This is a genomic window from Paenarthrobacter sp. NPDC089322 (assembly GCF_040684895.1).
Classification (GTDB): Bacteria; Actinomycetota; Actinomycetes; order Actinomycetales; family Micrococcaceae; genus Arthrobacter.
Genome location: NZ_JBFBGW010000005.1, coordinates 113741 through 169756, shown reverse-complemented (window position 1 = coordinate 169756; position 56016 = coordinate 113741). Strand labels below are relative to the sequence as shown.

Sequence of the window (56016 nt, the reverse complement as noted above, 5' to 3'; positions counted from 1 at the left end):
TGGCGGGCTGGAAGTTGGGTCACGGGGCAGAGTTTTCCCCGGCAGCGGTGCTCGGCGTGACCATTCCGTTCGTGGCTTTGCTGGGTGCGTGGCCGGTTTCGTTGCTCCTGTTGTCGGCGGCTGTGTATTGGTTCCTGCGAGCCATGGTTAGGCAGGCACCCTTCCACGGCTACTTGGTGCTCGCAGGACGCATTTCGTTGACAGGAGCCGTTCCGTTCGTTGTTGCCGGCCTCTTTGACGGAGCGGGCGACCGGGTGGCGTTTTCGCTCCTGGGATTGGTGGTGGCGGCGGGCATCCAGCAAGTGCTCGGCGCTGTTCTGGTGCGCATCGGCGTGACGACGCCGCGGCCCGATGTTTCGGCCGCGGGCTTCGGAGGGGTCGCGGTGGTGGGCCTCCTCATCTTGCCGGTCATCGAGGCCGGAAGCGGAGATGCGGTTGTGACGGCTGCTGTGATTGCGGTGGTTGCTGCAGCGTTGGCGTCGGGCGCATTGATGTTCCCTTACTCACGAGATCGCGGACCGGTCAGGCTGTGGCGTGCCACAGTTGCTGAGCTGCTGGCGCCGGCCATGTCAGTTGTGGCAGGGACCGTGGCGCTTGTTGCCGTGTCTCTGACGCTGGCCAACACTGTGGTCCTGGCAACGATCGCCTATCTTGCCGGAATGGCATTCCGGATCAACCCTTCCCTTCACCGCAAGTGCTATTGGTGGTTGGCGCGGGCCGCGGGCACTTTGCTTGCAGCATCGGTGTATATAGATGCGACCCGGCATGGACTGAGTCCGCGAATCGCGGGCGAGATTCCGTCAACCACCCTTGTGGTTGTCCTGGTTGCGGCCCTGCAACTGTGGCTGCCGCTGCTTTCAAACAGCCGGCGGCGTCACCCTCGTGCATCCGTTGTCGATGCCGGGGTTTTGGTGACGGTGATGGCAGCAGGCGCCATCGTCCTGACCATCACCTCCATAGTGGGTGAAAGAGGTCTGCGTGGCGATTGGCAGCCTGGAGTTGCCGCTGTTGTGACAGCCCTGGCAGCCGCAACGGCCGGGATCTTCCTGCGCGATACCAAGCAAGGGTGGGTTTTCGCTCCTGCGGCCCTGGTGCTGCTCCTGGCACTGCGGGCAGGGAACATCCGGGACGTGGAATTCCTCTTGGGCATCTTCGCCGCGTACGGCTGCTACATGGCGGCTTCGGTACGGCATCGTGTGGCCCGTGGCGCCTACTTCGCCGGTGTAAGGGTTCTGTCATCCGCCCTATTGGCTGTCATCGTTGGCGACCTCACGCATTCCCCGGCTGCTGTCTCGGTGACCATTGCAGTGGTGCTCATCCTGCAGCCTGCCGTGCCGTGGCTTCTACGGCGAAGGCTGCCCGATGTGCCTTTCCAGCGCGTGTCCGCGTGGGTTACCCTCGGGGCGCAGCTTGCCCTGCCTTTCGTCTATCTGCTTGGGCGAAATTACGACGACGGCGGTCGCTGGGTTCTTCTTTTCGAGCTTGCGCTCGTCCCGGCTGCCGCGGAAGTGGCGAGGCGTGTTCCAGGTGTCCGGGGAACCCGGTACTTGGGCGTGGTGGCTGTCACCACGGCCGTGGTCGCGGCGGGCCCGGCACTCATCTTCCCGTCGGTTACCTGGCTATCCCGGCCGTTACTGAGCGAGTCGCTGGTGCCGGTGGTGTTGCTCCTTCTTGCTGTGGCCACTGTTGTTGCGCGCTGTATCGGCCCGTCCCGGCATTCGGCCATCGTTACCGGTGCAGGCGCCGACGAACGGTGGCTCTGGCTGATCGCTGCGCTCACGTTCACTGGCGTGGGCGGTTTCCTGGCCCTGGATGTTTCCTCCGCCTTGACCGGTCTCGCCGCGTTGGTGTTGGCACTGGTGCTGTACGCGGCTTCCCATCTGGAAGGAGCGCCGTCCCTGTATGCTGCCGCCGCGCCCTTCACGCTGGTAGGAGCGGTTCCCGCCGTCGAAGGTTTGACGCAAAGTCTTCCAGGCAGCGTGTGGACAGCCTTCTTGCCGTGGCTAGTTGGAGGAGCTGGCAGCGCGGCGGGCATGTACGCGGTCAGGCGGTATGGGGCACCGGTCATTCTCCGTGACCCGTGGAGGAGGAATTCCCTTGCTGCCACGGCCGCCATCGGGCTCGCAGTTACCGCGATAGTAGGCCTGGTCCATGACGAAACCGCCATCCTCGGCACCGTGTTGGTTCTGGCCGCCGGGGCGCTCGTGGTGGTCGAGGCACCATACGGCAAGTGGGTTGTGGCCGAGGTCGCCGGCCTGGCTTTTGTCGCGGCCCTTCAAAGGTCGCTGTTGTTCGTGGATCGTTCCGTAGTGGAGTGGTTCTGGATAGCGCAGTGGTACGTCATAGCGGTCGCTGTTATGGCAGGGCTGCGCTACAACAGGGCCCAACGGAAAGAGGGGCGTCTACGGATGTGTCTCGCTGCCGGCCTGCTGTCCCTGACGTCACTGGGAACGGTCCTGGGTGGCACTGCGTCGCAGCAACTCTATGTGCTGGTGGCACATGTGGTCTTGCTGGCTGCCGGCTTGCTGCTGGGGGAGCGCGTACTGGTGTGGTGGGGTGCGGCGGGCACTGCCCTCAGCATCATGTGGGCTTTGCGTTCGTACGCCTATGCCATGTTGGCGCTTGTAGCCCTCGCACTGATCGTTCTTGCTGTGTGGCGTTTGAACCGTAACCCATCATCGCAGTTGGGGAAGGCAAACCCGGAGGCCCCTACCAGCGACGGACCACCTGCGCGGAGCCGCGAGGGAATCGGATAGTGTTGCACTCGACAGAGAGGAGCCCAGCATGGAATTCCTGATTTTCCTGGCAGTCATCGCGGCCATCGGTGGCGGCGTGCTGTGGGGACGAAAGTACTTCCGCAACGAGATCGACCGCGCCAAGCGCATCAACCGGGCCAACAAGAACAAGTAATCACGATTTAACCCGCCCGGGCTAAGGAACGTCGTGGTGTTGCTGGACGTGGTGGCGTGCGTGGTTGAGTGCACGGAACCAATAGAACGACTCCTTCGGCGTTCGTTCCAACGTTTCGAAGTCCACGTGGACCAAGCCGAAGCGCTGCGAGAAGCCCGCGGCCCACTCGAAGTTGTCCAGCAGGGTCCACACGTAATAGCCCCTTAGATCGATTCCTTCGGCGGGCCCTCCGGGGCCCGTCGCTGTCAGGGCGTGGCCCAGGTGGTCTGCGAGGTAGGCGATCCGGTTCGTGTCCTCCACCGGGCCCTCCACGTGCGACGGCTCGGGGAAGCTTGCGCCCCCTTCGGTGATGTACAGGGGAGGAAGCGACTCCCCATACCGTTCCTTCATCTCCTGGAGCAGCACCTCCAGCTGCTCCGGAGCCTCGGGCCAGCCAAAGCCGGTGGTTTCGTACTCCTGATACACCGCAAGGTGGAAGGGAACATTGACCATCTCCTCGGCCGTTCCTGTGGGAATCTCTGCCGGACCACGTCCTGAGGCCACCTTCAGGGGGTAGTAGTAATTGAGCCCATAGAAATCCAACGGCTGGCTGATGATGTCCAGATCCCCTTCCTGGACAGGGCCCAGGGAGCGGAACCAGGGCCGCATCGGCCACGGTGGCCTGGGGTATTGCCCCAAGAGCACTGCATCTGCGTAGATGCGGTTGAGAATGAGGTCCAGGGCTTCGGCCATGAGCCTGTCGGAAAGCTTGTTGGTGGCTGGACGAACGGGGGAGTGCATGTTGGAGATCCCTATCTCGCCTGCGACGCCGGCCGCGCGAAGTGCCTGCACCGCCATCCCATGGGCAAGCAGCTGATGGTGCGCGGCGGGCAAGCAGTCGAACAGCAACTCCCGGCCGGGGGCGTGGGCTCCCAAGGCGTACCCTTGCAAAGTCACCGAGACAGGCTCATTCACGGTGACCCAACGTTCAACCCTGTCGCCGAAGCGCTCTGCGGCCACCGAGCAGTATGCGGCGAACCGCTCTGCAGTTGCCCTGTTCAGCCAGCCTCCGGAATGTTCGAGGGGAAGCGGCGTGTCCCAGTGATACAGCGTGACCATGGGGGAGATGCCGGCGGCGAGGAGCTTGTCCAGCAAGCGATCGTAGAAGTCCAGGCCGCGTTGGTTGATGGCACCTTGACCGTCAGGTTGGATCCGTGGCCACGACAAGGAGAAACGGTATGAATCAATACCGAGCTCCTGCATCAGGGCGATGTCCTCGTCGGCGCGGTTATAGTGGTCGCAGGCTATGGCAGGGGAACTGCCGTCGATGATTGCGCCGGGCTTTTCGGCGAAGGCATCCCACCCTGACGGGCCCCGCCCGTCGGCCGTTAACGCGCCTTCGATCTGGAAGGCAGCCGACGCGACCCCCAGCGTGAACCCCGGGCGCAGGCGCGCTGCCAAATCTTCCACGGAACCCGTATCCCGGACGTTCATGATCCATCATCCACAGCCACAGGCCACCGTGGCAATGCTTCCCGTGGGGCCGATTGGCCTTTGCCCGTTAATTCCGGCATACTGGATGAGTTGTTCAAGCGCTTCTTCGTGTCCCGATCCGGATAATGCCGGGTGTCAGGGTCCAGGCTGAAGCCCAAACATAACCCTGAACCCCATGGAATGCGGTCGAGTTTGCGTGAAAATCGCGACACGCCCGACCGCGGGGGTCGGTGCGCCGGCAGGTTGAGGAACCCGGAAACATCCGGATTCAGCTTGTGCGGCGTGTGGTGGTACATCCTCAAACGCTTCGGCGGCCACATCAACAGGTAAGTAAACAGAGCAGCCCTAACTAGAGCAGCACTAGCTGAAAGAGAGTCAGGCGACATGGCGGGACAAAAAATCCGCATCCGGCTGAAGTCATATGACCACGAGGTCATTGATGTTTCAGCGCGGAAGATCGTTGAGACGGTCACGCGCGCAGGCGCAACGGTAGTCGGCCCGGTGCCGCTGCCGACGGAGAAGAACGTGTACTGCGTTATCCGCTCTCCGCACAAGTACAAGGACAGCCGTGAGCACTTCGAAATGCGTACTCACAAGCGTCTGATCGACATCATCGACCCCACGCCGAAGGCTGTTGACTCGCTCATGCGTCTCGACCTGCCGGCTGACGTGAACATCGAAATCAAGCTCTAGGGAGGTGCTGAGAGACTATGACCGCAACCCGTAACGTAAAGGGCCTGCTGGGCACGAAGCTCGGCATGACCCAGGTCTGGGACGAGAACAACAAGCTCATCCCGGTAACTGTCGTCCAGGCTGACTCCAACGTCATCACGCAGCTCCGCAACGCGGAGACCGATGGCTACGTCGCCGTCCAGATCGGCTACGGCCAGATCGACCCCCGCAAGGTCACCAAGCCGCTGGCTGGTCACTTTGAAAAGGCAGGCGTCACCCCTCGCCGCCACGTCGTCGAACTGCGTACCGCAGACGCCGCATCCTACGAGCTGGGCCAGGAGCTCTCCGTTGAGATCTTCGAAGCCGGCCAGAAGATCGACGTCGTCGGCACCTCCAAGGGTAAGGGCTTCGCCGGTGTTATGAAGCGTCACGGCTTCTCCGGTGTTGGCGCTTCCCACGGTGCCCACAAGAACCACCGTAAGCCTGGCTCCATCGGTGGCGCATCCACCCCGAGCCGCGTCTTCAAGGGTCTGAAAATGGCCGGCCGCATGGGCGCCGTGCGTCACACCACGCTGAACCTCACGGTTCACGCCGTTGACGTTGAGAAGTCGCTGCTCCTTATCAAGGGTGCCGTCCCCGGCGCCCGCGGCCAGGTCGTACTCGTACGTTCCGCCGTGAAGGGAGCCTAGTTAAATGACTAGCACTGTCAAGGTTGACCTGCCTGCAGAGATCTTCGACGTCCAGACCAACGTGCCGCTGCTGCACCAGGTCGTCGTCGCCCAGCTCGCTGCTGCCCGCCAGGGAACCCACAAGACCAAGACCCGCGCCGAGGTTTCCGGTGCCGGTCGCAAGCCGTTCAAGCAGAAGGGCACCGGCCGCGCCCGTCAGGGTTCCATCCGTGCTCCTCACATGACCGGCGGTGGCGTTGTCCACGGACCGACTCCGCGTGACTACAGCCAGCGCACCCCCAAGAAGATGAAGGCTGCTGCTCTCCGCGGCGCCCTCTCTGACCGCGCCCGCAACGGCCGCATCCACGTCATCGCTGAACTGGTGGCCGGCACCAAGCCGTCCGCCAAGGAAGCACTGGCCTCGCTGCGTGCAGTCTCCGAGCGCAAGAACCTGCTCGTTGTGATCGAGCGCGCCAACGACGTTGCTGCACTCTCCGTGCGCAACCTCGCAGATGTTCACGTTCTGTACGCAGACCAGCTGAACACCTACGACGTGCTGATCTCCGACGACGTGGTCTTCACCAAGGCTGCTTTCGAGGCGTTCGTCGCTGACAAGGCCAAGAACGAGGAGGCCTCCAAGTGAGCGTAACCACCATCAAGGATCCGCGCGACGTCGTGCTTGCACCCGTCGTTTCGGAAAAGAGCTACGGTCTGATCGACGAAGGCAAGTACACCTTCCTGGTGGATCCTCGCTCGAACAAGACCGAGATCAAGCTGGCCGTGGAGAAGATCTTCTCCGTCAAGGTTGACTCGATCAACACCATCAACCGTGCCGGTAAGCGCAAGCGCACCAAATTCGGCTGGGGACAGCGCAAGAGCACCAAGCGTGCCATTGTCACCCTCAAAGAAGGCACAATCGACATCTTCGGCGGTCCGCTCGCGTAGCGGAGACCACTTTAACGAGGAAATAAATTATGGGAATCCGTAAATACAAGCCGACTACCCCGGGCCGTCGTGGCTCGAGCGTAGCCGACTTCGCTGAAATCACGCGGTCGACTCCGGAGAAGTCGTTGCTGCGTCCGCTGCACAAGACCGGCGGCCGTAACAACACCGGTAAGATCACCACCCGCCACAAGGGTGGTGGGCACAAGCGCCAGTACCGTCTGATCGACTTCCGTCGTCACGACAAGGACGGCATCAACGCCCGCGTTGCCGAAATCGAGTACGATCCGAACCGTACGGCTCGCATCGCCCTCCTGCACTACGTTGATGGCACCAAGCGTTACATCATCGCTCCGAACAAGCTGTCCCAGGGTGACTTCGTCGAGGCTGGCCCCGACGCTGACATCAAGCCGGGCAACAACCTGCCGCTGCGCAACATCCCCGTGGGTACCGTTATCCACGCTGTTGAACTGCGTCCGGGTGGCGGCGCCAAGATGGCCCGCTCCGCAGGTGCCTCGGTTCAGCTCGTTGCCAAGGAAGGCCGCTTCGCGCAGCTGCGCCTGCCCTCCGGCGAAATCCGCAACGTTGACGTGCGCTGCCGCGCAACCGTCGGCGAGGTCGGCAACGCCGAGCAGTCGAACATCAACTGGGGCAAGGCCGGCCGTATGCGCTGGAAGGGCGTTCGCCCGACCGTCCGTGGTGTAGCCATGAACCCGGTTGACCACCCGCACGGTGGTGGTGAAGGTAAGACTTCCGGTGGACGTCACCCGGTCAACCCGAACGGCAAGCCCGAGGGCCGCACCCGCCGTCCGAACAAAGAGAGCGACAAGCTTATTGTTCGTCGCCGCCGTACTGGCAAGAACAAGCGATAGGAGCCTGGACACATGCCACGCAGCCTGAAAAAAGGTCCTTTCGTTGACCAGCACCTCTTTGTGAAGGTCGCACGGGAAAACGATAAGGGCACCAAGAACGTCATCAAGACCTGGTCCCGCCGTTCGATGATCATCCCCGACATGCTCGGGCACACGATCGCCGTACACGACGGACGCAAGCACATCCCGGTGTTTGTCACTGAGTCGATGGTCGGGCACAAGCTCGGCGAATTCGCTCCTACGCGGACATTCCGCGGCCATGTTAAGGACGACCGTAAGGGCAAGCGCCGCTAGGCGCCTGGCTTTACGTCTTAGACGAGAGAAGGAAAGCAATGGAAGCCAAGGCTATTGCGCGTCACATCCGCGTAACGCCTATGAAGGCCCGGCGCGTCGTCAACCTTGTTCGTGGCAAGCAAGCGAATGAGGCTCTGGCAATTCTGAAGTTTGCCCCGCAGGCAGCTTCGGAGCCGGTATTCAAGGTACTTCAGTCGGCAATGGCCAACGCACGCGTCCTCGCGGACCGTGACGGCGTTGCATTCGACGACAGCGACCTGTTCATCAGCGAAGCATTCGTTGATGAAGGCCCGACCATGAAGCGGTTCCAGCCGCGTGCCCAGGGCCGCGCCTACCGCATTAGGAAGCGGACCAGCCACATCACCGTGGTCGTCGCAACCCCGGAGAAAGAGGAGGCTCGCTAAGTGGGACAGAAAGTAAACCCGCACGGGTTCCGACTCGGCATCACCACCGACCACGTTTCGCACTGGTTTGCTGACAGCAACAAGCCGGGACAGCGCTACAAGGACTTCGTCCGCGAGGACATCAAGATCCGCCAGCTCATGTCCACCGGCATGGAGCGCGCCGGCATCGCCAAGGTCGAGATCGAGCGCACCCGTGACCGCGTCCGCGTGGACATCCACACGGCACGCCCGGGCATTGTCATCGGCCGCCGCGGCGCCGAGGCAGACCGCATCCGCGGCGAACTCGAAAAGCTCACCGGCAAGCAGGTTCAGCTGAACATCCTCGAGGTCAAGAACCCTGAGATGGAAGCACAGCTTGTTGCCCAGGGCATTGCAGAGCAGCTGACTTCCCGCGTGGCTTTCCGCCGTGCGATGAAGAAGGCCATGCAGTCCGCTCAGCGCGCAGGTGCCAAGGGCATCCGTGTTGCTTGCTCGGGCCGTCTGGGTGGCGCAGAAATGTCCCGCTCGGAGTTCTACCGCGAAGGCCGTGTGCCCCTGCACACTCTCCGCGCGAACATCGACTACGGCTTCTACGAAGCCAAGACCACCTTCGGCCGCATCGGTGTGAAGGTTTGGATCTACAAGGGTGACGTAACCGCCAAGGAACTGGCTCAGCAGGCAGCTGCCGCTCCGTCCCGTGGCCGCGCAGGAGACCGTCCGGGCCGCCCGGGTGGCGACCGCCGTCGTCGTAACGACCGTCCGGCAGCTGAGGCAGCACCTGCTGCCGTTGAAGCACCGGCCGCTGAAGCTGCTGCTCCGGCAGCAGAAGGAGGACAGGCTTAAATGCTTATCCCACGTCGAGTCAAGCACCGTAAGCAGCACCACCCGGGTCGTTCCGGCGCTGCAACGGGCGGCACCAAGGTCAGCTTCGGTGAGTTCGGTATCCAGGCCCTGAGCCCGGCATACGTGACCAACCGTCAGATCGAGTCCGCTCGTATCGCGATGACCCGCCACATCAAGCGTGGCGGTAAGGTCTGGATCAACATCTACCCGGACCGTCCGCTGACGAAGAAGCCTGCCGAAACCCGTATGGGTTCCGGTAAGGGTTCTCCGGAATGGTGGGTCGCAAACGTCAAGCCGGGCCGGGTTCTCTTCGAACTCTCCGGTGTCAATGAAGAGGTAGCTCGCGAGGCACTGCGCCTTGCAATCCACAAGCTCCCGTTGAAGGCACGCATTGTGCGTCGCGAAGGTGGTGAATAGAAATGGCAGTAGGGTCGAAGGATCTCGCACCCGCACAGCTGGACGGTTTCGACAACGAGCGTCTCGTTGAAGAACTCCGCAAGTCCAAGGAAGAGCTGTTCAACCTGCGTTTCCAGTCCGCCACCGGCCAGCTGGAGAACCACGGTCGCCTGCGTGCAGTAAAGAAGGACATTGCACGCATCTACACCGTTCTGCGTGAGCGCGAGCTGGGCATTCGTGCCGAGGTTGCCGCACCGGTTGTGGAAGCCAAGGAAGAAAAGAAGTCCAAGAAGGCTGCAGAGAAGTCTGAAGCCGGAGAGGACGCCAAGTGAGCGAGAAGGAAACTGTGACGGAAGCAGCAGCCAGCGCTGAACAGCGCGGTTACCGTAAGACGCGTCGCGGCTACGTTGTCTCTGACAAGATGGAAAAGACCATCGTTGTCCAGGTTGAAGACCGCGTGAAGCACGCTCTGTACGGCAAGGTTATTCGCCGCACCTCGAAGATCAAGGCTCACGACGAAGAGAACACCGCCGGCATCGGCGACCTCGTCCTCATCGCCGAGACCCGCCCGCTGTCCGCTACCAAGCGGTGGCGCCTGGTGGAGATCCTCGAAAAGGCCAAGTAAATCCGCTGCCGGGCATGCCCGGAGGGGATTCAGGAAAGGGTCCGCGTTCCTTGGGAGCGCGGGCCCTTTCCGCTTTTCTGCCGTTTCGGCTTGACGCAGGAAACGTGCTAAGATATTGAGTTTGTATGGCGCCTTATGTGCGTCATTCACCACCTCGTAAACAATCGTGCCACTGCATACTGCCCCGAGCAGGGTTTTCTGCAAGGGAAGCTGATGCTTGTGGCACGGGCGTTTAGGCCTGTTCTGGCAAAATCCAGGCAGGTCGAGAGACACCCCGATCAACCGTTCCGCAAGGCTCATTCCGTATGCATGATTTCGGTCTGAGAACCGGCGCGACGCAAGGAGTAAAAATTGATTCAGCAGGAGTCGCGACTCAAGGTCGCCGACAACACGGGTGCTAAGGAAATCCTTACCATTCGCGTTCTCGGTGGATCCGGTCGTCGCTACGCAGGCATTGGCGACGTCATCGTCGCAACCGTCAAGGACGCTATTCCGGGCGGAAACGTAAAGAAGGGCGACGTCGTCAAGGCTGTCGTCGTTCGTACCAAGAAGGAACGCCGCCGTGCGGATGGTTCCTACATCAAGTTTGACGAGAACGCAGCTGTGATCCTGAAGAACGACGGTGACCCCCGTGGTACCCGTATCTTCGGCCCGGTTGGTCGTGAACTTCGCGACAAGAAGTTCATGAAGATCGTTTCGCTGGCCCCGGAGGTGCTTTAGTCCATGGCTAAGATCAAGAAGGGTGACCTCGTTCAGGTCATCACCGGCGCCAAGCAGGAACGCGGCGGAGACCGCGGCAAGCAGGGCAAGGTCCTGCGCGTATTCCCCGCCACCAACCGCGTTTTGGTAGAGGGCATCAACCGCGTTACCAAGCACACCAAGGTCGGTCAGTCGCAGCGCGGCACCAAGACCGGTGGCATCGAGGTCGTTGAGGCACCGATCCACGTTTCCAACGTTGCTCTGGTTGACCCGTCCACCAAGAAGCCGACCCGCGTTGGTTTCCGTCTCGACACCGTTGAGAAGGACGGCCGTACCAAGACCGTTCGTATCCGCGTGTCCAAGGCCACCGGGAAGGACATCTAATGACTGAGACTCTCGAGACTCCAGTGAAGATCGTTCCGCGTCTGAAGACGAAGTACGCAGAGACCATCAAGAAGTCCCTGCAGGACGAGTTCAACTACACGAACGTGAACCAGGTTCCCCGCCTCGTGAAGGTTGTTGTGAACATGGGTGTTGGAGATGCCGCCAAGGACTCCAAGCTGATCGACGGCGCCGTCCGCGACCTCACCCTGATCACCGGCCAGAAGCCGCAGGTAACCAAGGCCCGCAAGTCGATCGCACAGTTCAAGCTGCGCGAAGGCATGCCGATCGGCGCACACGCAACCCTGCGTGGCGACCGCATGTGGGAATTCGTGGACCGTCTGGTATCGCTGGCACTGCCGCGTATCCGTGACTTCCGCGGCCTCAACGGCAAGCAGTTCGATGGCAACGGCAACTACACCTTCGGTCTGACCGAGCAGGTTATGTTCCACGAAATCGACCAGGATGCCATCGACCGCGTACGCGGTATGGACATCACTGTCGTTACCACTGCCAAGACCGACGACGAAGGCCGCGCGCTGCTCAAGGCGCTTGGTTTCCCGTTCAAGACTGAAGACTAACTACGTAACAGGTCCGGCAGCGCCGGCTCGTAAGAGCAAGCGCAGCGGAAACCGTTACGAGGAAGGGCTATAGCCCAAATGACTATGACAGATCCTGTCGCAGACATGCTCACGCGTCTGCGCAATGCAAACTCGGCATACCACGAGTCCGTGACCATGCCGTACAGCAAGCTGAAGGCACGCGTTGCCGACATCCTGAAGGCAGAAGGTTTCATCGCTGACTGGAAGGAAGAGGACGCAGAGGTTGGCAAGAAGCTGACCATCAGCCTCAAGTTCGGTCCGAACCGCGAGCGTTCGATCGCTGGTGTCCGCCGCATCTCCAAGCCCGGCCTCCGCGTTTACGCGAAGTCCACCAACCTGCCTCACGTGCTGGGTGGCCTGGGTATCGCAATCCTGTCCACCTCTTCCGGCCTCCTGACTGACAAGCAGGCCGGCAAGAAGGGCGTGGGCGGCGAAGTCCTCGCGTACGTCTGGTAACGGGAAAGGAAGAGAATAATGTCACGTATTGGACGTCTCCCCATCACCGTTCCTGCCGGCGTTGAGGTCAAGCTCGATGGCTCGGTCATCAGCGTCAAGGGTGCCAAGGGCGAGCTGAGCCACACTGTAGCCAGCCCGATCGAGGTTTCCCTGGACGAGAACACCCTGACGGTCACCCGCCCGAACGACGAGCGCAACTCGCGTTCGCTGCACGGCTTGACCCGTACCCTGATCGCCAACATGATCCAGGGCGTCACCGAGGGCTACGAGAAGAAGCTTGAAATCGTCGGTACCGGTTACCGCGTTCAGGCCAAGGGCGCTGACCTGGAGTTCGCTCTGGGCTACAGCCACCCGGTCAACGTCTCTGCTCCGGAAGGCATCACTTTCGCGGTAGAGGGCCCCACCAAGCTCTCGGTTTCGGGTATCTCCAAGCAGCAGGTCGGCGAGGTTGCTGCCAACATTCGCAAGCTGCGCAAGCCCGACCCCTACAAGGGCAAGGGTGTCCGTTACGCCGGCGAAGTCATCCGCCGCAAGGTCGGAAAGGCTGGTAAGTAAACCATGGCCATCGCAATTAACAAGAAGCGTTCGAACAAGAGCAAGTCTGCTGCCCGCAGCCGTCGCCAGCTTCGTATCCGCAAGCGCATCACCGGTACGGCTGTACGTCCTCGTCTGGTCGTCAACCGTTCGGCACGTCACGTATTCGTCCAGGTTGTCGATGACAGCAAGGGTGTAACCGTGGCTTACGCTTCCACCCTGGAAGCTGACCTTCGCGCATTCGACGGAGACAAGACTGCCAAGGCCAAGCGCGTTGGTGAACTCGTTGCCGAGCGTGCCAAGGCTGCCGGTATCGAAGCTGTTGTCTTCGACCGTGGCGGTAACAAGTACCACGGCCGCATCGCCGCCGTCGCTGACGGTGCCCGCGAAGGTGGGCTGGCACTGTGACCGCTGAAAATAACGAAAAGGACATTCAGGTGACTGAAGCTGTAGCTGCTGAAGCAACTGAGACCGCTGCCGCTACCGATGACCGCCGCGGCGGACGTCGTGGCGAGCGCGGCGAGCGTGGCCAGGGCCGCGGCGACCGTGGTGGCCGTGGTGGCCGCGATGGCGGCCGTGAAGCCGAGAAGAGCCAGTTCGTAGAGCGCGTTGTAACCATCAACCGCGTTGCCAAGGTCGTCAAGGGTGGTCGTCGCTTCAGCTTCACCGCACTCGTCGTCGTTGGTGACGGTAACGGACTGGTCGGCGTTGGCTACGGCAAGGCCAAGGAAGTTCCTGCTGCTATCGCAAAGGGCGTTGAAGAGGCCAAGAAGTCCTTCTTCCGCGTTCCCCGCGTTGGCAGCACCATCCCGCACCGCGTGCAGGGTGAGGCTGCTGCAGGCGTTGTCCTGCTTCGCCCGGCTTCCGCCGGTACCGGTGTTATCGCCGGTGGTCCGGTCCGCGCCGTACTGGAGTGCGTGGGTATCCACGACATCCTCTCCAAGTCGCTCGGTTCCTCCAACGCGATCAACATCGTCCACGCGACCGTTGACGCCCTGAAGCAGCTCGAAGAGCCCGCTTCCGTGGCTGCCCGCCGTGGCCTGCCGCTGGACGAGGTTGCTCCTGTTGCTCTGGTGCGCGCGCTCCAGAACCAGAAGGCAGGTGTCTAGTCATGGCTAAGAACCTGACTCCCTCCGACGCAAAGTTGGAGATCACCCAGATCAAGGGCGTCATTGGCGCCAAGCAGAACCAGCGCGACACCCTTCGGTCCCTCGGCCTGAAGCGCATCGGACACACCGTTGTCCGTGACGCCGACGCCGTGACCGTTGGAATGCTCAACACGGTTCCGCACCTCGTGAATGTTGAGGAGGCGAAGTAATGGCAGAGAACGAGACCGCTGAAAAGCAGAACGCCCTGAAGGTCCACCACCTGCGTCCTGCTCCTGGTGCCAAGACCGCCAAGACCCGTGTTGGTCGTGGTGAAGGCTCCAAGGGTAAGACCGCCGGTCGTGGTACCAAGGGTACGAAGGCCCGCTACCAGGTTAAGGCTGGCTTTGCCGGCGGCCAGCTGCCGCTGCACATGCGCCTGCCGAAGCTGCGCGGCTTCAAGAACCCGTTCCGGGTTGAGTTCCAGGTCGTGAACCTGGACAAGCTCAACGAGCTGTTCCCGGAAGGTGGCGCTGTTACCGTTGAGTCCCTCGTGGAGAAGGGTGCCGTTCGCAAGAACCAGCCCGTCAAGGTGCTGGGCACCGGCGACATCACCGTCAAGGTCGACGTCACCGCCCACGCTTTCTCTTCCAGCGCTGCTGAAAAGATTGCTGCAGCAGGCGGAAGCACCACTGCTCTCTAAGAGTCAGTGGAGCGGATTCCCGCTGTAAAAAGATCCCGGTACGCGGGGCTTCGGCCCCGTTTACCGGGATTTTTTTCGTGATTGTGGACTCTCGATTATTACGACGGCGTCACAAGCAGCTAGACTCGGTTGTTGGGTTTCATTGAGCCCATCCACATCCTTGTACTTTCAACTCAGGAGGACGCTTGCTAAGCGCATTCGGCCGGGCGTTTCGGACGCCTGATTTGCGACGCAAGTTGTTGTTCACGCTGGGAATCATCACAATCTTCCGCTTGGGAGCTTTCATCCCCTCGCCTGGTGTGAACTACCAGAATGTCCAGCAATGCTTGATTACCGGTGACACCTCGCAGGGGATTTACCAACTGGTGAACCTCTTCAGTGGCGGCGCGTTGCTGCAGGTTTCCGTTTTTGCCCTGGGCATCATGCCCTACATTACGGCGAGCATCATCGTGCAGTTGCTCCGGGTAGTCATTCCCCGGTTCCAGCAGCTCTACGAAGAGGGCGCATCGGGGCAGTCAAAGCTGACCCAGTACACCCGTTACCTCACCATTGCGCTGGGCCTCCTGAACGCAACCACGCTGGTGTCGTTGGCGCGATCCGGCCAGTTGCTGCCTGGCTGCAACCTGCCCATCATCCCGGATGAGAGCATCATCGCCACCATCCTGATCATCATCACGTTGACGGCCGGCACCGGCCTCATCATGTGGATGGGCGAGCTCGTCACGGAAAAGGGTGTGGGCAACGGTATGTCGCTGCTCATCTTCACCTCCATCGCTGCCAGCTTCCCGGGTTCGCTCGGTGCCATCTGGGAGTCGAAGGGCCCGGCGACCTTCTTCACCGTCCTTGCTGTCGGCCTGCTGACGGTCGCGCTGGTGGTTTTCGTGGAGCAATCGCAGCGCCGCGTCCCGGTCCAGTACGCCAAGCGCATGATCGGACGCCGCACCGTGGGCGGCACGAGTACCTACATTCCCATCAAGGTGAACATGGCCGGCGTCGTGCCCGTCATCTTCGCTTCCTCCATGCTGTACCTGCCGGGCCTGATTGCGCAGTTCAACCAGCCCGCTGCAGGAGAGCAGATGGCGCCGTGGGTTGAGTGGATCAACAACAACCTCACCCGTGGCGACCACCCCATCTACATGGCGCTCTACTTCGCCATGATCGTGTTCTTCACCTACTTCTATGTAGCCATCACCTTCAACCCTGAAGAAGTGTCGGACAACATGAAGAAGTACGGCGGGTTCATTCCGGGCATCCGGGCGGGTAAACCGACCGCGGACTACCTGCAGTACGTGCTTTCCAGGATCACCTTGCCTGGAGCCCTCTACCTGGGCTTCGTGGCGTTGATTCCGCTGGTGGCACTCGTCCTGATCAACGCCAACCAGAACTTCCCGTTTGGTGGCACGTCAATCCTGATCATGGTGGGTGTCGGCCTGGAGACCGTCAAGCAGATTGATGCGCAGCTACAACAACGTCACTACGAAGGGCTTTTGCGATGACGAGAATGCTGATCATTGGACCTCCGGGTTCAGGCAAGGGTACGCAGGCTGAACGGATTTCCGAGCGCCTCGGCGTGGTTGCCATCTCCACCGGCGACATCTTCCGTGCCAACGTCAAGGGTCAAACCCCGTTGGGCATCGAAGCGAAGAAGTACATGGACGCCGGGGACTTTGTCCCGGACAGCGTCACGAACAACATGGTTCGGGACCGTCTCAGCCAGGACGACGTGGAGAACGGTTTCCTGCTGGACGGTTACCCCCGGACCACCGCGCAGGTTGACTACCTCGACCAGATCCTCGCTGAAGGTGAGCAGGTGCTCGACGTCGTGCTCCAGCTGACCGCGGACGATGAAGAACTGGTGACCCGCCTCCTTGGCCGTGCGAAGGAAACCGGACGCTCCGACGACAATGAAGCCGTCATCCGTCACCGGCTGGACCTCTACCACGAGCAGACCGAGGCTGTAGTGGCAAAGTACGCTGAGCGCGGCATCCTCACGCAGGTTGATGGCATCGGCGGCATCGACGAAGTTACCGACCGCGTGCTGACGGCAATCGAGTCGGCAAAGGCTGTCTAAGCGGTTTTCCACATAGCCGGTCTTCCGGCGGTGGAGTGAAGGGTGTGTCCCGTACCATGGTGCGGGACACACCCTTTTTCGTTTCGCGGCAGAGTGTTGGGGGACCGCATGCAAACAGCTCTTTCAGGACGCAGCAGGATTGCGGGTTTGGAGGTGTATCTGCCTCCGGAGCGCCTGGACACTGCCACGGTCGAGCGGCGCATTGCGGAGTCAAGTCCTCACTTCCGGGTTCCGAAGGGCCTGATTGCCAGGGTCACGGGGATTCGTTCCCGGAGCGTCATGGCGGATTCCGAGCAAGCCTCGGACCTGGCAGCCAACGCCGCGGCCAAGGTCCTGGCTGAATGCGGGCTTCAGGCCCCGGACATAGATCTGCTGATCTTCGCGTCCGCGAGCCAGGACATGGTTGAGCCGGCGACCGGACACATGGTGGCCGCCAAACTGGGGCTGTCCTGTCCGGTGATGGACGTCAAGAATGCTTGTAACAGCTTCCTCAACGGACTCGAAGTCGGAGACGCGCTGATAGCTGGGGGCCGCTATGCCCGTATCGTCGTGGTCACAGGGGAGTCGCCGTCGAGGGCCGTGCGCTGGACGATCCCGGACTTCGAAACTTTCGCTTCCAGTTTCCCTGGTTTCACCATGAGCGACGGCGGCGCTGCCGTGCTGCTCGAAGCGGCGCCAACTGCCGGTATGGCGGCGAGTAGCGCCGATGCGCCGGAAGGAATCCTTGGCGTCGCCTTCACTGCCCGGAGCAGCCATTGGTCCGTGGGTACGCTCGCGGCAGGTGGTTCAGCGCATCCCCGTGATCCCGAAGCCGGGTACTTCAGCATGGACGGAGAAAAGCTCAAGGACGCTTTTCTGGATCTGGGCTGTGATGTTCTTGACGAAACCCTGGCCCGGTTGGCGCTGCGATGGACTGATTTTGCTGTGGTCTGCGTACACCAGGTCAGCGCGCCGTATCGCGAAATTTTTGCTGAAAGGGCCGGCGTACCCCGGGAGTTGTTGGTCCCCACGGTGGAGGACTTTGGGAATCTCGCATCCGTGAGCCTGCCCCTCCAACTTAAGCTTGCCGTCGACACTGGCCGTTGTGGTCCCGGTGACCTCGTGGCGTTGGTCGGTCTTGCCGGGGGAGTGAGCCTTGGTATGGCAGTGGTGAGGCTATGACGGCAACACCTACCCGTGGGCTGTGCGTCGTCGTGCCGATGCTGAACGAAGAGAAGCTGGTGGCGCAGACCCTGGAGTCGTTGCGGGCCCAGGAGTATCAGGACTTCACCACCGTGGTGGTGGACAACGGTTCCACGGATCGCAGCTGCCAACTCGTGGCAGAGTATGCCGCTGCCCACCCCGCCATGGATCTCAGGCTGCTGCATGAGCCGGAGAAGGGCACGGGCGCGGCCGCGGATACCGGAATGCTCTTTGGCGTTGAGCATGGGGCCACGTGGCTTGCCCGTACGGACGCTGATTGTTTGGCCGCGCCCGACTGGACGGCGCACATCATCGCGGGCTTTGAGTCCGGCTTGGAAATGATCGCCGGCCGGCTGGTGCCGCGTTCTGACGAAGGGATCACCACGTGGGAACGGAAGATGATGCTGCTGGCCGTTGAGGTCGCCTCCTTTTTCGGACGGATCAGGCCCGGCAATCAAGGTGAGGGGTACTTGGGTCCCTACCAGATGCTTCCCGGCTGCAACATGGCAATCACCGCGGACATGTACCGTCGGTCAGGTGGGTTCCCACGCACCAGGATTGAAGACCTCCATGAGGACCGCGCCCTCTCCAACCAAGTTCGCCGGTTGACCCGCAACTACGGCTTACGGCGGGATGTTCTGGTGTATGGGTCCTCCAGACGTGTGAAGGCTTGGGGCCTCAAAAACACGCTGGCGTGGTACGCGGACCACAGATACCGACCCGAGCACGTGGATATCAGGTGACGTCCGCCGAGCCTGCCAAGCCAGCAGAGCGCGCCAAGCCAGCAGAACAGGCAAAGACCCCACAGCAGGCCAAGACTGCAGAGCAGTGGGAGCGGCGGGTGCAGCTTGGTGCCCATCCCGTGTTGTATCCGTTGATCCGAGGACTCGGCAGCTTGCGGCCCGTGCTTCGCCTGCCCGGACTTGGTGTGTTGGTCAGCGACGCCGCCTTGATGCGGCAGGTGCTCATGGACCATGAACGTTTCGTAAAAGACGGGCCGTCAGGTTCGGGCGCGCTGTGGACACCGGTGGTGGGCCCGCGTGCGCTGGTGAACATGGACGGCGCCGAACACCGGCAGCTGCGGCGGCGGCTGGCGGATCTGTTCACGCCGGGGTCGGTGGCGGGCATTGTGGAACCCGCCGCGTCAGAGTTGAATGCACGGATCAACGGGGAGTTGGACGCCGACGGTTGCGTTGACCTGGTGGATTGCGTCAAGGAGCTTGCCGGCGGAGTTATCTCGCGTCTTCTGGGGGTCCCGGACGACGTACCGGGACGGCTCCCCAACAAGGAGCTCTTCAATCTGGGCTCCTCCATCTCCTCCCTGGTCCGCTTGGGGCGTCCAACGCTGACGGTGAGGCAAGTGGCGAAGGGGAGGTCCGCCGTCGAGGTTTTGTCCGCTCCAGCCCGAACGGCTTACAGGGAGAGCGACCCTCTAACATTTCCGGGGCGTTTGCGGGAACTTGGCATGACCGAAGAAGAGGCCATGGGTATCATCAGCGCGTTCGTCATGGTGGGAACGGAAACATTGGTGTCCTTTATCCCGCGCTTGGTGGCATTGCTTGCTGACGGCGGCCGCCTCGAAGGCCTGGCTGAGGATAGGCAGGGCGTCCCTGGCGCAATAAATGAAGCGCTGCGCTTCACCGTACCTTCGCCGATGATGCTGCGGGATGCTGTTGCCGCATCGAATCTTGGCGGTACCGCAATCAGGGCAGGAGACCGGATCCTCCTGTCCACGGTGCACGCGTCCAAGAGCCTGGGCACGTTCGACTCCGGGCAGCCGATACCTCCGCAGGCACGGCAGCTGTGGTTTGGCGCAGGGCCGCACTTTTGCATCGGGATGCCCCTCGCCATGGCCGAGATCAACGCCACCTTGACGCTGCTGCTGGACAGGTATTCCCAGCGCCCGTGGTCCATCGTGTCCCGGCGCGTGAGCACGCGCGTGCTCATTCCGGGCTACCAAAGATTGGAGCTTGCCAATGCCCGATGACGTCACACCGGGGAGGACGCTCCAGGACACAGACCTGATCGCGGCAGTCTACGAGGCCGCTGAGCGCGTTCCCGACAACCTGGCCATCACAGCCCCGGGCAAGGAACGCCTTGCCAAGATGCTTAGCTGGGGGAAGCTGCAAGATAAGCGGGTCCACGCCGGTCCGAGCATCACCTACCGTCAGCTCCTGGACGGAATTGAAGCCACGTCGAGGCGCCTTCGCGAGGACGGGTTCGGGCGTGGCGAACGGATGTTGTTCTCCGTCCGCCCGAGCCCTGCTGCTTTCATTCTGGCGCTGGGTGCAGTGCGTGCCGGGGGCTCCGTGGTGTTCATCGATCCGGGCATCGGTCCTTCGCTTTTCCGTGACCGGGCCGGGTTGGCGGGGCCGCGTTGGGCGGCTGCTGAATCCCTCCTTTATGCGCTCAGCACCAAAAGCCCTCTCCGCATACTCGCCCGCAGGCGGGGGTTGCTCTTGCCGGACTACGGTGCCATGGATGTCCGCCACTATTACTCCGGACCTTGGCTTCCTGGTGTGCCGCGCGGTGCCACGCCAGTCAAGCATCTGGCCATGTCGCGGCCACCTCATGAGGAAGGTGTCACGACCGCAGCCGGAAACCATGCGGCCCAGGAAGCCGTCATCATTTTCACTTCAGGCACCACCGGCGCCCCCAAGGGTGTGGTCCACACGCGCGGATCGCTGGCGGCCGGGTTTGAACAGCTCACCAGGAGATGCACCTTCCGCGAGGGCGACCGCATCCACTCCGAGCAGCTGATGATGGGCCTGCCTGCGCTCATTGCAGGAGCGCATTGGACCATGCCGGGGTATGGTTTCTCGGCGCACATCGATCCGCTTCGTTTGGCAAGCGAACTTGGGCCGGTGGTCGGCAATGCAGGTTCTTACGACGCCGCCACGCACCTTTTCCTGGTCCCTTCCCAATTGGCGCCCATCCTGGATGCGGTTGAGGACGGCAGCGTGACGCTCCCGTCCTCGCTGCGAACCGTGATGCTCGGCGCCGCCCCGGTCCTGGCCCCGTTCTTGAAGCGTGCCACCCATCTGCTTCCCGGCGTCGACTTCAAACTGATCTATGGCATGACCGAACTGTTGCCGATCGCCATCGCCGACGGACACGAGAAGCTGGCCTTTGCTTCAGGAGCCGAAGCCGAATTCACGGCCCCGGATGGCAGCGGAGAAGGTGACTTCCTCGGGGAGCCGCTACCCGCCGTCGGAATCCGGATTGCGGAAGACCGCGAGCTGTTCGCACGTGGGCCCAACATGTGCGCCGGTTATCTCGGTGAAGAACCGATGGTCGAGCACGGCACGGGAGACTTGGTGCGACTGGACCACGGATCAAACGGCCCTGGTTCAGGTTCCGGGAGGCTGGTGATGATCGGGCGCAAGAAGGACATGATCATCCGCGGGAAGACCAACATCTACCCGGCACTGTACGAACCTTTGATCGCGTCGCTTCCCGGTGTACAGCAGGCTTTGATGGTTGGAATTCCTGACGGGATCGGCGATGAAGCCGTATGGCTGGCCGTTGTGCCGCTCCAGCGTGAAGAACCTCAACGGCTCAAAGCGATGCTGCGACGACAGCTGCCCAAACTCATCGACGAGTCAGCGCTTCCCGACCACGTCGAAATCGTGGATCAGCTACCCGTGAGCGGGCGGCACAAGAAACCCGACCGCGAGGCGCTGCGTCGGCTTTTCGCCGAGTCGGGCGTTGACGCGAGTGCCGGAGAAGGCGCATGAGGATTGCAGTGACAGGCGCCACGGGGTTCATTGGTGGCGCCGTGGCAGCCGCGGCGGAATCCGAAGGCTGGGAGGTGATCCGCTTCGCCCGGCATCACGGAGAAGGACTGACGCATTGGGACATCAGGGGCTTGCCCCCCGCACGCTTGCCTCATGTGGACGCGGTAGTTCATGCAGCAGCACTCGTTGCCGACTGGGGCGACTCAAGGGCCTTCCATCACGCCAATGTGCTGGGGACCCGCGCTGTAGTTGAAGCCTTTGCAGGGACTCGCCTGGTGCACATCTCCAGTTCAAGCGTCTACCCCTGGTGGCGGCCGTGCGTTGACAGGGGTGAGGAAGAAGTAAGTACGAACCACCTGAATGCCTACGCACGCAGCAAGGCGCTCGCCGACGTCGAAGCCCGCAGCCACGGTAACGCCGTTGCCCTCAGGCCCCATGGCGTCTATGGCTCCGGTGACCGGACCTTGCTGCCCCGGCTCATCAACAACATCCAGCGGGGCCGTTTGCTCACTGTGGGACATCCTGGTGTCCAACATCAGCTGACGAATATAAGCAACCTCGTAGCCGCGGTGCTCGCGGCCTGCCGCGCCGAGCTTCGGGGAGCGGTCAATGTGGCCGATGCCGAGCCCGTGCTCCTGGCAGATGTGCTCCGCCAGGTGCTGGATGAAACAGGCCATCCTCAGACGCGGATCCGGTACATTCCTTGGTCGGCCGCGATGGCGGTGGCGGGAGCATCCGAGGCTTTGGCGTTGTGTACCGGCCGGGCACCGCGGCTGACGAGGTACGCGGTGAGCCAGTTGGGCCAGGACCGTACCTACCGCTTGGACCGGCTCCGCGAGGGCCCGGGAGTGGAGCCAATTTCGACCACGCTCGCTGATGCGGGAAAATGGTTGGAGCGTGGGGCCTGATCGGCGCCCACAGGAATCTTTAGAGGAGAACATGGCGTTCGGTCAGCCCCGCATCGAGTACAAGACCAACGAGCAAATGCGCAAAATGCATGAGGCCGGTTTGGTCCTTAGCCGAGCACTGGACGCTGCTGTGGCAGCTGCCATTGCAGGAGTCACCACGAAGGACCTGGATGACGTCTTCGCCGCTGTCCTCAATGATGCCGGCGCCAAGTCCAACTTCCTCGGGTATCACGGCTTCCCGGCCACCATTTGCACGTCAGTCAATGAGGAAGTGGTTCACGGCATTCCCGGCGGCCGCGTCCTGCAGGACGGGGACATCATTTCCATTGACGGCGGCTGCATCGTGGATGGATGGCACTCGGACTCAGCCCGCACAGTCATTGTGGGCACCGCGGACCCCGAGGACCAGCGTCTTTCCGATGTCACTGAGGCCGCGATGTGGCGTGGCATTGCAGCCCTCGCCAAGGGCAAGTTTGTGGGCGACATCGGCAACGCCATCGATGACTATGTTTCCTCGGTGCCGGGCAAACCGCTTGGAATCCTTGAAGACTACGTTGGCCACGGCATCGGGTCCGAAATGCACATGGCGCCGGATGTCCTGAACTACCGCACCAATCACCGCGGTCCGAAGATCCGGCCCGGCCTTTGCCTCGCGATTGAACCCATGCTGGTCCGTGGCGGCATTGAGACAGCCACGCTGGACGATGACTGGACTGTTGTCACCACCGACGGAAAGCGTTCGTGCCAGTGGGAGCATTCGGTAGCCGTGCATGAGAAGGGCATCTGGGTACTGTCCACCCCGGATGGAGGCGCCGCGCGGTTGGCGCCACTCGGCGTCGTACCTGTCCCGATCCCGTAAAAGTACTGGCTGGTCGGTAGCTCCCAGCCCTTGGCACAGCCACAACTCCCGGTTCGTTCTTTGGCCCGTTTCCACGTTGCCGATCCCTTTGGGCAAACGGCATCCAGGGCAGACGGCATCCCAGTGCAGACGTGGAGAATGGAGCCATGAATGCGATCACCGATGTTGCAGGTATCCGGGTTGGGCACGTGCAGAAGAACGACGAGGGGTGGCTGAGTGGCGTGACCGTGGTCCTGCCGCCGCCGGGAACCGTCGGATCAGTGGATGTGCGGGGCGGTGGTCCGGGGACCCATGAGACGGATGCCCTCGACCCCACCACGCTTGTGCCCACGGTTGATGCTGTGGTGTTGACCGGCGGCAGTGCCTTTGGGCTGGCATCGGCGACGGGCGCGCAGCGTTGGTGTGAGGAGCAGGGGAGGGGATTCGCCGTTCCCGGGACCGTGGTGCCCATTGTTCCGGCCGCGGCCATTTTCGACCTTGGCCGCGGTGGTGACGTCCGAGCCCGACCCGACGCCGACATGGGCTACCAGGCAGTTGCCGCAGCGTTCGCCTCAGGTGACCATGCCGCCGTCGAACGTGGCAACGTGGGTGCCGGAACCGGAGCGCTTGTTGCCCGCGGCCAGTACAAAGGGGGAGTGGGTACGTCCTCGATCACGCTGGAGAGCGGAGTGATTGTGGGCGCCATTGCCGTGGTCAACGCCTTGGGATCGCCATTGGGGCTGGGCCTCCGCGAGACGCACGGTGACGCTGGCCCGCAAGGCCTCAACACCACACTCGTCGTCATCGCAACGAATGCGGCATTGGACGTGGCCGAGTGTAAGCGGACGGCGGCCTCGGGGCATGCCGGGTTGGCCCGTGCGCTGGATCCATCCCATACCCTCGCCGATGGCGACACCGTGTTCGCGTTGGCGACTGGCGCCGTCGCGCTTGACCGCAGCAGTGAGCAGGCCCGGCAAGTGTCGCTGATTACGCTGCAAAGCGCGGCCGCCGAGGCCGTTCGACTGGCGATACTGGACGGCGTCGAGGCGGCAGAAAGTGTCACGACGCCGGCGGGCGAGTTCCCCGGATACCGCACCGTCGGGGAGTGACGAGTCGGGGCAGGTGCGCTACCATGATCGGATTTAACTTTCCTGCCTCATTGCCGTAGAGTTGTCTGTTGGTTGTCTGTACAGCCACGCCCTTTTCAGTGTCGTGGTTTCCTGGCGGCCAAGCAAACAAAAAACGTCCGCGGGATCGCCGGTGCCTACCGGAGGACTGCGGCAAACAACAGTTAGCGGAGGATATGGCCAAGAAGGACGGGGTCATTGAGATCGAGGGCGTTGTGACTGAGGCGCTGCCCAACGCGATGTTTCGTGTTGAGCTCACCAACAAGCACGTCGTTCTCGCACACATCTCTGGGAAGATGCGTCAGCACTACATTCGAATCCTCCCCGAGGACCGCGTAGTGGTGGAGCTGAGCCCATACGACCTCACTCGTGGTCGTATCGTCTACCGCTACAAGTAAATTGCTGGGCGGCAGGCAATAGTGCCAGGCCGCTCCAGCAGATCAACTGCAAAACACGCAAAGGAACGCCATGAAGGTCAAGCCGAGCGTCAAGCAGATCTGCGACAAGTGCAAAGTGATCCGCCGTAACGGCCGGGTCATGGTGATCTGCGAGAACCCGCGCCACAAGCAGCGCCAGGGCTAATTCCCACTCGGGAATCAGCGCCCGCAAGGGCAAACCTGGGTTGCTAACCCACGCAAGTAAATAAAGGCAGCACAAGCTGAGCTGGGACAGAAGTACAGAGCCCGGACAGCGTACCCCCGGTCGGAGGCTGGGGCCACACGGACTGTGTGGGTGTACTGCCTACGACCTCCGGTTTATTCAAGGAGTACCGCCACTATGGCTCGTCTCGCTGGCGTAGACATTCCCCGCGAAAAGCGGTTGGAAATTGCGCTTACTTACATCTACGGCGTGGGCAAGACCCGTGCACACGAAACCCTGGCTGCCACCGGCATCAGCGCTGACGTTCGCGTCAAGGACCTGACTGACGCCGAGCTGGTCCAGCTGCGTGACTACATTGAAGGCAACTACAAGGTTGAGGGTGACCTTCGCCGCGAGGTAGCCGCTGACATCCGCCGCAAGGTTGAGATCGGCAGCTACGAAGGCCTGCGCCACCGCAAGGGCCTGCCCGTACGCGGTCAGCGTACGAAGACCAACGCTCGTACCCGCAAGGGCCCGAAGCGTACCGTCGCCGGCAAGAAGAAGGCCGGACGTTAATCCCTCGGGATTGACCTGGTTTTCCCCCGATAACTTTCTGTAGGAGAAACAATGCCCCCGAAGACTCGTGGAGCGGTCCGTAAGCCGCGTCGCAAGGATAAGAAGAATATTGCGCTTGGCCAGGCGCACATCAAGAGCACCTTTAACAACACCATCGTGTCCATCACGGACCCGACTGGCGCTGTAATCTCCTGGGCTTCCGCCGGTGAGGTTGGCTTCAAGGGCTCCCGTAAGTCCACCCCGTTCGCTGCCCAGATGGCTGCCGAAGCTGCTGCAAAGCGTGCTCAGGAGCACGGTCTGCGCAAGGTTGACGTTTTCGTCAAGGGCCCGGGATCCGGACGCGAGACCGCAATCCGTTCGCTTCAGGCCGCCGGCCTCGAGGTTGGCTCCATCCAGGACGTCACCCCCAGCGCCCACAACGGTTGCCGCCCGCCGAAGCGCCGCCGCGTCTAATTAGGTTTTACCTGCCTGCCGGCCGGGCCTGCTTGTGAATGGTTTTCCGATCACAAGCATGGTCCGGCTGGCCGGGCTGGAAACCGAAGCCGATTTCCACCACCTGTGTTGCGTCATATAGCGGATGCTCGCCGAAAGGAAACCTAAGTGCTCATTGCACAGCGCCCCACCCTGTCCGAAGAAGTTGTAGCCGAGAACCGCTCCCGTTTCATCATTGAACCGCTGGAGCCGGGCTTCGGTTACACCCTCGGAAACTCCCTCCGCCGTACCCTGCTCTCCTCCATCCCCGGTGCCGCTGTAACCAGCATCCGGATCGATGGTGTGCTGCACGAGTTCACCACGGTTCCGGGTGTCAAGGAAGATGTCACCGAGATCATCCTGAACATCAAGAACCTTTCGGTTTCCTCCGAGCACGATGAGCCGGTTGTTGCGTACCTGCGCAAGCAGGGCCCCGGAGTCGTCACCGCCGCGGACATCGCTCCTCCGGCCGGCGTCGAATTCCACAACCCGGATCTGCACATTGCCACCCTCAACTCGAAGGGGAAGTTCGAGCTCGAACTGACCATCGAGCGCGGCCGTGGCTACGTTTCGGCAGCTCAGAACAAGTCCGGCGACTCCGAGATCGGCCGTATCCCGGTCGACTCGATCTACTCGCCGGTCATGAAGGTAACTTTCCGCGTGGAAGCTACCCGTGTTGAGCAGCGCACCGACTTCGACAAGCTCATTGTCGACGTCGAGACCAAGCAGGCAATCGCCCCGCGCGATGCCGTTGCTTCCGCAGGCACCACCCTGGTGGAACTGTTCGGTCTGGCCCGTGAGCTGAACACCGCAGCTGAAGGTATCGAGATTGGCCCGTCGCCGACCGACGCTGCGCTTGCAGCTGACATGGCCTTGCCGATCGAGGATCTGGACCTCACGGTCCGTTCCTACAACTGCCTCAAGCGTGAGGGCATCCACACCGTGGGTGAACTCGTTGCCCGCTCCGAGGCTGACCTGATGGACATCCGTAACTTCGGTGCGAAGTCCATCGACGAGGTCAAGGCAAAGCTCGTCGAACTGGGTCTGTCCCTCAAGGACTCCCCTCCCGGTTTCGATCTCGCAGCCCGCGCCGCAGCCATCGAAGAGGACGACGCCGCGTTCAGCGACGACGAGCTCTAAACAGCAGATCTTGGCCGCAGGGTCCAGTGATGGACCTGACCGGCTCTCATAACAGGAGAAATAACTATGCCTACCCCCACTAAGGGTCCGCGCCTCGGAGGCGGCCCGGCTCACGAGCGCCTGATGCTCGCGAACCTGGCAGCATCGCTCTTCGAGCACAAGCGCATCACCACCACGGTCACCAAGGCCAAGCGCCTGAAGCCGTACGCAGAGCGTCTGGTCACCTTCGCCAAGCGTGGCGACCTCGCTTCCCGCCGCCGCGTTCTCGGCCTGATCAGCAACAAGGGCATTGTCCACGAGCTGTTCACCGACATCGCCGGCGCTGTTGCCAACCGCGATGGTGGCTACACCCGCATCACCAAGATCGGCAACCGTAAGGGCGACAACGCTCCCATGGCTGTCATCGAGCTCGTTCTCGAGCCCGTATCCCCGAAGCAGGCCGTTGTTGCTGAGGCAACCGCTGCTGCCGCCAAGGCTGCTCCGGCTGACGAGGCTCCTGCCGCTGAGGAAGAGGTCGTTGAGACCGAAGCCGTAGAGGCTGAGGCTGCAGAGACTGAAGAGGCTCCGGCTGCTGAGGCACCCGAAGCAGAAGCTGCCGAGGCTGAGGCTGAAGAGGCTCCTGCCGACGAGGACAAGAAGTAATTCAGTAGACTTGAGTCTATGAACGAACAAAAACCCGCTGCCCCCGTTTTGGGGGGCGGCGGGTTTTTGCGTGTCCGGATGAATCTGTCCTATGACGGTGGCCCATTCAATGGCTGGGCCGTTCAGCCTGGACTCCGGACCGTGCAGGGTTCACTGGAGGAAGCGCTTGAGCTCCTGGTGCGGCGTCCGGTACGCGTTACGGTCGCGGGCCGAACGGATGCCGGTGTCCACGCCCGCGGCCAAGTGGTTCACGTGGACCTCTCGGACGCTGAGTGGCTGGGTTTGGCGAGGGGGCACGACGTCGATCCGTCCGTTTCGCTGTTGCGTCGCCTTCGTGGCGCCCTTAGTCGTGTCCTTGGGGACCTGACGGGTGCAATTGAAGTTCACGACGCCGCCCTGGCGCCTTACGGTTTCGACGCCCGCTTTTCTGCGTTGTGGCGCCGTTACAGTTACCGGATTGCCGACGGTACCGAACGTTGGGATCCGGTGCTGCGGGGGATCACGTTGTGGCACAAAGTGCCGCTGGACGTTTCCCTGATGAACCAGGGTGCCGCGCTCTTGTTGGGCCTCCAGGATTTCCGGTCCTACTGCAAACCCCGCGACGGCGCCACGACAATCCGCGAGCTGCAGAAGTTCGCATTTGAGCGCGGGGCCGACGGGATCATTGTTGCCACGGTCCAGGCGGATGCGTTTTGCCACAACATGGTGCGGTCCCTGGTGGGCTCAGCTTTGCGTGTGGGGGAGGGGCTGGAGCCTCCGGTGTGGCTGCATGAGCGGCTTCTTGCCCGTGCACGGGATCCGAAGTCTTTGCTCGCTGCGCCGCATCCACTGGTGTTGGAGGAAGTGGCATACCCTTCGGACAGTGAGCTGCTGGCGCGGGCTGAGTTGACGCGGGCGAAGCGGGAGTAGTGCTTTTGGCTGTTTCTGTGCCCGGGCATTGGAGGACCCCCTCCCGGCTCTGGGTACCGGAAGGGGGCCGTTATGGCCGTCCACGGTCTGGGATCCGTAAACGGCCGGTCTATTTGCCCGCGGGTCAGGATCAGCTGAAGGCTTGGATGATCTTGATGACTGCGGGCCCCAGAAGGACTATGAACAGCACCGGGAAGATGCAGAACAGCAAGGGAAAGAGCACCTTTACGGGAAGCTTCATTGCCTTCTCTTCTGCGGCCTGACGGCGCTTGACGCGTGCCTGCTTTGCCTGTGCACGCAGGACGTTGGCTATGCCGATGCCGTACTTGTCAGCCTGGATGACTGCGAGGACAAAGCTCCGGATGTCCGGAACGGCGCACCGTTCCGCCAAGGCCTCATATGACTCTTGCCGTGGTCTGCCGACCTGTATATCCTGCAGCGTCCGCATGAGTTCTTGAGGGAGTGGTCCTGATCCTTGAGAGGCTGCCCTTTCCATAGCTGACTCAAATCCAAGGCCGGCCTCAACTGAGATGAGCATCTGGTCGAGGGTGTTCGCGAACTCAAGCTTGATGGCTTCCTGTCGCTTGATCCCGGTGTTGTAAATCATGAGATCGGGAAGGAAATAAAGGAGCATCACCGCGAAAAGGGATATTCCAACAATGCCCGGGCCGGGGCTGACAAGAAATAGGAGTATTCCGGCAACTGACCCTGCAAGGGCGAGAGCCGGCTTCATCGCTATGAGTTTCGGCAAGGGCATGGATGCCGGTCGCCCAGCGAGGGCCAGCCAATGATCCAATTTTGCTTCGTAGCTTCCTGGAGTCAGCTTTCTGGCAACACCAAGCATGAGAGGTGGGCGCTTCAGGTTTACAGCCGTGCCTTGCGCGAATCCTGATCCAAGGTTGCTTTGGATAGCGACGATGCCCTTCCGGTCAAGGCTGAGCAAAGACCACGCGAAGTACGCGAGAGGCAGAACAATAACGGCAATGATCAGCCAGACTATGGGAGTCATGAGCCCTGCCTCCTAGAACTTGATCTTCACTGTGCGGCTCATCCAGAAGCCGCCGATGACGAATAGGACTGCACTTACTACTACTAAGGCGATACCTATCGGGTGTTCGGCGAAGAGCCTCATGTAGCCGGGGTTCAACACGGACATGAAGAGTCCCACCGCGATGGGGAGAATCATCAGAACCACGGCGGACATCTTGCCCTCAGCGCTCAGGGCACGTACGTGTCCTTTGATTTCGCTGCGCTCCCTGATGGTTCCTGCGACCTGTTCGAGCACCTCGGCCAGGTCCCCGCCCACTTCCCGGTTAATCTGGATGGCTTGACCAATCCAACGGAAATCCTCGCTGTCCATACGTTGTGCGCAGTCGTCTATTGCCCGACGCGGATCCTGTCCGATCCTGACTTCGTTGACGATGCGGCTGAGCTCTTCCGATGTGGGGACTTGTGCCTCTTGGGCTGCTGCTTCCAACGACCTCATGATGCTGTGACCCACACGTAGCCCACCGATCAACATCTGAATCGTGTCAGTTAGCTGGGCATCGAACTTGGCGCGTCGTTTCTGAGTTCTTATTATCAACACCAATTTCGCAAGCAACGGCGCCGCGACTGCCAACAAAACCCCAATGAATATGTGGAAGAGCAAAGTGCCAATGACTGCCGAGACTATTGCGCTGGCAATAACCGTTACCGTGAAGTCGGCTGGCGAGTGCTTGACTCCGGCCTGGTAGAGAACTTCCCTGTTGAAGGGTCCACCCGAGCGACCCAGCGCAGTGTCCATGAACTGTACGGCTGTCTCGGATACCCGACCCACAGCTGAATTGTCGTGTGATACCTCGTAACGGCGACGCTCGATGGGGATGGTTCCGTTTCGAGGCTTTAGGACAAAGACAATTGTCAGGATGAGCGCCCCTATGCAAAGTCCGATGGCAGCGAAGAAGAGAACAGGAGAATCCATGGCTATCGCCTCCCAACGGGTTGCGCAACAACGCCGAAGGTGGCCGGCGAAACCTGGATGCCAAGTTCGGAAAACCGGTCAAGGAAACGGGGGCGGATTCCCGTTGGAACAGCCTTGCCCAGGAAACGGCCTTGAGCGTCCAAGCCAGCGGAGTAGTCGAAAAGAAAAGCATCCTGTAACGTCACGACTTCACCCTCCATGCCTTGTACTTCGGTCACATGAGTGACCCGCCGGCTTCCGTCACGAAGGCGCGTGACCTGGACGATGAGATCAACGGCGGAGGACACCTGTTCGCGGATGGCGCGCAGTGGCAGGTCCATTCCGGCCATGAGGACGAGTGTCTCCAAACGAGCTATGGCATCACGCGGGGAGTTTGCGTGGACCGTTGACAGGGAACCGTCATGGCCGGTGTTCATGGCCTGCAGCATGTCCAGGGATTCACCACCACGTACTTCGCCAACAATGATGCGGTCTGGTCGCATACGGAGAGAGTTCCGCACCAAGTCGCGGATGGTGACAGCACCTCTTCCCTCAATGTTGGCTGGCCGGCTTTCCAGCCTGACAACGTGTTGCTGTTGGAGTTGAAGCTCGACTGCGTCCTCGATGGTAACAATTCGGTCAGACTCAGGTATGAACGATGAGAGGACGTTCAGGAGCGTCGTCTTTCCGGTGCCTGTACCGCCTGAGACGATCACATTCAGGCGCGCTCGAACGCACGCACTCAACAAGTCAGCCATCTCGTGGCTCATGGAACCCCAGTCAATGAGATTCCTGACAGTGAGTGGGGTATGACTGAATTTCCTGATGGTGAGTGAAGGTCCGTTGACCGCCAGCGGAGGAATGATGGCATTGACGCGGGAGCCATCCTCCAAGCGGGCATCGACGAGTGGTGACGATTCATCAATGCGGCGCCCCACCTTGGAGACAATCCGTTCGATGACCTTTCTCAAGTGGTCGTCGGAACTGAACTGCAGGTCCGTCAAAGTCAAATGACCGTGGCGTTCCACGTAAATCTGGTCATAGCGGTTGACCATCACTTCGGTGATCGACGGATCTTCCAACAGACGCTGCAGCGGGCCAAAGCCCATGACCTCATCCGCAATCTCCCGGATGAGGCGTCGCCGCTCTTCCGGCGACAAGGGGACCTGCTCGTCATCGATGACGGCGGAAAGTTCATCCACTGCAAAGGTGCGAAGGTCCTCCTCGGAACTCGACGTGTCCCCGATACGATTGCCGATGCGCTCGAACAGTGCATTTGCGGCACGCTGCTTCAGGCCAGCCAACGCATCGACAGCAGGAGCACTTGGCGCTCCGCCAAGGAGCGGTGCTGCCGGGGAATGCGCTGGCAGTGAAGGGACGGGCGGGGTGACCTTGGCAGAGCTATCCTTGCCACCGTCGCCCGAAACATCGACACCAAGCGGAGTGTTCTTTGAAAGCCTTTCCGACAGTTTCACGAGACCACAACCCTTCTGTGTTGCTTGCTCTGCGGTGCAGTGGCCAAGCGGGGATCAAAGCGTTCAACCAGTTTGCGAAGTCCCTTTGTGGCGGAGTCGCGCGTCGTCCCCTGAAGAACCGGCACGCCTCTGTTGGTTGAAAACGGCAGATTGCGGGACCTGGGGATGACCGTGTCAATTGGGACCCCGATGGTTGCTTCGACGTCCTGCACCGAGATGCCACTCTTCCTGTCGGCAAAATTCAGCACTGTATGCCGGCCCTGGGGAAGAAGTTGCAACTCTTTGAGAACGCTGAAACTCTTACGAAGACCCCGGATACTTGGGACGTCCATACCGCAGACCCACACTCCGTCGGTGGCAAGCTCAAGTGTTGCCAGGCAGTGTTCGCCCAAGCCGGGAGCGGTGTCCACAACGACGTATTTGAATTCCGTCGCCAGCTGGTTCAGAAGGCGGGACACGTGCTCGGCTGTGATGTAGTCCGATTCGGAAGGTCTGCTCGGAGCACACAAAGCGTAGATGCCGGCAGGATGCACCGTCAGGAAGGCTTTTAGGACCATGGAGTCCTGGGCCGCAGAACCGTGCACTGCTTCAGTGATAGAGTGTTCCGGCTCGAGCAGGAGACCGGACGCCACATCTCCGAATTGCAAATCCAAATCCACGATGACGACGCTCATCGGAGCGACGGCTCCCAGCCCCACGGCCAGATTGGTTGCAACGGTTGTCTTGCCTACCCCGCCCTTCGGAGACATTACGGCAATGACCCGTCCTCGTTCATGCCCTGGCTCGGCCGCAGGCTGCATACCCCGCCGTCGGCTCGCCGCAGCGAGGCAGGCGCGCTCCAGAAGGACGCGGAGCTCATTCACCTCGATCTCGGGGGATATGACATCCCGGACGCCGGCATGCATGGCGCGCAAAACAAGATCGGGCTCAGGCTCGGAGACGAGGAGGAGGCTGATCTCGGGATACTGGAGATCGAAGACGGTCGCCAGCTTCAGCGCGTCGTCCGATTTCACGCCGGGACCCAAAATCATGACCTCGGGTGGGGCACCTGTCAGTCGCTTGAAGACATCGTCGGTGCCACCTTGCAAAACCTCGGGTGACAGGGTCTCCAGGTCTCCATGGAGCGCTCCAGTAATGGCTTGTCGGACACGGGATTCAAAGTCCCTGACTGCAGTGATCGCTACGAAGCGGCTCATTGGACCAGCCCTCCGAAAGTCGTCGTGGGCGGGTCGCCTTTCACGGTCTTGTCGGTCTGCTTAGACAGCCACAGCGTTCCAAACTCTGCGCCAAAGACCATCTTGGCGGCGTTTGCGTCACTAAGGGCAACGGTCACGTAGGCCGATCCGTTAGGTAATGCGACGCCCTTGTCCGTGCCTGCTGACTTTTCGGCGTCGGGTGCCGCTTGTTGAACAGCCGTCACAAGCACATCGTGATAGAGCAGCTCCGTGAAATCTTTCCAGCCGGTGAGATGGGCAGGAAGATTGGCACCTGCCGGGATGGCTTCATCCAACTTGAACGAGGCAAATACAGTGACGGTGTCACCCGCTTCAATGCGACCTCCCAGAATACGCTCAGGAGCCAGAACGAACGTGGCTTCCTGCAAGCCCTCAGGAACAGGAACGGTCCCAGGTACCAATTCGTTGGGGTTCACCAGCTTGACGCCAAGCAATTGTTCGCCGGGCTGCAAATCGACGCTGGTGACCTTGCCCTTTTGGTCGCCCAAGGCACTGATTGTTCCCTGCGCCACCGCCGTTTGGGGCAAAGTTTCAGTTGTTACTTTGTTTCCGAGCTCCTCGACCTTGGTTCCGGCCGGGATGGGTTCTTTGACGACGAGTACATTTACGGGTTCGAGCCCTTGCTGCGCCCGCTTATCGGCCCCCTGCACATAGGTAACCAATAAGACGGTGCCAATGACTGCCAACAGCAGTGCGGCAATGCCTCCCAGTAGGCGTGCTTTCACTTTTACTCCTTGCAAATTATAGGAATGGTGAGTTGCCGTGTCAGATGCGGCTACTCGGTGAGCGAGACAACGGAGGCCCCATAATTAGGGATGCCTGGCGTCACTTGCATGCCCTCTTCGAGTGATACGAAGCGGGTGAAGAACCCCTGAAGCCCCCGGCAATTTCCGTTGCAACTTGGAGCAAGAGGGTCCACAACGGCCCCAGAGCCGCTGAACTTGTAACCGGTTACCTGGAATGCCGCGAAACCTATAAGTGTGTATTCCGCATTGCTTCCGTTACCGGTAGCTGAATCGAAGAGGGGTATCAATGCCGGCTCATTCATGATGTTTGCCAGGGCAGTGTTGCAGCCGGTTGCGTTCGGGAAGTGGTTGCCTGTTTGTCCATCCACGGTTGCATCAAGGTCGATGTCCGTTGTGCAGCCCGTATCAGTGAGTAGCCAGCCGAAACCACCAGGTTGATATCCGTTTTGCGCAGCACAGCCGGGCACCGTGGGTGCATTCTCGTCGTACCTGAGGAGGATATGGGTTGGTGTCGGGTCGCCTGTGAAGGTCCCCGTGGAGTTCAAGGATGCAAGTTGCGTTGCTGAGAGGTACTTCTTGAAGACACACTCGCTGACGGTCCAGGGAAGCGTGGTGGCCGTGGAAGGTGCACCCCACGAGGCTTCTGCAGCCGCGCCCACTTCGGCGGTGTCGTACCCCAACGCCCTGGCAAACAGGAGCGTGAGATTGTCTTCTCCGTTGGTACGGGCGTTTGTGACGACGCGAACGGTGGTCGCCGCCGGAAACGAGACGACGGCTCCGCTGGATGCATCGTTTGCATTGTTATTGGCGAAGAAGTCAGCAGTCCCGGAACTGTCGCCGCAGCTGCCGTTGGCGCAATCCGAAGCGACAGCCAAGGCTGCGGCATCGGCACCGTTCTGTAACTGTGCTTTCTCCGCATATACCGCGCCCACATCTACAGCCAACGCGGCGAAGCCGAGGAGAACCACCATGGAACCAGCGACCAAAACCGCAACGGCACCTCGCTCGCCGGACTCATTGGTACCAGCCGCAACCACCATACGGGCTCGGAATTTCGCTAACCACCGCATCTCATCACCCCGACACCTGTCATATTGATTGGGAAGATGCCGGATCCACCGAAGAAGCCGGCGTCCAGAAAACCGGTCATGGACTGCAAAGAAACGCTTGTCGTTACTTCTACGTTGGACCCGGGCGCACAGCTTGAAGCGTTGTCTGAGACGGTGACACCCAGACCATCCAGCGCCGGCGCGGCCGCCAAAGCTGCGCCGGAGACGTCCAAGCTGCCGTCCTGGTAGTGCACCGCTGCATGGCGCGCACCTTCACGCGCAGCCTGCGTGAGGGAAACCTGGACGTTGTAGGCGCGCCCGAACTCCATGATTCCGAACAGGATTAGCAGCAAAAGTGGCAGTATGATGGCCAATTCCACGGCCGCGGCGCCACGCTCATTTGTTTTGGATTTCACATCCGTCTCCAAGTCCCAGATCTCAACAGAATGTGCCCTTAAAGCAACGGGTTGGTCGTGGTTGCCAAACGGCAGCCGCGACCAACCGCGTCACTGGCTGAGCCTAGAAGACGATGCCGTCGAAGAGGAGATCGACTCGAACACCAAGTGCGAAGGCGGCAACACCGACGACGACTGCGATGGCGGCGACCATGATGCCGTATTCAACCATCGTCGCGCCCTTCTCTTCCTTGGTGAAGCGGTCCTTGACGCCGGCGATGTACGAGGTGATGGTGAACATAAGTGCAGACATTGGAAAATTCCTTCCCAGAAATGAGTTTATTGTTGGGTGTTTCTTCTTTTATAGGTCCAGCAAATTATCGGAATTTGCTTCGATTCCCGAACTACCCCCATGTTGCTTTTAGCGGTTCGGAATTCGATAACTCAAGAATTCACCCTGGGCGTGCAGCTGGACAATGCGTAGTCGTACTCGAATTGCGCAAGGGGCAATTACGTGGACACCCGTAAGCGGGCACGGGAGTACTCAGTTTGTGGCCCGAAGCGGGCAGTCAACTACTTGGAATGAACAGCACCCTTACGGTTTCGAGGGCGCAAAGGAGGCGTTGCGGGGCCTAAGAAAGACGCCTACTGAAGTACCAGGATCACGCTTATAGCGGCAATGACCATCGCGGGTCCATGAGCTGATTCGGCGGGTTTTTCCGCGCCGCGCAGGCGCAACATCAGCACCGTGAGCACCCCGCCCACCACGAAACCCAGTAGTCCGCCGTACAGTACTTGCTTCCAACCCAAGTACCCCAAGTACAGTCCGATGGGTGCAGCAAGCTTCACATCGCCCATGCCAAGGCTCCTCGGGGAAATAAGTCCCAGAATCAGGTAGCCAAGGAACAGGATCACCCCTCCCGCGATGGCGCGAAACAGCTCAGGCCAGCCTGGAGCGAGGGCTGCGGCTACCACCAGCAGCACAATGCCGCCTCCAAGCAGGAGTAAAACTAGGGGATTAGGCAGCAGGTGCAGAGTGAAATCAATTCTTGAAAGCTGCACCCCAAGAACGGCCAATAAAAGGAATGCCGGCAGCTCGGAAGAATAACCGAAACGCCACGTAAGCAAAGCAAAGAGCAGCGCGGTGACTGCCGCCGTCGTGATCCGTACCTTAGGGGAGGGGAGTCCGCCGAGCCGCGGCAGCCGCCGGGCGATCAACCACTCCACGGCAGGGCTAAGGACCAGGCCCGCCAGGGCGGCGAGGAGTGGGAGGGCGGGTCCGTCGATCATCTCGTCTCCATCACTGCTACGTGCGACCCCGAGGGGCGGATACCCCATTTTGACCCGGAGGTCCCGCTGACGGTATTGTTTATAGTCGTTGTGCGTGTCCTATCTCGATGACACATGCCTTCTCGGGGATCCAGTTGCAGGGTCAGTAACTCAAGAGGCATATCGGGATTCCGGGATGACTGGTCTAAAGAGCCCTCACCTCTGCTCCGGTAACGCATACATAGTAGGTGCACGTCTCACTGCGTGCCGCCTAAAACATGAACGCCAGAACAAGAACGAGGCAAAACCGTGCGTACGTACACCCCGAAGCCCGGCGATATCAACCGCCAGTGGCACGTCATTGACGCCACCGACGTTGTCCTTGGTCGTCTTGCCAGCCAGACCGCAACACTGCTGCGCGGAAAGCACAAGCCGACCTATGCGTCCCACATGGACATGGGCGACTTCGTCATCATCATCAACGCTGAAAAGGTTGCCCTCACCGGCGCCAAGCTGGAGCAGAAGCGCGCATACCGCCACTCCGGTTACCCGGGCGGCCTGACCTCCGTCAACTACGCCGAGCTGCTGGAATCCAACCCGGTTCGCGCTGTTGAGAAGGCCATCAAGGGCATGCTCCCGAAGAACTCCCTCGCCGCTCAGCAGCTGGGCAAGCTCAAGGTCTACGCAGGCCCGGAGCACCCGCACGCTGCCCAGCAGCCGAAGACTTTCGAAATCACCCAGGTCGCCCAGTAGTCCTGGCCACCAAACAACTTTTATTCAAGGAGAATCGTGGCTCAGAACGAAGAACTGACCGCCGAAGGCTTTGACGCCGAGGAAAACCTGACCAGCTACACCTCTGAAAGCGCCCCCGCTGAGGATGCGCCCAAGAAGGAGCGCCCGGCACTGACGGTCGCCGGTGCAGCTGTTGGCCGCCGCAAGGAAGCCGTTGCACGCGTTCGCGTTGTCCCGGGTTCCGGCAAGTGGATCATCAACGGCCGCGAGCTGGCCAACTACTTCCCGAACAAGCTGCACCAGCAGGATGTCAACGAACCGTTCCGCGTTCTTGACCTCGAAGGTGCATACGACGTCATCGCCCGCATCCACGGCGGTGGCCCTTCCGGCCAGGCAGGCGCGCTGCGTCTCGGTATCGCTCGTTCCCTGAACGAGATCGACGTTGAGAACAACCGCCCCACCCTGAAGAAGGCTGGCTTCCTCACTCGTGACGCCCGCGTCATCGAGCGTAAGAAGGCCGGTCTCAAGAAGGCACGTAAGGCTCAGCAGTACTCCAAGCGCTAAACGCGCTTCCCCAAATCGTGGCCGCTGGCGCGACCACAATTTGGGGCCCGCAGCGCGTTTGACGCGCTCGGATCCACAAGCGCTAAACCGCGCTCACGCGAAAGCCCGTTCCGCCACTTTGGCGGGGCGGGCTTTCGCCGTTAATCAGTACTTGTGACGCTCCGACACGCGGCTGGCCGGGCGCTGTGCCGTAGTCGTCTAAACTTGAGCCGATGTCTAGATTATTTGGAACCGATGGCGTGCGCGGTCTCGCGAATGGACTGCTGACCGCCGAGCTGGCCATACAGCTCGCCCAGGCCGCCGCCGTCGTACTTGGCCATGACCGAACAACCGATGGCAAGCGGCCCCGCGCCGTCGTCGCCCGGGATCCCAGGGCAAGCGGTGAGTTTCTCGCCGCTGCCGTTGAAGCGGGGCTTTCCAGCTCCGGCGTTGACGTTTACGACGCCGGTGTGCTGCCCACGCCCGCCGCGGCTTACCTCGTGGCCGATCTCGACGCCGATTTCGGCGTCATGCTTTCGGCCTCCCACAACCCTGCGCCGGACAATGGGATCAAGTTCTTTGCCCGCGGAGGCCAGAAGCTTCCGGACGACGTCGAGGACGCGATTGAGGCGCAGCTTGGCAAGGAGCCCCAGCGACCCGTCGGCGGTGACGTGGGACGCATCCAGCGCTTCTCTGACGCGGAGGACCGCTACATCGTCCACCTGCTCGGTACGCTGCCTAAGCGCCTTGATGGTCTGAAGGTAGTCCTGGACTGCGCGCACGGTGCCGCCAGCGGCTGTTCCCCGCAGGTCTTTAAGGACGCCGGGGCTGATGTAGTTGTCATCGGCGCCGAGCCTGATGGCTTGAACATCAACGACGGCGTTGGCTCCACCCACTTGGGCCCCCTCAAGGAAGCGGTTGTCGCGCATGGAGCAGACCTCGGCATTGCCCACGACGGCGACGCCGACCGTTGCCTTGCTGTTGACCATGAGGGCAACGAAGTGGATGGCGACCAGATCATGGCTATCTTGGCGCTGGCGCTTAACAAAGCGGGGAAGCTGAAGGACAACATCCTTGTAGCTACGGTCATGAGCAACCTCGGCCTCAAGATCGCCCTTCGGGACGCCGGTATCACCATCCGGGAAACGGCTGTTGGTGACCGCTACGTCCTGGAGGAAATGCGCGACGGCGGCTACAACCTGGGCGGCGAACAGTCCGGTCACGTGATCTTCTCCGATTACGCCACCACGGGCGACGGCGTTCTGACGGGCCTGCAGCTTGCAGCGCAAGTGGCCCTCACGGGACGCAGCTTGAAGGACCTGGCCACGGCCATGAACAAGCTTCCGCAGCTCATGATCAACGTCAAGGGCGTGGACAAGGCCCGTGCGGGGACGGATGAAGGCGTGGCAGCAGCTGTTGCCGCCGCCGAGCTGGAACTGGGCGAAACAGGCCGCGTGCTGCTCCGCCCATCGGGCACCGAAGCTCTGGTGCGCGTGATGGTGGAAGCCGCCGACATGGAAACTGCCGAACGCATTTGCAAGGGCCTGGCGGCCGTTGTCAAGGAACGCCTGGGCGTACCCAGCGAACTCGCCGTCTGATACACCTGACTGAAACTGCATCGGCCCGCCTCCTTGGTTACCAGGGGGAGCGGGCCGCAGCTTTTTGTCGTCAGTGTCAGATGTAGTCCGGGGCGGCTTCCAGCCCGAAGTACTCCTCCAACGTGGCGATGCCGCGCGTCGCCATCTCGGTGGCGGCCTCGACTCCGATGAACCGCAGGTGCCACGACTCGTAGAAGTAGCCGGTGGTGTCGTGGAACATCCACGGATACCTGACCACGAAACCGAACTTGTGCGCGTGGGCTTTGGCCCACACGGCGGAGGGCTGTTCCGCAAAACACGGCTGGAAGCTGCACGCTCCTCGGCCATCGCCGATGTCAAAGGACCAGCCCGTTTGGTGCTCGGAGTAGCCCGGGCGGGCAGAAGCGCGGTCTGCCGCCGCCTGGCCGCTACCTGCGACGTAGCCGTTGTAGGTACTCACCTGCGTTGAATAGGAACGGTAGCCGGAGGCCAGCGTCATGATGACGCCCTCGGCAGCCGCTGCGCCGAACATCTTTTCTGCGGCAGCCGCCGTCGTGCTGTTCAATAAGGCTGCTTCGCCGCTGACGGCGAGCCGGATGTTTGGCTGGACCAGGTCCGCGGGGACGTAGTTTTGGGGGTTGAGGGGTCGGTGCTTGTTGACGACCACCCAGGGGCTGGCAGGATCGGTCAGCGAGAACTGTGTAGCGGCCGTGCTTGAAGGGGCCGCAACGGGGGTGACGCTGGCGGGTTCGGCTGCAGCGGGCGTCACTAAGGGTGTCTCAGGCGTCGGCGTGGGGGATGGCGTAGCGGCATTCGCGGCAACAGGAGAGGGTGCAGGGTTTTCCGGCGTGCAGGCGGCGAGGGCGGCGATTCCTGCGCCGGCGGTCAAGAGGCTCGCGAAGGCCCGGCGGGTGGGCAGCGGTTGGTCCATGCGGTCACACCTTCCTGAGAAGCATGCGCCGGATGGAGTGGTCTGCGTCCTTGGTCAGCACCAGCTGGGCCCGTCCGCGCGTGGGCAGGACGTTCTCTTCAAGGTTGGGCTCGTTGATGCGCTTCCAGATGCCACGGGCGGTTGTTTCTGCATCGTCATCGGAAAGTGTGGCGTAACGGTGGAAGTAGGACTCGGGTTGAGCGAAGGCTGTGCTGCGAAGCTTCCGGAACCGGTCCACGTACCACTCCTCGATGTAGGAGGTCTTGGCATCAACGTAGATGGAGAAATCGAAGAAATCACTGACGGCGAGGCCTTGCTTGCCGTCCATCCGCGGACGGGCGGGAGCCAGGACGTTCAGGCCCTCCACGATCAGTACATCCGGGCGGCGCACTACGACTTCCTTGCCGGGAACGATGTCGTAGGTGACGTGCGAATACCACGGCGCCCTTACTTCCTCGGCGCCTCCTTTGACCTCGGACACAAACCGCAACAGTGCGCGGCGATCGTAGGACTCCGGGAAACCCTTGCGCTCGAGCAGATGCCGCCGCTTCAGTTCAGCCAGCGGGTAAAGGAATCCGTCTGTCGTGATGAGTTCCACATTGGGCGTACCGGGCCAGCGGCGCAGCATTTCACGAAGCACGCGGGCGATGGTGGACTTCCCGACAGCAACCGAACCGGCAACTCCGATGACGAACGGCGTGCGTTGCGTTTGCTCGCCGAGGAAGGTGGTGGTTGCCGCGTGGAGCTGGTGCGAAGCCTCAACATAAAGGTGCAGGAGGCGGGAAAGCGGGAGATAAACCTCCCGGACTTCCTTCATGTCAAGGGGGTCGCCGAGGCCGCGGAGGCGGAAGATGTCCTCTTCGTTGAGGGGCTGCTCCATTTGGGCAGCCAGCCTGGACCAGGTTTGCCGATCCAGTTCAACAAAGGGAGAAGCGCCGTCGCCGTTCGCTTCGGTGCGTTGCAAAGTCACGCTCATGATTCTGCCCTTCGGGCGGCGGATCAGGAAATGCACGACGTCCGAGAGATGAATTATCCGTGGTTCACTGGCGATCAGAGGCGCACTGAGGAGGGACGTCCCACGTCAGTTGTTTGCACCAGACGCTAGGCTTGTACCCATGTGTGGAATCGTAGGGTATGTTGGCAATTCGTCTCGCAAGGCAGCTGGTCACAGCGCCCTTGACGTCGTCGTGGAGGGGCTGCGTCGTCTTGAGTACCGTGGCTATGACTCCGCCGGCGTTGCAGTGGTGGCTGACGGGATTATTTCTTCCCGTAAAAAGTCCGGCAAACTGAGCAATCTGATTGGTGAACTGGAAGCAAATCCGGTCCCTGAGTCCCTGACCGGGATTGGCCACACGCGGTGGGCAACCCACGGCGGACCCACGGACCGCAACGCGCACCCGCATCTTTCCGATGGTGGGCGACTGGCACTGATTCACAACGGCATCATCGAGAACTTTGCTGAACTCAAGCAGGAACTGCTCGCCAAGGGCGTTACCTTCGAGTCGGAAACCGACACCGAAGTTGCTGCCGCGCTGGTCGGCGATATCTTCCGTTCCCAACTTAACGGCGACGGCGGCAACCTCACCCAGGCGATGCGCCTCGCCTGCCAGCGCCTCGAAGGCGCCTTCACCCTCCTTGCCGTGCACGCGGACCAGCCCGACGTCGTCGTGGCCGCCCGCCGTAACTCACCTCTGGTGGTGGGCCTCGGCGAGGGCGAGAACTTCCTCGGCTCGGACGTTTCCGGCTTCATCGACTACACCCGCCGCGCCGTCGAGCTCGGCCAGGACCAGATCGTCACCATCACTGCGGACTCCGTGGAGATCACCGACTTCTTCGGCGCCCCGGCCGAGGGCCGCGAGTACCATGTGGACTGGGACCCGGCTTCCGCTGAAAAGGGTGGCTTCAACTCCTTCATGGAGAAGGAGATCCACGATCAACCCGACGCCGTTGCGCAGACCCTCCTTGGCCGTTCGGACCTCAACGGCAAGCTGACGCTGGACGAGCTCCGCATCGATCCGGAGCTCCTCAAGCAGGTGGACAAGATCATCGTCCTGGCCTGCGGAACGGCTGCGTACGCCGGTCTCGTGGCCAAGTACGCGATCGAGAACTGGTGCCGCATCCCCACCGAGGTGGAGCTCGCCCACGAGTTCCGCTACCGCGACCCGATCGTCGACGCCAAGACCTTGGTGGTTTCCATCAGCCAGTCCGGCGAAACCATGGACACCTTGATGGCCGTCCGCTACGCCCGCGAACAGGGCGCCAAGACCATCTCCATCTGTAACACCAACGGTTCCACGATTCCGCGTGAATCGGACGCCGTGCTCTACACGCACGCAGGGCCCGAGATCGCTGTTGCGTCCACCAAGGCGTTCCTCGCCCAGATCACTGCCGCCTACCTCCTGGGTCTGTACCTCGCCCAGTTGCGCGGCAACATCTTCTCCGGCCAGATCAAGGACGTCCTCGCTGACCTGTCCAAGATTCCCGCCAAGATCCAGAAGATCCTGGACCAGGCAGGTCCCTTGCGTGAACTCGCCCGCAGCATGAAGGACGAGAAATCCGTGCTGTTCCTGGGCCGCCACGTCGGCTTCCCGGTAGCCCTGGAAGGCGCCTTGAAGCTCAAGGAAATCGCATACATCCACGCTGAAGGGTTCGCTGCCGGCGAGCTCAAGCACGGCCCGATCGCCCTGATCGACGACGGCCAGCCCGTGTTCGTCGTGGTGCCGTCCCCGCGTGGCCGTGACTCGCTGCACTCCAAGGTGGTCAGCAACATCCAGGAAGTCCGCGCACGTGGTGCCCGTACCCTGGTGATCGCTGAAGAAGGCGACGAGTCGGTCAGGGACTACGCCGAGCACGTGTTCTACGTACCCGAGACGCCCACCCTGCTGATGCCGCTGCTGACCACGGTTCCGCTGCAGATCTTTGCTGCTGAGCTGGCCGGGGCGAAGGGTTACGACGTGGACCAGCCGCGTAACCTTGCCAAGAGCGTGACCGTAGAATAACCGCATGATTGTTGGCATTGGCGTAGACGTCGTAGACATCGAACGGTTCGGTCGGCAGTTGGAGCGGACCCCCGGGCTGAAGGATCGCTTGTTCGTTCCGGCGGAGAGGGAACTCAACACCAGGTCACTTGCAGCGCGCTTCGCTGCCAAGGAAGCCGTAGCCAAAGTTCTCGGTGCTCCGGCGGGCATGAACTGGCAGGACTGCTGGATCGGCCTTGACCAGAACGGACCTACCATTCAGGTCAAGGGAACCGTTCTGGCCGTAGCCGAGGCCAAGGGCGTCAAACGGTGGCACCTGTCCATGAGCCATGACGGCGGCATCGCTACGGCGACTGTCCTCGCCGAGGGCTAAACGGGCCTACAGAACAATGATCAGCGCCTTCACCGGACAACAGATCAGGGACGCGGAACAACCGCTCCTGGACTCCGGTGGGGGCGCTGTTCTCATGCAGCGGGCAGCTTATGGACTCGCCCAGGAAGTGGTGCGGGCGGTTCGTGTACGGCGACGGCTTGCCGGCGCCTCCGTCACGGTCCTCGTGGGCAAGGGGAACAACGGCGGTGACGGCCTTTATGCCGCTTCCATGCTGGCTCGCCGAGGGATGCGTACGACGGCGGTACTCGCCTCGGCGGAGGCCCACACCGAGGCGTTGGCTGCCTTCACCGCGGCAGGCGGGCGGTTGCTTCGCTTGGAACCGGACTATGCGGAAGAACTGGCCGTTGCGTGCGCCGGTGATGACGTCATCATCGACGCTCTCCTGGGTACCGGAGCACGTGGAGGACTCCGTGGAGAGGCCGCCGAGTTGGTCTCCTTCCTTCAGGAACTGCGCCCACGTTGCGTCATTGCCTGCGATCTCCCCAGCGGACTTGATGCCGCCACGGGGGAGGTCCACTGGCCTGTCCTTAACGCAGACATCACTGTGACTTTCGGCGGTGCCAAAGCCGGCCTCATGACCGATCCCGGGGAAGGCTGCGCCGGGCGCGTGGTCGTGGTGGAAATCGGAATCGAAGACAACCTTGCGCCTGCTGCTCCGGAGCTCCGCCGGCTCACGACCACTGATTTGCAGAGTTTGCTGCCCGCGCCTGGCCGCAGGTCCCACAAATACTCCAGGGGCGTGCTCGGCGTCGTGGCAGGCTCGGAGCGCTTTGTTGGTGCGGCAGTCCTCAGCGTGCATGCGGCTGCGGTCGCGGGGGCGGGTATGGTCCGCTACGTGGGCCCGGAACCGGCTGCCCGTCAGGTTCTCCTGCGGACACCGGAGGCTATTTGGGAATCCGGGCAGCCCGGCCGGGTCCAGGCATGGGTGCTCGGTCCGGGAGTCGATGGTGGCGGGCAATTGCAGCGGGCCGGGAACGCCGGTAAGGCAGCCCTGGAAGCGGAACTTCCGGTCGTCGTCGATGCTGGAGCGCTGAGCCTCCTCCCGCAACACTGCCCGCCACACTGGATCCTGACCCCGCACGCAGGTGAGTTGGCCACACTCCTGGAGTCCCTTCCGTCAACGGGCGAGGTTGCCGTAACCCGGGACGACGTCGAATCGCGGCCGCTGCATTATGTGCGGCAGGCCGCGCAACAAACCGGTGCCACAGTCCTGCTGAAGGGTGCCACCACACTGGTGGCGTCGCCGTCGGGCGTTGTCTTCAGCCAGTCGGAGGGCACGCCCTGGATGGCGACCGCCGGCAGCGGCGATGTCCTTGCAGGAATTTTGGGTTCACTTCTGGCCCAATGCGCGGAAGCGGTGAAGGACGACGACGGCGCTTACGCGGCTTTGGGCCTGAACCCCGAGGACCGCTGGGCTGCTGTGGCCGCTGCGGCAGCTAGCCTTCATGGCATGGCCGGCTCACAGGCGTCGCGGGATTTTGAGGGCGGACCCCTTACAGCGTCAGCGATCATGACCGCGGTACCTCGCGTCATAGGTTCGCTGACTGCGGAATGCGACCGAACAAAACCGTAAGGTTACTTTCCGTGTCGGGGGTCATGAGTAGGCTTGCAGCAGTTGTTCGCATCACCCAGAGGAGAACGCATGGAAGTATGGCCTGGATCGGCTTATCCACTCGGTGCCACGTTTGACGGCACCGGTACCAACTTCGCGCTATTCAGCGAGAAGGCCGAGAAAGTGGAACTGTGCCTCTTCGACGACGATGGCGGGGAAGTCCGCGTAGGCGTCACCGAGGTGGACGGCTATGTGTGGCACTGTTACCTGCCGCAAGTCCAGCCCGGGCAGAAATACGGGTACCGGGTCCACGGACCCTACGATCCCGACGCCGGGCAGCGGTTCAACCCCAACAAGCTCCTGCTCGACCCCTACGCCAAGGCAATCCACCGTCAGATTGATTGGGATCCTGCCCTGTTCTCGTACAACATGGGCGACCCCGACTCAAGGAACGACGCCGACTCCGCACCGCACATGATGCTCGGAGTTGTCATCAACCCGTTCTTCGACTGGGACGGCGACAAGCTGTTGAAGATCCCGTACCACAAGTCCGTGATCTACGAGGCCCACGTCAAAGGCCTCACGCAGTTGCACCCGGAAGTGCCCGAGGAACAACGCGGAACCTACGCAGGCGTGGCCCACCCCGCCGTCATCTCCCACCTGCAGAAGCTGGGCGTCACGGCCATTGAGCTCATGCCCGTGCACCAGTTCGTCAACGACGGCATCCTGCAGGACAAAGGCCTGAACAACTATTGGGGCTACAACACGATCGGCTTCTTTGCCCCGCACAACAGCTACAGCTCAAAGGGCGATACCGGCCAGCAGGTGCAGGACTTCAAAGCCATGGTGCGCTCGCTGCACAATGCGGGCATTGAGGTCATTCTTGACGTCGTGTACAACCACACAGCCGAAGGAAACCATCTGGGTCCTACGCTGTCCTTTAAGGGCATCGACAATTCGGCGTACTACCGCCTGGTGGACAACGACCCGAAGTACTACATGGACTACACCGGCACAGGTAACTCGTTGAACGTCCGCAGCCCGCACTCCCTGCAGCTCCTGATGGATTCCCTGCGGTACTGGGTCACCGAGATGCACGTGGACGGTTTCCGCTTCGACCTCGCGTCCACACTGGCCCGTGAGTTCTACGACGTGGACAAGCTGTCAACGTTCTTTGAACTCATCCAGCAGGATCCCGTGGTGTCCCAGGTGAAGCTCATCGCTGAACCGTGGGATGTTGGCCCGGGCGGCTACCAGGTGGGCAACTTCCCGCCGCAATGGACGGAATGGAACGGCCAATACCGTGACACTGTCCGTGACTTCTGGCGCGGTGAACCGTCCACACTGGGCGAATTCGCTTCGCGGCTGACCGGATCCGCGGACCTCTACGAGCACTCGGGTCGACGGCCTGTTGCCTCCATCAACTTCGTCACCGCGCACGATGGCTTCACTCTGGCCGACCTCGTGTCCTACAACGAGAAACACAATGAAGCCAACGGTGAAGGCAACAACGACGGCGAATCCCACAACCGCTCATGGAACTGTGGCGTCGAAGGTCCTACGGACGACCCCACAGTCCTGGGCTTGAGGGCACGCCAGCAGAGGAACTTCATTGCGTCGCTGTTCCTCTCGCAAGGCGTTCCGATGCTTCTTCACGGTGACGAACTCGGCAGGACCCAGCAGGGTAACAACAACGGATACTGCCAGGACTCCGAGCTCACGTGGATCAATTGGGACAACGTGGACCAGCCCTTGGTGGAGTTCACGGCAGCCGTGAGCGCCCTCCGGGCCAAGCATCCCAGTCTTCGCCGCAGCCGTTTCTTCGACGGGCGGCCGGCACTTCGCGGTGAAGGTGAAAGGCTGCCCGACATCGTGTGGTTGGACGCCGACGCCAGCACCATGACCCCGTCAGATTGGGATACCGCCCTCGGCCGCTCCGTGGGTGTCTTCCTGAACGGAGACGGCATCCGGGGCCTTGACCACCAAGGCCGGCGGATCACCGACGTCAACTTCCTGCTGTACTTCAACGCTGACGAGGACGAAGTAGGGTTCCGGATCCCCTCGGACGAGTACGCACCCGCTTGGGACGTCATGATCGATACGGGAGGGGAGGGTGCAGACGCCGACGTCGTGAAGGCCGACCAGATACTCATGGTTGCCGGCAAATCACTGGTGGTGCTCAGGGCACACAGCACACCTGAAATCGAGCCGGACCACTCAGTGGCCGCCTCTTTGGCTGCGCTGACCCATACCAGCACGCCGGAAACGGCATCCGTGACCGCTCCCGCGGTGACGTCCATTGCCATGGACTACAGGAGCGAGGATGCGGCACGCAAAACGCCGGGCGCAAAAGCTGCGGCGGAGGAACCTGCTGCGGACGCTGCCAAGCAGAAGGAGACGGACTCATGAGGACCCCGGCCTCCACGTACAGGCTTCAGATCCGCCCGGGCTTCACGCTCCAGGACGCCGCCGAACTCACCGAATACCTGCGCAACCTCGGCGTTGACTGGGTGTACGTTTCCCCCATCCTGACCGCAGAGGAGGGATCGGATCATGGCTACGACGTCACTGACCCCTCAACCGTGGATCCTGCCCGCGGGGGAGCGGAAGGTCTGCTGGCGCTGTCAAAAGCAGCCCGGCAGCGTGGGCTTGGCATCCTGGCCGACATCGTGCCCAACCACATGGGAGTGGCCTCGCCCGGACAGAACGCGTGGTGGTGGCAACTCCTGGAGGAAGGCCGCTCGTCCAAATACGCGGAAGCCTTCGACGTCGACTGGGACTTCGGGGGCGGCAAGATCCGCATCCCGGTGCTGGGCAGTGACGACGACCTCGAACAGCTCAAAGTAGTGGATGGCGAACTGCACTACTACGATCACCGCTTCCCCCTCGCGGAGGGTACGTTTACGGACGGCGACAGCCCCCAGGACATCCACGCCATGCAGCACTACGAACTGGTCGGCTGGCGCAGGGCTGACGCTGAATTGAACTACCGCCGCTTCTTCGCGGTAAACACCCTCGCAGGAGTGCGGGTGGAAGTCCCGTGGGTGTTCGACGAATCCCACCAAGAAATACTCCGCTGGTTCCAAGAGGATTTGGTGGACGGCCTCCGGATTGACCACCCGGATGGCCTGGCGGATCCGGAGGGATACCTGAAGAGGCTACGGGAAGCCACCGGCGGCGCGTACTTGCTGGTGGAGAAAATCCTGGAGCCCGGAGAGAAGCTGCCTGAAACCTTCTCTTGTGAAGGCACCACCGGCTATGACGCCCTGGCCGATATCGACCGACTCTTCGTGGATCCGGCAGCTGAAGAATTCTTGAATTCGTTGGATGCCCGGCTACGTGACGAAGCCGAGCCGGCCGACTACCACGTCATGATCCACGGGACCAAGCGCCGCATTGCCGATGGCATCCTGCGCTCGGAGATCCTGCGACTCTCCCGGTTGGTTCCCGAAGCCAGTGCGCTGCCACGCAACGACGTCGCGGATGCCATCGCCGAGATCATTTGCTGGTTCCCCGTATACCGGACCTACTTGCCCTATGGCAGGGAAATCCTTGAGGAAGCCATCCGGAATGCAGGCAAGCACCGCCCGGAGCTCGTCGGCGTCCTGGAAGGGCTTCGTCCTTTGTTGCTGGATACCACGGGCGAGCTCGCCCGCCGTTTCCAGCAAACATCCGGCATGGTCATGGCCAAGGGCGTGGAGGACACAGCGTTCTTCCGCTACACGCGGCTCGGAACGCTCACCGAAGTGGGCGCCGATCCTACGGAGTTCGCGGTGTCACCCGAGGCTTTCCATGAGCGCATGGCACGGCGACAGGCTGAACTGCCCCTGTCCATGACCACACTGAGCACGCACGATACCAAGCGCAGCGAGGACGCCCGGGCCAGGATCTCCGTCATTTCCGAATCCGTTCCGGAATGGGAACTGTTCCTTGGCACCGTCCAGGACAATGCCCACATCCCGGATGGTCCGCTCGCCGCCCTCGTGTGGCAGGCCATTGCCGGTGCGTGGCCCGCCGACCGCAGCCGGCTTCAGGCCTATACCTTGAAGGCTGCCCGCGAGGCCGGCAATTCCACCAACTGGACCGACCCCAACCTGGACTTCGAGCGGCACCTGGCTGCCGCCGTCGACGCCGTCTTTGACGTCCCGGAAGTCGCTGCCGCCGTGGAGAACTTCGTGGACGAGCTGGAGCCTTATGGAAGGTCGAATTCCCTGTCCGCCAAGCTCATCCACCTGACCATGCCGGGTGTCCCGGACGTGTACCAGGGCACCGAGTTCAGGGATGGCTCACTGACGGATCCGGACAACAGGCGGCCGGTGGATTTCGCTGCCCGGATTGCTGCGCTCGCCGAACTGGACAAGCTCACCGGCCAGGACAAGCTCACAGGCCAAGATCAGGACGCCCTTCCCGCCTACACCGAGGACGCCGCCAAGCTCCTGGTGGTTTCAAGGGCGTTGCGGCTGCGCAGGGACCGGGCCGAACTGTTCGGCGGATACCAGCCCGTGCCCGTGAGTGGCGATGCTGCGCAGCACGTAGTGGCGTTCAACCGTGGAGCTGACAAGCCCGGAGCGATTACGGTCGCCACGCGCCTTCCCAAGCGGCTGGCACGGGAAGGCGGTTGGAAGGACACCGTCATTGGGCTGCCCACCACATGCCGGGACGAACTAACCGGCGCCACGTTCGACGCCGGTCCTGTTTCCGTTGCCGCCGTCCTTGGGCACTACCCCGTGGCCCTCCTGGTGCCTGTCGACTGAATTCCGCACCGCCAACACCGTCACACTGCAAGGCACGCTTTATCGAGTACAGGGAGCATGATGCTGGAGCACGCTGCTGGAAAAGACCTTTATGACGTCTGGGCGCCGAACGCCGCTTCGGTGAAGTTGCTTGCGGGAGGACGCGAGTATCCCATGGAAAAAACCCACGACGGCGGGGCACACGGTTGGTGGCGCGCTCCGGCTGACGTCGCTGCCGGCGAGGGCGACGGCGTAGCCTACGGCTACATCGTGGACGGCGAGGGCCCGTTCCCGGATCCGCGCTCCCGACGCCAGCCCGACGGTGTCCACGGACTGTCCGCCACTTTCGATCCGTCCGCCCATGAGTGGAAAGACACAGCGTGGAAGGGGCGGAGGCTCAAAGGCGCCGTCATCTACGAACTGCATCTCGGCACGTTCACTCCTGAAGGCACGCTCGAAGCGGCGGCAGGAAAGCTCGATTACCTCGTGGAGCTCGGCGTGGACTTCGTCGAACTGCTCCCGGTAAACGCCTTCAATGGGGTCCACAACTGGGGTTACGACGGTGTCCTTTGGTACGCGGTGCACGAGGCGTACGGGGGACCGGCGGCCTACCAGCGCTTTGTCGATGCCGCCCACGCGGCCGGATTGGGTGTCATCCAGGACGTGGTCTACAACCATCTCGGACCCAGCGGCAACTACCTGCCCAAGTTCGGGCCCTACCTTAAATCGGGGGAGGGGAACACCTGGGGGGACTCCGTGAACCTCGACGGTCCGGGTTCTGACGATGTCCGGCGATACATCCTCGAGAATGCCGCTATGTGGCTTCGCGACTACCACGTTGACGGCCTCCGGCTCGACGCCGTGCATGCGCTGCGTGATGAACGTGCCGTACACATCCTGGAGGACTTTGGTGCGTTGGGGGATGCCATTGAGGAAGAAACAGGTATCCCCAGGACCATGATTGCCGAGTCGGACCTGAACAACCCCCGGCTCATCTATCCCCGCAAGGACAACGGCTATGGTTTGGAAGGGCAGTGGAGCGACGATTTCCACCATGCCCTGCACGTCAACCTCAGCGGAGAAACCACCGGGTACTACGGCGACTTCGATTCCTTGGCCGTCCTGGCCAAGGTCCTGGAACATGGTTTCCTGCACGACGGCAGTTACTCAAGTTTCCGGGGGCGGCACCATGGCAGGCCCATCCGGCATGACCTCGCCCACCCGTCGGCACTGGTTGTCTGCTTGCAGAACCACGACCAAATCGGCAACCGCGCCACGGGCGATCGTCTCACGGCGTCACTCTCCTACGGGAAACTCGCCATCGGCGCCGTTCTGACCATGACCTCGCCCTTTACGCCCATGCTCTTCATGGGCGAGGAGTTCGGCGCGTCCACACCCTGGCAGTTCTTTACATCCCATCCTGAACCGGAACTGGGCGAAGCCACCGCAAAGGGGAGGATCAAGGAATTTGAACGCATGGGCTGGGACCCGAACGTGGTCCCGGATCCCCAGGACCCGGAGACGTTCCGGCGTTCGAAGCTGAACTGGGAAGAAGCCGCCGGAGGGGACCACGCGCGCCTTCTCCAGCTGTACCGGGATTTAGCACAGCTGCGCCGGAACACTCCGGAGCTCGTGGAAGGCGGATTCGGGGACACTGCCGTTGAGTTCGACGACGACGAACACTGGTTGGAGATGACCCGGGGTGAGGTGCGGGTGGTGTGCAACTTCGGGGACGAAGCCCTCGAGACTCCATTGGAAGGCGTGGTGCTGCTGGCTACCGACACCAAAGCAGTCCTGGAGGACGGTTCCCTGACGCTGCCGGGCGAGAGCGCCGCCGTCGTACGTGTCCGGAAAGGTGAGCAGTGACTCTACGTGACGACGCCCACATAACGGACAGCCGGGACGGCCGGAAAGACGCAGTGGCAGGATGGTACGTATGACTTATTCGGCTGCGGAAAACCGCTACGAAACCATGCCCTACCGCCGAGTCGGCCGCAGTGGCCTGAAGCTTCCCGCAATTTCGCTGGGGCTTTGGCACAACTTCGGCGACGACAAGCGGTTCGACGAGCAGCGCTCCATCCTGCGCCGTGCCTTCGACCTTGGCGTCAACCACTTCGACCTCGCCAACAACTACGGGCCGCCGGACGGATCGGCCGAAACCAATTTCGGCCGGCACCTCAAGGAAGACTTCAAGCCTTACCGCGATGAACTGGTCATCTCGACGAAGGCCGGTTACTACATGTGGCCGGGGCCGTACGGTGAATGGGGCTCCCGGAAGTATTTGATCTCGAGCCTGGACCAGTCCCTTCAACGCATGGGCCTGGACTACGTGGATATCTTCTACAGCCACCGCCCGGATCCCGAGACTCCGCTTGAAGAGACCATGGGGGCGTTGGACTACGCTGTCCGCTCGGGTAAAGCCCTGTATGCGGGCATCTCGTCCTACACCCCGGAACAGACGCTGGAAGCGGCGCGAATCCTGAAGGAACTCGGCACCCCGCTGCTTATCCACCAGCCCAGCTACTCCATGCTGAACCGTTGGACGGAGAACGGGTCGCCCAACTTGTACGAGGCCCTGGACGAGGTGGGCGCCGGTTCAATCGCGTTTTCGCCACTCGCCCAAGGCATGCTCACGGATCGCTACCTCAACGGAGTGCCCGCCGACTCCCGTGCCGCCAAGGAACGGTTCCTGTCAGAATCTGCGCTGACGGAGGACAAACTTAACCGCGTGCGGGGATTGAACGCAATCGCCGAGCGCCGGGGACAAACCCTGGCCCAGATGGCTATCGCCTGGATCCTGCGCGACCAGCCCAAGGGGTCGCCAGTAACGTCGGCGCTCATAGGGGCCTCCAGCGTTGCCCAGCTTGAGGACACCCTTGGTGCTATCAACAACCTGAAGTTCACGAACGATGAGCTGACCGCGATCGACGAATTCGCGGTCGAATCAGACATCAATCTGTGGGCCCAGGAGTAAGCTGCAGGGCTGACATAAACACGAAGGGGCCGGCTGGGAACAAAGCCGGCCCCTTCCGTGTTGGCTACAATGCAAGTGTGCGCCGAATGGCGCCGTGCCAATCAGTCGTATCCTGAGCTCAGTCAGGGCTGCGCCTGGCACCTGAGGTTTAGTTCTCAAAAGGAGTCCCGTGTCTTCACATCCGATCCGTGTTGCCATTGTCGGCGTAGGAAACTGCGCCGCATCGTTGGTTCAAGGTGTTCAGTACTATCGCGACGCTGACCCCCAGGCCACGATCCCGGGTCTGATGCACGTCGAGTTCGGCCAGTACCACGTCAACGATGTCCAGTTCGTTGCTGCTTTCGATGTTGATAGCAAGAAGGTTGGACTGGACCTGGCGGACGCCATCGGCGCCAGCGAAAACAACACCATCAAGATCGCCGATGTCCCTGCCACGGGCGTTACCGTCCAGCGCGGCCATACCCTGGACGGCTTGGGCCGCTACTACCGCGAGACCATCGTGGAGGCTCCGGAGGAAGCTGTTGACGTCGTGGCTGCCCTGCGCGAAGCCAAGGCTGACGTCATGGTTTGCTACCTGCCCGTGGGTTCCGACCAAGCCGCGAAGTTCTACGCCCAGTGCGCCATCGACGCCGGTGTTGCATTCGTGAATGCCCTCCCCGTTTTCATTGCCGGTACCAAGGAGTGGGCTGACAAGTTCACCGAGGCCGGCATTCCGATCGTTGGCGATGACATCAAGAGCCAGATCGGTGCCACCATCACCCACCGCGTCATGGCCAAGCTGTTCGAAGACCGCGGCGTCACGCTGGACCGCACGTACCAGCTCAACGTCGGCGGCAACATGGACTTCAAGAACATGCTTGAACGCGACCGCCTCGAGTCCAAGAAGATCTCCAAGACCCAGGCCGTCACGTCCAATGTCGAGGCCGACCTGCACGCCGACGACGTCCACATCGGCCCGTCCGATTACGTTGCATGGCTCGATGACCGCAAGTGGGCTTTCGTTCGCCTTGAGGGACGCAACTTCGGCGATGCCCCGGTTTCGCTTGAGTACAAGCTCGAGGTGTGGGACTCCCCGAACTCCGCCGGTGTCATCATCGATGCCATCCGTGCCGCAAAGATCGGCCTGGACCGCGGCATCGGTGGCCCGCTGCTTTCTGCCTCCAGCTACTTCATGAAGTCCCCGCCGGAGCAGTTCAACGACGACATCGCCCGCGAAAAGGTGGAAGCCTTCATCCGCGGCGACATCGAGCGCTAAGCCTCACCAAGCTATAACCTCACCAACGAGTAGCGGCCCTTCCGTCCGACGGGAGGGCCGTTCCTCGTTCCTGCACCCTCTCTCACCGATGGCCCTCTTCTGGTGCACCCTCGCTCACCGATGGCCCTCTTCTGGTGCACCCTCTCTCACCCGGGTGAGAGAGCGATCACCGGAAGGGGGTGTTTGGTGAGAGAGCGTCAGAAGAGGCCTGTCGGGTTCCCGTTTGCATCCACATCCATGCGCATGGCGGCCGGCTCTTTGGGCAGGCCCGGCATGGTCATGACGGCGCCGGTCAGGGCGACGATGAAGCCCGCCCCCGTCTTCGGAATCAATTCCCGGACGTGCACACGGAAACCCTTGGGTGCTCCGAGCTTCGATGCGTCATCGGTGAACGAATACTGGGTCTTTGCCATGCAGATGGGAAGCCCCGACCAACCGTTCCTCTCAATCTCGGCGAGCCTCTTCTCAGCAGGGACAGAAAACTCGACGGCGTCGGCTCCGTAGATCTCCTGCACGATGGTCCGGATTTTGTCCTCCACGGATAGCTCCAAGGGGTACAGATGGTGGAAGTTCGACGGCGCGTCCACCGCAGCGGCGACCTTCGCCGCCAGCTCGTCCCCGCCGTCGCCCCCGCCGCCACGGCCCCAAACGTCGGCAACCGCGGCCTCCACGCCTTCCGCTGCACACCAGGCAAGCAGCCATTCGAGTTCTTCGGGGGTATCGGTGGCGAATTTGTTGATGGCCACCACGGGAGAGATGCCGAACTTGGAGACGTTCCCCACATGCCTTTTCAGGTTTTCGATTCCGGCAGCCAGCGCCTCGACATTGGGCTCGCCAAGGTGGTCCTTGGGTATTCCGCCGTGCATCTTGAGGGCACGGATGGTGGCTACGACAACCACCGCGGAAGGGGCCACATCAGCCATGCGGGACTTGATGTCCATATACTTTTCTGCGCCAAGGTCCGCACCGAAGCCAGCCTCTGTGACCACGATGTCGGCCAGTTGCTGGGCGGTCCGGGTGGCGATCAGGGAATTGCACCCGTGGGCGATGTTCGCGAAGGGGCCACCATGGACCAGCGCGGGGGTTCCCGCGATGGTCTGGACGAGGTTGGGCTTGATGGCGTCCTTCAACAGCAGGGTCAGTGCGCCTTCAACGCCGAGGTCCGCAACAGTCACAGGTTTCCGATCAAAGGTATAGCCGAACGTCATGCGGCCCAGACGCGTGCGGAGGTCGTCCAGGTCTGCTGCAAGGCAGAACACGGCCATGATTTCCGAAGCGACCGTGATATCGAAACCGTCCTGGCGCGGGACTCCTTGGGCGGGACCTCCGAGGCCGATGACAACCTCGCGCAAGGCCCGGTCATTCATATCCAGAACCCGTTTGAAGGTCATGCGGCGGGGATCGATGCCGAGTTGGTTGCCTTGGAAGATGTGGTTGTCCACCAGGGCCATGAGTGCGTTGTTGGCCGACGTTACCGCGTGAAAGTCTCCGGTGAAGTGCAGGTTGATGTCGTCCATG

General features: G+C 61.7%; 62 protein-coding genes (2 of these 62 only partly in view). 49 read left to right on the top strand and 13 right to left on the bottom strand.

Annotated elements, in window-relative coordinates; translation table 11 throughout:
- Window positions 1-2756 carry the 3' portion of a hypothetical protein gene (locus tag AB0N65_RS08050; RefSeq protein WP_364159903.1) on the top strand. Its footprint begins 1390 nt before the window's first position, so 2756 of the gene's 4146 nt are visible here — the last part of the coding sequence; its start codon lies beyond the left edge, outside the window; the stop codon is at window positions 2754-2756.
- 28 nt (window positions 2757-2784) lie between these two features.
- Complete coding sequence (locus AB0N65_RS08045; RefSeq protein ID WP_364159901.1) at window positions 2785-2910, top strand: hypothetical protein; 126 nt, start codon at window positions 2785-2787, stop codon at window positions 2908-2910.
- A gap of 21 nt (window positions 2911-2931) precedes the next feature.
- Here the strand turns inward: AB0N65_RS08045 and AB0N65_RS08040 are convergent, their stop codons facing one another.
- The gene (locus AB0N65_RS08040) at window positions 2932-4383 is read right to left on the bottom strand and encodes a GH1 family beta-glucosidase (RefSeq protein WP_364159899.1); all 1452 of its coding nucleotides are present in this window, start codon (window positions 4381-4383) and stop codon (window positions 2932-2934) included.
- 384 nt (window positions 4384-4767) lie between these two features.
- Here AB0N65_RS08040 and rpsJ point away from each other — a divergent pair, with 384 nt between their 5' ends.
- The 36 genes from rpsJ (at window position 4768) to AB0N65_RS07860 (ending at window position 28718) form a co-directional block, all read left to right on the top strand.
- The gene (gene rpsJ, locus AB0N65_RS08035; protein ID WP_003803825.1) at window positions 4768-5076 is read left to right on the top strand and encodes a 30S ribosomal protein S10; all 309 of its coding nucleotides are present in this window, start codon (window positions 4768-4770) and stop codon (window positions 5074-5076) included.
- A gap of 17 nt (window positions 5077-5093) precedes the next feature.
- The gene (rplC, locus tag AB0N65_RS08030) at window positions 5094-5744 is read left to right on the top strand and encodes a 50S ribosomal protein L3 (RefSeq protein ID WP_364159897.1); all 651 of its coding nucleotides are present in this window, start codon (window positions 5094-5096) and stop codon (window positions 5742-5744) included.
- A 4-nt stretch (window positions 5745-5748) separates the two neighbouring features.
- Window positions 5749-6366 carry a 50S ribosomal protein L4 gene (gene rplD, locus AB0N65_RS08025; RefSeq protein WP_223933977.1) on the top strand — a complete coding sequence of 206 codons (618 nt, stop codon included), beginning with the start codon at window positions 5749-5751 and terminating at the stop codon, window positions 6364-6366.
- Entirely contained in the window at window positions 6363-6668 is a 306-nt protein-coding gene (rplW, locus tag AB0N65_RS08020) for a 50S ribosomal protein L23 (protein WP_011775593.1), read from the top strand. Before rplD ends, rplW begins: the two co-directional genes overlap by 4 nt.
- Window positions 6669-6697: 29 nt before the next feature.
- Window positions 6698-7537 carry a 50S ribosomal protein L2 gene (gene rplB, locus AB0N65_RS08015; RefSeq protein ID WP_021472409.1) on the top strand — a complete coding sequence of 280 codons (840 nt, stop codon included), beginning with the start codon at window positions 6698-6700 and terminating at the stop codon, window positions 7535-7537.
- Between the two features lie 12 nt (window positions 7538-7549).
- Window positions 7550-7831, top strand: coding sequence for a 30S ribosomal protein S19 (gene rpsS / locus AB0N65_RS08010; RefSeq protein WP_011775591.1), 282 nt, complete (start codon window positions 7550-7552; stop codon window positions 7829-7831).
- A gap of 38 nt (window positions 7832-7869) precedes the next feature.
- Window positions 7870-8235 (top strand): 50S ribosomal protein L22, encoded by a 366-nt coding sequence (gene rplV / locus AB0N65_RS08005; protein ID WP_090817766.1) that lies wholly within the window; start codon window positions 7870-7872, stop codon window positions 8233-8235.
- On the top strand, window positions 8236-9057 hold the full coding sequence (rpsC, locus tag AB0N65_RS08000; protein ID WP_364159894.1) for a 30S ribosomal protein S3: 822 nt from the start codon (window positions 8236-8238) through the stop codon (window positions 9055-9057).
- The gene (gene rplP, locus AB0N65_RS07995; protein ID WP_076801229.1) at window positions 9058-9474 is read left to right on the top strand and encodes a 50S ribosomal protein L16; all 417 of its coding nucleotides are present in this window, start codon (window positions 9058-9060) and stop codon (window positions 9472-9474) included.
- A 2-nt stretch (window positions 9475-9476) separates the two neighbouring features.
- The gene (rpmC, locus tag AB0N65_RS07990) at window positions 9477-9785 is read left to right on the top strand and encodes a 50S ribosomal protein L29 (protein WP_364159891.1); all 309 of its coding nucleotides are present in this window, start codon (window positions 9477-9479) and stop codon (window positions 9783-9785) included.
- On the top strand, window positions 9782-10078 hold the full coding sequence (gene rpsQ / locus AB0N65_RS07985) for a 30S ribosomal protein S17 (protein WP_070350367.1): 297 nt from the start codon (window positions 9782-9784) through the stop codon (window positions 10076-10078). Before rpmC ends, rpsQ begins: the two co-directional genes overlap by 4 nt.
- A 351-nt stretch (window positions 10079-10429) precedes the next feature.
- A complete protein-coding gene (gene rplN / locus AB0N65_RS07980; RefSeq protein ID WP_043119386.1) occupies window positions 10430-10798 on the top strand; it encodes a 50S ribosomal protein L14 in 369 nt (122 codons plus the stop codon).
- A gap of 3 nt (window positions 10799-10801) precedes the next feature.
- On the top strand, window positions 10802-11161 hold the full coding sequence (gene rplX / locus AB0N65_RS07975; RefSeq protein ID WP_347108073.1) for a 50S ribosomal protein L24: 360 nt from the start codon (window positions 10802-10804) through the stop codon (window positions 11159-11161).
- Window positions 11161-11739 carry a 50S ribosomal protein L5 gene (gene rplE, locus AB0N65_RS07970; RefSeq protein ID WP_364159888.1) on the top strand — a complete coding sequence of 193 codons (579 nt, stop codon included), beginning with the start codon at window positions 11161-11163 and terminating at the stop codon, window positions 11737-11739. The genes rplX and rplE overlap by 1 nt, the downstream gene beginning before the upstream one ends.
- A gap of 78 nt (window positions 11740-11817) precedes the next feature.
- Complete coding sequence (gene rpsH, locus AB0N65_RS07965; protein ID WP_364159886.1) at window positions 11818-12216, top strand: 30S ribosomal protein S8; 399 nt, start codon at window positions 11818-11820, stop codon at window positions 12214-12216.
- An 18-nt stretch (window positions 12217-12234) separates the two neighbouring features.
- Window positions 12235-12771: a 50S ribosomal protein L6 gene (gene rplF / locus AB0N65_RS07960; protein ID WP_364159884.1), complete on the top strand. Its 537-nt coding sequence runs from the start codon at window positions 12235-12237 to the stop codon at window positions 12769-12771.
- A 3-nt stretch (window positions 12772-12774) separates the two neighbouring features.
- Window positions 12775-13158, top strand: a complete 384-nt coding sequence (rplR, locus tag AB0N65_RS07955) for a 50S ribosomal protein L18 (protein WP_364159882.1) — start codon at window positions 12775-12777, stop codon at window positions 13156-13158.
- Window positions 13159-13187: 29 nt separating this feature from the next.
- Window positions 13188-13859: a 30S ribosomal protein S5 gene (gene rpsE / locus AB0N65_RS07950; protein WP_364159880.1), complete on the top strand. Its 672-nt coding sequence runs from the start codon at window positions 13188-13190 to the stop codon at window positions 13857-13859.
- 2 nt (window positions 13860-13861) lie between these two features.
- Window positions 13862-14068: a 50S ribosomal protein L30 gene (gene rpmD, locus AB0N65_RS07945; protein ID WP_347108066.1), complete on the top strand. Its 207-nt coding sequence runs from the start codon at window positions 13862-13864 to the stop codon at window positions 14066-14068.
- Window positions 14068-14538 (top strand): 50S ribosomal protein L15, encoded by a 471-nt coding sequence (gene rplO / locus AB0N65_RS07940; RefSeq protein ID WP_364159877.1) that lies wholly within the window; start codon window positions 14068-14070, stop codon window positions 14536-14538. The genes rpmD and rplO overlap by 1 nt, the downstream gene beginning before the upstream one ends.
- A gap of 185 nt (window positions 14539-14723) precedes the next feature.
- A complete protein-coding gene (gene secY / locus AB0N65_RS07935) occupies window positions 14724-16034 on the top strand; it encodes a preprotein translocase subunit SecY (protein WP_364159875.1) in 1311 nt (436 codons plus the stop codon).
- A gap of 5 nt (window positions 16035-16039) precedes the next feature.
- Window positions 16040-16609 carry an adenylate kinase gene (locus AB0N65_RS07930; protein WP_364160009.1) on the top strand — a complete coding sequence of 190 codons (570 nt, stop codon included), beginning with the start codon at window positions 16040-16042 and terminating at the stop codon, window positions 16607-16609.
- 108 nt (window positions 16610-16717) lie between these two features.
- Window positions 16718-17770, top strand: a complete 1053-nt coding sequence (locus tag AB0N65_RS07925; RefSeq protein ID WP_364159873.1) for a ketoacyl-ACP synthase III — start codon at window positions 16718-16720, stop codon at window positions 17768-17770.
- A complete protein-coding gene (locus tag AB0N65_RS07920) occupies window positions 17767-18534 on the top strand; it encodes a glycosyltransferase family 2 protein (RefSeq protein ID WP_364159871.1) in 768 nt (255 codons plus the stop codon). The genes AB0N65_RS07925 and AB0N65_RS07920 overlap by 4 nt, the downstream gene beginning before the upstream one ends.
- Complete coding sequence (locus AB0N65_RS07915; protein ID WP_364159869.1) at window positions 18531-19778, top strand: cytochrome P450; 1248 nt, start codon at window positions 18531-18533, stop codon at window positions 19776-19778. The genes AB0N65_RS07920 and AB0N65_RS07915 overlap by 4 nt, the downstream gene beginning before the upstream one ends.
- The gene (locus tag AB0N65_RS07910) at window positions 19768-21528 is read left to right on the top strand and encodes a class I adenylate-forming enzyme family protein (RefSeq protein ID WP_364159867.1); all 1761 of its coding nucleotides are present in this window, start codon (window positions 19768-19770) and stop codon (window positions 21526-21528) included. The genes AB0N65_RS07915 and AB0N65_RS07910 overlap by 11 nt, the downstream gene beginning before the upstream one ends.
- A complete protein-coding gene (locus tag AB0N65_RS07905; protein ID WP_364159865.1) occupies window positions 21525-22436 on the top strand; it encodes an NAD(P)-dependent oxidoreductase in 912 nt (303 codons plus the stop codon). Before AB0N65_RS07910 ends, AB0N65_RS07905 begins: the two co-directional genes overlap by 4 nt.
- A gap of 31 nt (window positions 22437-22467) precedes the next feature.
- Complete coding sequence (map, locus tag AB0N65_RS07900) at window positions 22468-23295, top strand: type I methionyl aminopeptidase (protein WP_364159863.1); 828 nt, start codon at window positions 22468-22470, stop codon at window positions 23293-23295.
- A gap of 146 nt (window positions 23296-23441) precedes the next feature.
- Entirely contained in the window at window positions 23442-24383 is a 942-nt protein-coding gene (locus AB0N65_RS07895; protein WP_364159861.1) for a P1 family peptidase, read from the top strand.
- 194 nt (window positions 24384-24577) lie between these two features.
- Window positions 24578-24799, top strand: coding sequence for a translation initiation factor IF-1 (gene infA / locus AB0N65_RS07890; protein WP_011775571.1), 222 nt, complete (start codon window positions 24578-24580; stop codon window positions 24797-24799).
- 70 nt (window positions 24800-24869) lie between these two features.
- Window positions 24870-24983, top strand: coding sequence for a 50S ribosomal protein L36 (gene rpmJ, locus AB0N65_RS07885; protein ID WP_011775570.1), 114 nt, complete (start codon window positions 24870-24872; stop codon window positions 24981-24983).
- A gap of 195 nt (window positions 24984-25178) precedes the next feature.
- Window positions 25179-25556, top strand: coding sequence for a 30S ribosomal protein S13 (rpsM, locus tag AB0N65_RS07880; RefSeq protein ID WP_011775569.1), 378 nt, complete (start codon window positions 25179-25181; stop codon window positions 25554-25556).
- Window positions 25557-25607: 51 nt separating this feature from the next.
- The gene (gene rpsK, locus AB0N65_RS07875; RefSeq protein ID WP_021472435.1) at window positions 25608-26009 is read left to right on the top strand and encodes a 30S ribosomal protein S11; all 402 of its coding nucleotides are present in this window, start codon (window positions 25608-25610) and stop codon (window positions 26007-26009) included.
- 147 nt (window positions 26010-26156) lie between these two features.
- Complete coding sequence (locus AB0N65_RS07870) at window positions 26157-27167, top strand: DNA-directed RNA polymerase subunit alpha (RefSeq protein ID WP_347108054.1); 1011 nt, start codon at window positions 26157-26159, stop codon at window positions 27165-27167.
- Window positions 27168-27233: 66 nt separating this feature from the next.
- The gene (gene rplQ, locus AB0N65_RS07865) at window positions 27234-27809 is read left to right on the top strand and encodes a 50S ribosomal protein L17 (protein WP_364159858.1); all 576 of its coding nucleotides are present in this window, start codon (window positions 27234-27236) and stop codon (window positions 27807-27809) included.
- A gap of 18 nt (window positions 27810-27827) precedes the next feature.
- Window positions 27828-28718: a tRNA pseudouridine synthase A gene (locus AB0N65_RS07860; protein WP_364159856.1), complete on the top strand. Its 891-nt coding sequence runs from the start codon at window positions 27828-27830 to the stop codon at window positions 28716-28718.
- A gap of 130 nt (window positions 28719-28848) precedes the next feature.
- Here AB0N65_RS07860 and AB0N65_RS07855 read toward each other — a convergent pair whose 3' ends face one another.
- The 9 genes from AB0N65_RS07855 to AB0N65_RS07815 all read right to left on the bottom strand — a co-directional run bounded on the left by AB0N65_RS07855 (window position 28849) and on the right by AB0N65_RS07815 (window position 36850).
- The gene (locus AB0N65_RS07855) at window positions 28849-29727 is read right to left on the bottom strand and encodes a type II secretion system F family protein (RefSeq protein WP_364159854.1); all 879 of its coding nucleotides are present in this window, start codon (window positions 29725-29727) and stop codon (window positions 28849-28851) included.
- A gap of 12 nt (window positions 29728-29739) precedes the next feature.
- Window positions 29740-30681 (bottom strand): type II secretion system F family protein, encoded by a 942-nt coding sequence (locus AB0N65_RS07850; RefSeq protein ID WP_364159852.1) that lies wholly within the window; start codon window positions 30679-30681, stop codon window positions 29740-29742.
- A gap of 2 nt (window positions 30682-30683) precedes the next feature.
- On the bottom strand, window positions 30684-32030 hold the full coding sequence (locus tag AB0N65_RS07845; RefSeq protein ID WP_364160007.1) for a CpaF family protein: 1347 nt from the start codon (window positions 32028-32030) through the stop codon (window positions 30684-30686).
- Window positions 32031-32131: 101 nt separating this feature from the next.
- Complete coding sequence (locus AB0N65_RS07840) at window positions 32132-33331, bottom strand: AAA family ATPase (protein WP_364159850.1); 1200 nt, start codon at window positions 33329-33331, stop codon at window positions 32132-32134.
- Complete coding sequence (locus AB0N65_RS07835) at window positions 33328-34056, bottom strand: RcpC/CpaB family pilus assembly protein (protein WP_364159848.1); 729 nt, start codon at window positions 34054-34056, stop codon at window positions 33328-33330. The genes AB0N65_RS07840 and AB0N65_RS07835 overlap by 4 nt, the downstream gene beginning before the upstream one ends.
- A gap of 89 nt (window positions 34057-34145) precedes the next feature.
- Window positions 34146-35156, bottom strand: coding sequence for a Tad domain-containing protein (locus AB0N65_RS07830; protein ID WP_364159846.1), 1011 nt, complete (start codon window positions 35154-35156; stop codon window positions 34146-34148).
- A gap of 17 nt (window positions 35157-35173) precedes the next feature.
- Complete coding sequence (locus AB0N65_RS07825; RefSeq protein ID WP_364159844.1) at window positions 35174-35581, bottom strand: TadE family protein; 408 nt, start codon at window positions 35579-35581, stop codon at window positions 35174-35176.
- A 103-nt stretch (window positions 35582-35684) separates the two neighbouring features.
- Window positions 35685-35873 carry a Flp family type IVb pilin gene (locus tag AB0N65_RS07820; RefSeq protein WP_364159842.1) on the bottom strand — a complete coding sequence of 63 codons (189 nt, stop codon included), beginning with the start codon at window positions 35871-35873 and terminating at the stop codon, window positions 35685-35687.
- Between the two features lie 332 nt (window positions 35874-36205).
- Window positions 36206-36850 carry a prepilin peptidase gene (locus tag AB0N65_RS07815; protein WP_364159840.1) on the bottom strand — a complete coding sequence of 215 codons (645 nt, stop codon included), beginning with the start codon at window positions 36848-36850 and terminating at the stop codon, window positions 36206-36208.
- 288 nt (window positions 36851-37138) lie between these two features.
- Here AB0N65_RS07815 and rplM point away from each other — a divergent pair, with 288 nt between their 5' ends.
- The 3 genes from rplM (at window position 37139) to glmM (ending at window position 39702) form a co-directional block, all read left to right on the top strand.
- Entirely contained in the window at window positions 37139-37582 is a 444-nt protein-coding gene (gene rplM, locus AB0N65_RS07810) for a 50S ribosomal protein L13 (protein WP_364159838.1), read from the top strand.
- A gap of 36 nt (window positions 37583-37618) precedes the next feature.
- Window positions 37619-38125 carry a 30S ribosomal protein S9 gene (gene rpsI, locus AB0N65_RS07805; RefSeq protein WP_347108041.1) on the top strand — a complete coding sequence of 169 codons (507 nt, stop codon included), beginning with the start codon at window positions 37619-37621 and terminating at the stop codon, window positions 38123-38125.
- Window positions 38126-38337: 212 nt separating this feature from the next.
- The gene (gene glmM / locus AB0N65_RS07800) at window positions 38338-39702 is read left to right on the top strand and encodes a phosphoglucosamine mutase (RefSeq protein ID WP_364159835.1); all 1365 of its coding nucleotides are present in this window, start codon (window positions 38338-38340) and stop codon (window positions 39700-39702) included.
- Window positions 39703-39778: 76 nt separating this feature from the next.
- On the opposite strand, the gene AB0N65_RS07795 is transcribed toward glmM, so the two are convergent.
- Together AB0N65_RS07795 and coaA are read right to left on the bottom strand one after the other, a co-directional pair.
- Window positions 39779-40612: a M15 family metallopeptidase gene (locus tag AB0N65_RS07795; RefSeq protein WP_364159833.1), complete on the bottom strand. Its 834-nt coding sequence runs from the start codon at window positions 40610-40612 to the stop codon at window positions 39779-39781.
- A gap of 4 nt (window positions 40613-40616) precedes the next feature.
- Window positions 40617-41588 carry a type I pantothenate kinase gene (coaA, locus tag AB0N65_RS07790; protein WP_364159831.1) on the bottom strand — a complete coding sequence of 324 codons (972 nt, stop codon included), beginning with the start codon at window positions 41586-41588 and terminating at the stop codon, window positions 40617-40619.
- A 139-nt stretch (window positions 41589-41727) separates the two neighbouring features.
- Here coaA and glmS point away from each other — a divergent pair, with 139 nt between their 5' ends.
- The 8 genes from glmS (at window position 41728) to AB0N65_RS07750 (ending at window position 54498) form a co-directional block, all read left to right on the top strand.
- Entirely contained in the window at window positions 41728-43611 is a 1884-nt protein-coding gene (gene glmS / locus AB0N65_RS07785) for a glutamine--fructose-6-phosphate transaminase (isomerizing) (protein ID WP_364159829.1), read from the top strand.
- 4 nt (window positions 43612-43615) lie between these two features.
- Window positions 43616-43963: a holo-ACP synthase gene (locus AB0N65_RS07780; RefSeq protein ID WP_364159827.1), complete on the top strand. Its 348-nt coding sequence runs from the start codon at window positions 43616-43618 to the stop codon at window positions 43961-43963.
- Window positions 43964-43979: 16 nt separating this feature from the next.
- Window positions 43980-45557 carry an NAD(P)H-hydrate dehydratase gene (locus AB0N65_RS07775; protein WP_364159825.1) on the top strand — a complete coding sequence of 526 codons (1578 nt, stop codon included), beginning with the start codon at window positions 43980-43982 and terminating at the stop codon, window positions 45555-45557.
- 69 nt (window positions 45558-45626) lie between these two features.
- Window positions 45627-47945, top strand: coding sequence for a glycogen debranching protein GlgX (gene glgX, locus AB0N65_RS07770; RefSeq protein WP_364159823.1), 2319 nt, complete (start codon window positions 45627-45629; stop codon window positions 47943-47945).
- Entirely contained in the window at window positions 47942-50290 is a 2349-nt protein-coding gene (treY, locus tag AB0N65_RS07765; protein WP_364159821.1) for a malto-oligosyltrehalose synthase, read from the top strand. Before glgX ends, treY begins: the two co-directional genes overlap by 4 nt.
- A 60-nt stretch (window positions 50291-50350) precedes the next feature.
- On the top strand, window positions 50351-52135 hold the full coding sequence (treZ, locus tag AB0N65_RS07760; protein WP_364160005.1) for a malto-oligosyltrehalose trehalohydrolase: 1785 nt from the start codon (window positions 50351-50353) through the stop codon (window positions 52133-52135).
- A gap of 70 nt (window positions 52136-52205) precedes the next feature.
- Window positions 52206-53243 (top strand): L-glyceraldehyde 3-phosphate reductase, encoded by a 1038-nt coding sequence (gene mgrA, locus AB0N65_RS07755; protein WP_364159819.1) that lies wholly within the window; start codon window positions 52206-52208, stop codon window positions 53241-53243.
- Window positions 53244-53412: 169 nt separating this feature from the next.
- Entirely contained in the window at window positions 53413-54498 is a 1086-nt protein-coding gene (locus AB0N65_RS07750) for an inositol-3-phosphate synthase (protein WP_364159817.1), read from the top strand.
- 197 nt (window positions 54499-54695) lie between these two features.
- Here AB0N65_RS07750 and AB0N65_RS07745 read toward each other — a convergent pair whose 3' ends face one another.
- Window positions 54696-56016, bottom strand: partial view of a formate--tetrahydrofolate ligase gene (locus tag AB0N65_RS07745; protein WP_364159815.1) — the 3' portion only. 368 nt of this gene lie beyond the right edge of the window; only the last 1321 of its 1689 coding nucleotides appear in the window; the start codon falls outside the window, past its right edge — the gene reads right to left on this strand; its stop codon occupies window positions 54696-54698.

Excerpts from the sequence above, each read along its gene's own strand:
- AB0N65_RS08045 (WP_364159901.1), top strand. The coding sequence starts at position 2,785 with ATGGAATTCCTGATTTTCCTGGCAGTCATCGCGGCCATCGGTGGCGGC.
- AB0N65_RS08040 (WP_364159899.1), bottom strand. The coding sequence starts at position 4,383 with ATGAACGTCCGGGATACGGGTTCCGTGGAAGATTTGGCAGCGCGCCTG.
- rpsJ (WP_003803825.1), top strand. The coding sequence starts at position 4,768 with ATGGCGGGACAAAAAATCCGCATCCGGCTGAAGTCATATGACCACGAG.
- rplC (WP_364159897.1), top strand. The coding sequence starts at position 5,094 with ATGACCGCAACCCGTAACGTAAAGGGCCTGCTGGGCACGAAGCTCGGC.
- rplD (WP_223933977.1), top strand. The coding sequence starts at position 5,749 with ATGACTAGCACTGTCAAGGTTGACCTGCCTGCAGAGATCTTCGACGTC.
- rplB (WP_021472409.1), top strand. The coding sequence starts at position 6,698 with ATGGGAATCCGTAAATACAAGCCGACTACCCCGGGCCGTCGTGGCTCG.
- rpsS (WP_011775591.1), top strand. The coding sequence starts at position 7,550 with ATGCCACGCAGCCTGAAAAAAGGTCCTTTCGTTGACCAGCACCTCTTT.
- rplV (WP_090817766.1), top strand. The coding sequence starts at position 7,870 with ATGGAAGCCAAGGCTATTGCGCGTCACATCCGCGTAACGCCTATGAAG.
- rplP (WP_076801229.1), top strand. The coding sequence starts at position 9,058 with ATGCTTATCCCACGTCGAGTCAAGCACCGTAAGCAGCACCACCCGGGT.
- rpmC (WP_364159891.1), top strand. The coding sequence starts at position 9,477 with ATGGCAGTAGGGTCGAAGGATCTCGCACCCGCACAGCTGGACGGTTTC.
- rplX (WP_347108073.1), top strand. The coding sequence starts at position 10,802 with ATGGCTAAGATCAAGAAGGGTGACCTCGTTCAGGTCATCACCGGCGCC.
- rplE (WP_364159888.1), top strand. The coding sequence starts at position 11,161 with ATGACTGAGACTCTCGAGACTCCAGTGAAGATCGTTCCGCGTCTGAAG.
- rpsH (WP_364159886.1), top strand. The coding sequence starts at position 11,818 with ATGACTATGACAGATCCTGTCGCAGACATGCTCACGCGTCTGCGCAAT.
- rplF (WP_364159884.1), top strand. The coding sequence starts at position 12,235 with ATGTCACGTATTGGACGTCTCCCCATCACCGTTCCTGCCGGCGTTGAG.
- rplR (WP_364159882.1), top strand. The coding sequence starts at position 12,775 with ATGGCCATCGCAATTAACAAGAAGCGTTCGAACAAGAGCAAGTCTGCT.
- rpmD (WP_347108066.1), top strand. The coding sequence starts at position 13,862 with ATGGCTAAGAACCTGACTCCCTCCGACGCAAAGTTGGAGATCACCCAG.
- rplO (WP_364159877.1), top strand. The coding sequence starts at position 14,068 with ATGGCAGAGAACGAGACCGCTGAAAAGCAGAACGCCCTGAAGGTCCAC.
- AB0N65_RS07930 (WP_364160009.1), top strand. The coding sequence starts at position 16,040 with ATGCTGATCATTGGACCTCCGGGTTCAGGCAAGGGTACGCAGGCTGAA.
- AB0N65_RS07925 (WP_364159873.1), top strand. The coding sequence starts at position 16,718 with ATGCAAACAGCTCTTTCAGGACGCAGCAGGATTGCGGGTTTGGAGGTG.
- AB0N65_RS07920 (WP_364159871.1), top strand. The coding sequence starts at position 17,767 with ATGACGGCAACACCTACCCGTGGGCTGTGCGTCGTCGTGCCGATGCTG.
- AB0N65_RS07910 (WP_364159867.1), top strand. The coding sequence starts at position 19,768 with ATGCCCGATGACGTCACACCGGGGAGGACGCTCCAGGACACAGACCTG.
- AB0N65_RS07905 (WP_364159865.1), top strand. The coding sequence starts at position 21,525 with ATGAGGATTGCAGTGACAGGCGCCACGGGGTTCATTGGTGGCGCCGTG.
- map (WP_364159863.1), top strand. The coding sequence starts at position 22,468 with ATGGCGTTCGGTCAGCCCCGCATCGAGTACAAGACCAACGAGCAAATG.
- AB0N65_RS07895 (WP_364159861.1), top strand. The coding sequence starts at position 23,442 with ATGAATGCGATCACCGATGTTGCAGGTATCCGGGTTGGGCACGTGCAG.
- infA (WP_011775571.1), top strand. The coding sequence starts at position 24,578 with ATGGCCAAGAAGGACGGGGTCATTGAGATCGAGGGCGTTGTGACTGAG.
- rpmJ (WP_011775570.1), top strand. The coding sequence starts at position 24,870 with ATGAAGGTCAAGCCGAGCGTCAAGCAGATCTGCGACAAGTGCAAAGTG.
- rpsM (WP_011775569.1), top strand. The coding sequence starts at position 25,179 with ATGGCTCGTCTCGCTGGCGTAGACATTCCCCGCGAAAAGCGGTTGGAA.
- rpsK (WP_021472435.1), top strand. The coding sequence starts at position 25,608 with ATGCCCCCGAAGACTCGTGGAGCGGTCCGTAAGCCGCGTCGCAAGGAT.
- rplQ (WP_364159858.1), top strand. The coding sequence starts at position 27,234 with ATGCCTACCCCCACTAAGGGTCCGCGCCTCGGAGGCGGCCCGGCTCAC.
- AB0N65_RS07860 (WP_364159856.1), top strand. The coding sequence starts at position 27,828 with ATGAACGAACAAAAACCCGCTGCCCCCGTTTTGGGGGGCGGCGGGTTT.
- AB0N65_RS07855 (WP_364159854.1), bottom strand. The coding sequence starts at position 29,727 with ATGACTCCCATAGTCTGGCTGATCATTGCCGTTATTGTTCTGCCTCTC.
- AB0N65_RS07850 (WP_364159852.1), bottom strand. The coding sequence starts at position 30,681 with ATGGATTCTCCTGTTCTCTTCTTCGCTGCCATCGGACTTTGCATAGGG.
- AB0N65_RS07840 (WP_364159850.1), bottom strand. The coding sequence starts at position 33,331 with ATGAGCCGCTTCGTAGCGATCACTGCAGTCAGGGACTTTGAATCCCGT.
- AB0N65_RS07830 (WP_364159846.1), bottom strand. The coding sequence starts at position 35,156 with ATGGTGGTTGCGGCTGGTACCAATGAGTCCGGCGAGCGAGGTGCCGTT.
- AB0N65_RS07820 (WP_364159842.1), bottom strand. The coding sequence starts at position 35,873 with ATGTCTGCACTTATGTTCACCATCACCTCGTACATCGCCGGCGTCAAG.
- AB0N65_RS07815 (WP_364159840.1), bottom strand. The coding sequence starts at position 36,850 with ATGATCGACGGACCCGCCCTCCCACTCCTCGCCGCCCTGGCGGGCCTG.
- glmM (WP_364159835.1), top strand. The coding sequence starts at position 38,338 with ATGTCTAGATTATTTGGAACCGATGGCGTGCGCGGTCTCGCGAATGGA.
- AB0N65_RS07795 (WP_364159833.1), bottom strand. The coding sequence starts at position 40,612 with ATGGACCAACCGCTGCCCACCCGCCGGGCCTTCGCGAGCCTCTTGACC.
- coaA (WP_364159831.1), bottom strand. The coding sequence starts at position 41,588 with ATGAGCGTGACTTTGCAACGCACCGAAGCGAACGGCGACGGCGCTTCT.
- glmS (WP_364159829.1), top strand. The coding sequence starts at position 41,728 with ATGTGTGGAATCGTAGGGTATGTTGGCAATTCGTCTCGCAAGGCAGCT.
- AB0N65_RS07780 (WP_364159827.1), top strand. The coding sequence starts at position 43,616 with ATGATTGTTGGCATTGGCGTAGACGTCGTAGACATCGAACGGTTCGGT.
- AB0N65_RS07775 (WP_364159825.1), top strand. The coding sequence starts at position 43,980 with ATGATCAGCGCCTTCACCGGACAACAGATCAGGGACGCGGAACAACCG.
- glgX (WP_364159823.1), top strand. The coding sequence starts at position 45,627 with ATGGAAGTATGGCCTGGATCGGCTTATCCACTCGGTGCCACGTTTGAC.
- treY (WP_364159821.1), top strand. The coding sequence starts at position 47,942 with ATGAGGACCCCGGCCTCCACGTACAGGCTTCAGATCCGCCCGGGCTTC.
- treZ (WP_364160005.1), top strand. The coding sequence starts at position 50,351 with ATGCTGGAGCACGCTGCTGGAAAAGACCTTTATGACGTCTGGGCGCCG.
- mgrA (WP_364159819.1), top strand. The coding sequence starts at position 52,206 with ATGACTTATTCGGCTGCGGAAAACCGCTACGAAACCATGCCCTACCGC.